Source organism: Variovorax sp. OV700 (assembly GCF_900099805.1).
Taxonomy (GTDB): domain Bacteria; phylum Pseudomonadota; class Gammaproteobacteria; order Burkholderiales; family Burkholderiaceae_C; genus Variovorax.
Genome location: NZ_FNDR01000010.1, coordinates 169,291 through 224,659, shown reverse-complemented (window position 1 = coordinate 224,659; position 55,369 = coordinate 169,291). Strand labels below are relative to the sequence as shown.

At 63.4% G+C, this 55,369-nt stretch carries 54 protein-coding genes and 1 pseudogene (2 of these 55 running past the window's edge); 16 read left to right on the top strand and 39 right to left on the bottom strand.

Going from position 1 to position 55,369, the window contains the following annotated elements:
- Positions 1–570: the 3' portion of a LysR family transcriptional regulator gene (locus tag BLR24_RS22595; protein ID WP_093021023.1), read on the top strand. The gene continues 435 nt to the left of window position 1, outside the view; only the last 570 of its 1,005 coding nucleotides appear in the window; the start codon falls outside the window, past its left edge; its stop codon occupies positions 568–570.
- On the opposite strand, the gene BLR24_RS22590 is transcribed toward BLR24_RS22595, so the two are convergent.
- Both BLR24_RS22590 and BLR24_RS22585 read right to left on the bottom strand, forming a co-directional pair.
- On the bottom strand, positions 463–1,314 hold the full coding sequence (locus BLR24_RS22590; RefSeq protein WP_093021021.1) for an HpcH/HpaI aldolase/citrate lyase family protein: 852 nt from the start codon (positions 1,312–1,314) through the stop codon (positions 463–465). The genes BLR24_RS22595 and BLR24_RS22590 overlap by 108 nt on opposite strands.
- Positions 1,311–1,529 carry a hypothetical protein gene (locus BLR24_RS22585; protein WP_093021020.1) on the bottom strand — a complete coding sequence of 73 codons (219 nt, stop codon included), beginning with the start codon at positions 1,527–1,529 and terminating at the stop codon, positions 1,311–1,313. Before BLR24_RS22585 ends, BLR24_RS22590 begins: the two co-directional genes overlap by 4 nt.
- Between BLR24_RS22585 and BLR24_RS22580 the strand changes: the two genes are divergently transcribed.
- On the top strand, positions 1,528–2,709 hold the full coding sequence (locus tag BLR24_RS22580; RefSeq protein WP_093021018.1) for a CaiB/BaiF CoA transferase family protein: 1,182 nt from the start codon (positions 1,528–1,530) through the stop codon (positions 2,707–2,709). The two genes, BLR24_RS22585 and BLR24_RS22580, sit on opposite strands and share 2 nt — an antisense overlap.
- Before the next feature lie 122 nt (positions 2,710–2,831).
- The gene (locus BLR24_RS22575) at positions 2,832–3,824 is read left to right on the top strand and encodes a LysR substrate-binding domain-containing protein (protein WP_093021016.1); all 993 of its coding nucleotides are present in this window, start codon (positions 2,832–2,834) and stop codon (positions 3,822–3,824) included.
- Positions 3,825–4,063: 239 nt separating this feature from the next.
- On the opposite strand, the gene BLR24_RS22570 is transcribed toward BLR24_RS22575, so the two are convergent.
- The gene (locus BLR24_RS22570) at positions 4,064–5,527 is read right to left on the bottom strand and encodes an NAD-dependent succinate-semialdehyde dehydrogenase (RefSeq protein WP_093021014.1); all 1,464 of its coding nucleotides are present in this window, start codon (positions 5,525–5,527) and stop codon (positions 4,064–4,066) included.
- Positions 5,528–5,726: 199 nt separating this feature from the next.
- On the opposite strand from BLR24_RS22570, the gene citF reads away from it, so the two are divergent.
- Complete coding sequence (citF, locus tag BLR24_RS22565) at positions 5,727–7,268, top strand: citrate lyase subunit alpha (protein ID WP_093021079.1); 1,542 nt, start codon at positions 5,727–5,729, stop codon at positions 7,266–7,268.
- Between the two features lie 49 nt (positions 7,269–7,317).
- Here the strand turns inward: citF and BLR24_RS22560 are convergent, their stop codons facing one another.
- From BLR24_RS22560 to BLR24_RS22525, 8 genes are all read right to left on the bottom strand, one after another.
- Positions 7,318–8,298, bottom strand: coding sequence for a quinone oxidoreductase family protein (locus tag BLR24_RS22560; protein WP_093021012.1), 981 nt, complete (start codon positions 8,296–8,298; stop codon positions 7,318–7,320).
- 94 nt (positions 8,299–8,392) lie between these two features.
- Entirely contained in the window at positions 8,393–9,322 is a 930-nt protein-coding gene (locus BLR24_RS22555) for an electron transfer flavoprotein subunit alpha/FixB family protein (protein WP_093021010.1), read from the bottom strand.
- A gap of 1 nt (position 9,323) precedes the next feature.
- Complete coding sequence (locus BLR24_RS22550) at positions 9,324–10,082, bottom strand: electron transfer flavoprotein subunit beta/FixA family protein (protein ID WP_093021007.1); 759 nt, start codon at positions 10,080–10,082, stop codon at positions 9,324–9,326.
- Between the two features lie 88 nt (positions 10,083–10,170).
- Entirely contained in the window at positions 10,171–11,166 is a 996-nt protein-coding gene (locus BLR24_RS22545) for an ABC transporter permease (RefSeq protein WP_093021005.1), read from the bottom strand.
- On the bottom strand, positions 11,163–12,683 hold the full coding sequence (locus tag BLR24_RS22540; RefSeq protein ID WP_093021003.1) for a sugar ABC transporter ATP-binding protein: 1,521 nt from the start codon (positions 12,681–12,683) through the stop codon (positions 11,163–11,165). The genes BLR24_RS22545 and BLR24_RS22540 overlap by 4 nt, the downstream gene beginning before the upstream one ends.
- 65 nt (positions 12,684–12,748) lie before the next feature.
- Positions 12,749–13,723 (bottom strand): substrate-binding domain-containing protein, encoded by a 975-nt coding sequence (locus BLR24_RS22535; RefSeq protein WP_093021001.1) that lies wholly within the window; start codon positions 13,721–13,723, stop codon positions 12,749–12,751.
- A gap of 772 nt (positions 13,724–14,495) precedes the next feature.
- Positions 14,496–14,909, bottom strand: coding sequence for a hypothetical protein (locus BLR24_RS22530; RefSeq protein WP_093020999.1), 414 nt, complete (start codon positions 14,907–14,909; stop codon positions 14,496–14,498).
- A 17-nt stretch (positions 14,910–14,926) separates the two neighbouring features.
- Complete coding sequence (locus tag BLR24_RS22525) at positions 14,927–16,567, bottom strand: GMC family oxidoreductase (protein ID WP_093020997.1); 1,641 nt, start codon at positions 16,565–16,567, stop codon at positions 14,927–14,929.
- A 393-nt stretch (positions 16,568–16,960) separates the two neighbouring features.
- On the opposite strand from BLR24_RS22525, the gene BLR24_RS22520 reads away from it, so the two are divergent.
- The 3 genes from BLR24_RS22520 to BLR24_RS22510 all read left to right on the top strand — a co-directional run bounded on the left by BLR24_RS22520 (position 16,961) and on the right by BLR24_RS22510 (position 22,322).
- Entirely contained in the window at positions 16,961–17,719 is a 759-nt protein-coding gene (locus BLR24_RS22520; RefSeq protein ID WP_093020995.1) for an SDR family NAD(P)-dependent oxidoreductase, read from the top strand.
- A gap of 37 nt (positions 17,720–17,756) precedes the next feature.
- Positions 17,757–18,653: an amidohydrolase family protein gene (locus BLR24_RS22515; RefSeq protein WP_254787517.1), complete on the top strand. Its 897-nt coding sequence runs from the start codon at positions 17,757–17,759 to the stop codon at positions 18,651–18,653.
- A gap of 114 nt (positions 18,654–18,767) precedes the next feature.
- Complete coding sequence (locus BLR24_RS22510; RefSeq protein WP_093020991.1) at positions 18,768–22,322, top strand: pyruvate carboxylase; 3,555 nt, start codon at positions 18,768–18,770, stop codon at positions 22,320–22,322.
- Positions 22,323–22,419: 97 nt separating this feature from the next.
- On the opposite strand, the gene BLR24_RS31100 is transcribed toward BLR24_RS22510, so the two are convergent.
- Positions 22,420–22,926: an H-NS family nucleoid-associated regulatory protein gene (locus BLR24_RS31100; protein ID WP_254787515.1), complete on the bottom strand. Its 507-nt coding sequence runs from the start codon at positions 22,924–22,926 to the stop codon at positions 22,420–22,422.
- Positions 22,927–23,070: 144 nt separating this feature from the next.
- A complete protein-coding gene (locus BLR24_RS22500; protein ID WP_093020989.1) occupies positions 23,071–23,367 on the bottom strand; it encodes a hypothetical protein in 297 nt (98 codons plus the stop codon).
- A 43-nt stretch (positions 23,368–23,410) separates the two neighbouring features.
- Here BLR24_RS22500 and BLR24_RS22495 point away from each other — a divergent pair.
- Together BLR24_RS22495 and BLR24_RS22490 are read left to right on the top strand one after the other, a co-directional pair.
- Positions 23,411–23,602 (top strand): annotated as a pseudogene (locus BLR24_RS22495) (winged helix-turn-helix domain-containing protein); the annotation flags it as partial.
- Between the two features lie 158 nt (positions 23,603–23,760).
- The gene (locus tag BLR24_RS22490) at positions 23,761–24,246 is read left to right on the top strand and encodes an SgcJ/EcaC family oxidoreductase (RefSeq protein WP_093020987.1); all 486 of its coding nucleotides are present in this window, start codon (positions 23,761–23,763) and stop codon (positions 24,244–24,246) included.
- Positions 24,247–24,314: 68 nt separating this feature from the next.
- Here BLR24_RS22490 and BLR24_RS22485 read toward each other — a convergent pair whose 3' ends face one another.
- The 12 genes from BLR24_RS22485 to nac (BLR24_RS22430) all read right to left on the bottom strand — a co-directional run bounded on the left by BLR24_RS22485 (position 24,315) and on the right by nac (BLR24_RS22430) (position 34,176).
- Positions 24,315–25,157 carry an ABC transporter substrate-binding protein gene (locus tag BLR24_RS22485; protein WP_093020985.1) on the bottom strand — a complete coding sequence of 281 codons (843 nt, stop codon included), beginning with the start codon at positions 25,155–25,157 and terminating at the stop codon, positions 24,315–24,317.
- A 47-nt stretch (positions 25,158–25,204) separates the two neighbouring features.
- Positions 25,205–25,939 (bottom strand): amino acid ABC transporter ATP-binding protein, encoded by a 735-nt coding sequence (locus tag BLR24_RS22480; protein WP_093020983.1) that lies wholly within the window; start codon positions 25,937–25,939, stop codon positions 25,205–25,207.
- Between the two features lie 81 nt (positions 25,940–26,020).
- Complete coding sequence (locus BLR24_RS22475) at positions 26,021–26,779, bottom strand: amino acid ABC transporter permease (RefSeq protein WP_093020981.1); 759 nt, start codon at positions 26,777–26,779, stop codon at positions 26,021–26,023.
- 6 nt (positions 26,780–26,785) lie between these two features.
- Positions 26,786–27,487, bottom strand: coding sequence for an amino acid ABC transporter permease (locus BLR24_RS22470; RefSeq protein WP_093020979.1), 702 nt, complete (start codon positions 27,485–27,487; stop codon positions 26,786–26,788).
- Between the two features lie 38 nt (positions 27,488–27,525).
- Positions 27,526–28,278 (bottom strand): SDR family oxidoreductase, encoded by a 753-nt coding sequence (locus tag BLR24_RS22465; protein WP_093020977.1) that lies wholly within the window; start codon positions 28,276–28,278, stop codon positions 27,526–27,528.
- Positions 28,279–28,445: 167 nt separating this feature from the next.
- On the bottom strand, positions 28,446–29,210 hold the full coding sequence (locus tag BLR24_RS22460; protein ID WP_093020975.1) for a LamB/YcsF family protein: 765 nt from the start codon (positions 29,208–29,210) through the stop codon (positions 28,446–28,448).
- Positions 29,211–29,226: 16 nt separating this feature from the next.
- Positions 29,227–29,637, bottom strand: coding sequence for an acetyl-CoA carboxylase biotin carboxyl carrier protein (locus tag BLR24_RS22455; RefSeq protein WP_093020973.1), 411 nt, complete (start codon positions 29,635–29,637; stop codon positions 29,227–29,229).
- Position 29,638: 1 nt separating this feature from the next.
- Positions 29,639–30,628 (bottom strand): 5-oxoprolinase subunit C family protein, encoded by a 990-nt coding sequence (locus BLR24_RS22450; RefSeq protein WP_093020971.1) that lies wholly within the window; start codon positions 30,626–30,628, stop codon positions 29,639–29,641.
- Positions 30,625–31,293, bottom strand: coding sequence for a 5-oxoprolinase subunit PxpB (gene pxpB / locus BLR24_RS22445; protein WP_093020969.1), 669 nt, complete (start codon positions 31,291–31,293; stop codon positions 30,625–30,627). Before pxpB ends, BLR24_RS22450 begins: the two co-directional genes overlap by 4 nt.
- A complete protein-coding gene (gene accC / locus BLR24_RS22440) occupies positions 31,290–32,642 on the bottom strand; it encodes an acetyl-CoA carboxylase biotin carboxylase subunit (RefSeq protein WP_093020967.1) in 1,353 nt (450 codons plus the stop codon). The genes pxpB and accC overlap by 4 nt, the downstream gene beginning before the upstream one ends.
- Positions 32,643–32,655: 13 nt before the next feature.
- A complete protein-coding gene (locus tag BLR24_RS22435) occupies positions 32,656–33,090 on the bottom strand; it encodes an acetyl-CoA carboxylase biotin carboxyl carrier protein (protein WP_093020965.1) in 435 nt (144 codons plus the stop codon).
- 147 nt (positions 33,091–33,237) lie between these two features.
- Complete coding sequence (gene nac, locus BLR24_RS22430) at positions 33,238–34,176, bottom strand: nitrogen assimilation transcriptional regulator NAC (protein ID WP_055802116.1); 939 nt, start codon at positions 34,174–34,176, stop codon at positions 33,238–33,240.
- 163 nt (positions 34,177–34,339) lie between these two features.
- Here nac (BLR24_RS22430) and BLR24_RS22425 point away from each other — a divergent pair, with 163 nt between their 5' ends.
- Together BLR24_RS22425 and BLR24_RS22420 are read left to right on the top strand one after the other, a co-directional pair.
- Positions 34,340–35,548, top strand: a complete 1,209-nt coding sequence (locus tag BLR24_RS22425) for an aspartate transaminase (protein ID WP_093020963.1) — start codon at positions 34,340–34,342, stop codon at positions 35,546–35,548.
- A 30-nt stretch (positions 35,549–35,578) separates the two neighbouring features.
- Complete coding sequence (locus tag BLR24_RS22420; protein ID WP_093020961.1) at positions 35,579–36,250, top strand: RraA family protein; 672 nt, start codon at positions 35,579–35,581, stop codon at positions 36,248–36,250.
- Positions 36,251–36,287: 37 nt separating this feature from the next.
- Here BLR24_RS22420 and nac (BLR24_RS22415) read toward each other — a convergent pair whose 3' ends face one another.
- Positions 36,288–37,214 (bottom strand): nitrogen assimilation transcriptional regulator NAC, encoded by a 927-nt coding sequence (gene nac / locus BLR24_RS22415; RefSeq protein ID WP_093020959.1) that lies wholly within the window; start codon positions 37,212–37,214, stop codon positions 36,288–36,290.
- A gap of 98 nt (positions 37,215–37,312) precedes the next feature.
- On the opposite strand from nac (BLR24_RS22415), the gene BLR24_RS22410 reads away from it, so the two are divergent.
- The gene (locus BLR24_RS22410; RefSeq protein ID WP_093020957.1) at positions 37,313–38,281 is read left to right on the top strand and encodes a LysR substrate-binding domain-containing protein; all 969 of its coding nucleotides are present in this window, start codon (positions 37,313–37,315) and stop codon (positions 38,279–38,281) included.
- Positions 38,282–38,292: 11 nt separating this feature from the next.
- On the opposite strand, the gene BLR24_RS22405 is transcribed toward BLR24_RS22410, so the two are convergent.
- From BLR24_RS22405 to BLR24_RS22360, 10 genes are all read right to left on the bottom strand, one after another.
- A complete protein-coding gene (locus BLR24_RS22405; RefSeq protein ID WP_093020955.1) occupies positions 38,293–39,015 on the bottom strand; it encodes an HpcH/HpaI aldolase family protein in 723 nt (240 codons plus the stop codon).
- 12 nt (positions 39,016–39,027) lie between these two features.
- Complete coding sequence (locus tag BLR24_RS22400) at positions 39,028–39,828, bottom strand: SDR family oxidoreductase (protein ID WP_093020953.1); 801 nt, start codon at positions 39,826–39,828, stop codon at positions 39,028–39,030.
- Positions 39,828–41,516 carry a hydantoinase B/oxoprolinase family protein gene (locus tag BLR24_RS22395; RefSeq protein ID WP_093020951.1) on the bottom strand — a complete coding sequence of 563 codons (1,689 nt, stop codon included), beginning with the start codon at positions 41,514–41,516 and terminating at the stop codon, positions 39,828–39,830. The genes BLR24_RS22400 and BLR24_RS22395 overlap by 1 nt, the downstream gene beginning before the upstream one ends.
- A gap of 12 nt (positions 41,517–41,528) precedes the next feature.
- Positions 41,529–43,619, bottom strand: a complete 2,091-nt coding sequence (locus tag BLR24_RS22390) for a hydantoinase/oxoprolinase family protein (RefSeq protein WP_093020949.1) — start codon at positions 43,617–43,619, stop codon at positions 41,529–41,531.
- A 38-nt stretch (positions 43,620–43,657) separates the two neighbouring features.
- Positions 43,658–44,386, bottom strand: a complete 729-nt coding sequence (locus BLR24_RS22385; RefSeq protein ID WP_093020947.1) for a branched-chain amino acid ABC transporter ATP-binding protein — start codon at positions 44,384–44,386, stop codon at positions 43,658–43,660.
- Between the two features lie 17 nt (positions 44,387–44,403).
- Positions 44,404–45,174: an ABC transporter ATP-binding protein gene (locus BLR24_RS22380; RefSeq protein ID WP_093020945.1), complete on the bottom strand. Its 771-nt coding sequence runs from the start codon at positions 45,172–45,174 to the stop codon at positions 44,404–44,406.
- Positions 45,164–46,198 (bottom strand): branched-chain amino acid ABC transporter permease, encoded by a 1,035-nt coding sequence (locus tag BLR24_RS22375; RefSeq protein WP_093020943.1) that lies wholly within the window; start codon positions 46,196–46,198, stop codon positions 45,164–45,166. Before BLR24_RS22375 ends, BLR24_RS22380 begins: the two co-directional genes overlap by 11 nt.
- Before the next feature lie 13 nt (positions 46,199–46,211).
- Positions 46,212–47,084, bottom strand: a complete 873-nt coding sequence (locus tag BLR24_RS22370) for a branched-chain amino acid ABC transporter permease (RefSeq protein WP_093020941.1) — start codon at positions 47,082–47,084, stop codon at positions 46,212–46,214.
- Positions 47,085–47,118: 34 nt separating this feature from the next.
- On the bottom strand, positions 47,119–48,321 hold the full coding sequence (locus BLR24_RS22365; protein ID WP_093020939.1) for an ABC transporter substrate-binding protein: 1,203 nt from the start codon (positions 48,319–48,321) through the stop codon (positions 47,119–47,121).
- Positions 48,322–48,442: 121 nt separating this feature from the next.
- On the bottom strand, positions 48,443–49,651 hold the full coding sequence (locus tag BLR24_RS22360; protein ID WP_093020937.1) for an aspartate transaminase: 1,209 nt from the start codon (positions 49,649–49,651) through the stop codon (positions 48,443–48,445).
- A 337-nt stretch (positions 49,652–49,988) separates the two neighbouring features.
- Between BLR24_RS22360 and BLR24_RS22355 the strand changes: the two genes are divergently transcribed.
- Entirely contained in the window at positions 49,989–50,516 is a 528-nt protein-coding gene (locus tag BLR24_RS22355; RefSeq protein ID WP_254787513.1) for a gluconokinase, read from the top strand.
- A 4-nt stretch (positions 50,517–50,520) separates the two neighbouring features.
- Here the strand turns inward: BLR24_RS22355 and BLR24_RS22350 are convergent, their stop codons facing one another.
- Positions 50,521–51,000, bottom strand: a complete 480-nt coding sequence (locus tag BLR24_RS22350) for a ferritin-like domain-containing protein (RefSeq protein WP_093020935.1) — start codon at positions 50,998–51,000, stop codon at positions 50,521–50,523.
- Between the two features lie 320 nt (positions 51,001–51,320).
- On the opposite strand from BLR24_RS22350, the gene BLR24_RS22345 reads away from it, so the two are divergent.
- On the top strand, positions 51,321–51,548 hold the full coding sequence (locus BLR24_RS22345; protein WP_093020933.1) for a hypothetical protein: 228 nt from the start codon (positions 51,321–51,323) through the stop codon (positions 51,546–51,548).
- Positions 51,549–51,561: 13 nt separating this feature from the next.
- Here BLR24_RS22345 and BLR24_RS22340 read toward each other — a convergent pair whose 3' ends face one another.
- Together BLR24_RS22340 and BLR24_RS22335 are read right to left on the bottom strand one after the other, a co-directional pair.
- Positions 51,562–51,891: a hypothetical protein gene (locus BLR24_RS22340; protein ID WP_254787511.1), complete on the bottom strand. Its 330-nt coding sequence runs from the start codon at positions 51,889–51,891 to the stop codon at positions 51,562–51,564.
- 373 nt (positions 51,892–52,264) lie between these two features.
- Positions 52,265–52,948: a response regulator gene (locus tag BLR24_RS22335; RefSeq protein ID WP_093020931.1), complete on the bottom strand. Its 684-nt coding sequence runs from the start codon at positions 52,946–52,948 to the stop codon at positions 52,265–52,267.
- 245 nt (positions 52,949–53,193) lie between these two features.
- Between BLR24_RS22335 and BLR24_RS22330 the strand changes: the two genes are divergently transcribed.
- A complete protein-coding gene (locus tag BLR24_RS22330; protein ID WP_093020928.1) occupies positions 53,194–54,522 on the top strand; it encodes a DotU family type IV/VI secretion system protein in 1,329 nt (442 codons plus the stop codon).
- A 25-nt stretch (positions 54,523–54,547) separates the two neighbouring features.
- On the top strand, positions 54,548–55,369 hold the 5' portion of the coding sequence (locus BLR24_RS22325) for a type VI secretion system protein (protein WP_093020926.1). It continues 297 nt past the right edge of the window; 822 of the gene's 1,119 nt are visible here — the first part of the coding sequence; its start codon is at positions 54,548–54,550; its stop codon lies beyond the right edge, outside the window.

Below are 55,369 nucleotides of genomic sequence, written 5' to 3'. Positions count from 1 at the left end.
GGCATCATCGTGGAAGGGGTGGCAACTGACGGTCTCGAAGTCTTCCCCTATCGCACCGATCGCCTAGCCGTGATCGTTCCGCAGGATCACCCGCTTGCCTCAAACGAAACAGTAGATTTCGTCGACGTGCTCGACTACGACCTGATTGCGCTCGAAAGCGGGTCATCGATGATGCGCTTGCTCGCCGAGCAGGCGGTCCACTTTGAGAAAGGGTTGCGACTGCGCGTGCAGGTGCGGGGCTTCGAGGTTGTCTGCCGCGTAGTTCAGTCAGGATTAGGTGTAGGCCTGCTTCCGTATCAGGCAGCGAGCGTCATGAGCCAAAGCATGGGTTTGACTGTGCGACCACTCACTGATGAATGGGCGGTCCGGCAAATGCTGACCTGCATAAAAAAGGACCGTCCACGCTCGATTTCCCTCACGAAGCTGTTGGAGGTGCTTACCGATGCGCAAGTTTCGGCCGACCTAGCTAACACGCGGCAAGCGCCGAGCACTGCCCAGGATTCGCTCGGCCTTCAGAATGACAGGGCGGTCCACCATCTTTCCGTCGACCGCGATCGCTGCGCCATGTGACTTTGCGATGGCCTGAACCACCTCTTCAGCCCATTTGATGTCAGCGGCACTGGGCGCGAAACACCGGTTCACTTCATCCAGCTGCGAGGGGTGGATACACAGCTTGCCTCCGAAGCCGATCCGTCTTGACCGCGCCGTGTCGGCGCTCAAGACCGCGACATTGCCGATTGCGGGCGTGACGCCATCCAAGGGCGCCTGTATGCCCGCGAGACGCGATTCGAGGACCAGCCGTGAACGAAAGTATAGAAGTGCGTCGTCATCCCCGGTGAGACCCATGTCGACCTGAAAGTCCAAGGTACCGAACGCCAGGCGTTCGACACAACGGGTCGTTGCTAGCTCGCTCGCTCGCTGAAAACCTACAGCGGTCTCGACGATCGGCAGAAGCCGCTTGCCATGAGTCGCGCAAGCCGAGACGAGTCCCGAGTCCAGAACTTCAGCCTTTGGCACCATCATCCCCACTACGCCGGGATTCGTCAGAAGTTCCAAGTCGTCCTGGTACCAGGGAGTATCCACAGCGTTGATCCGCACGAAGACAGGTCTCGAAGGGTTGAGCCAAGCACTGACGGCAGCGCGCGCGTGAACCTTGCGATCGGGACCGACTGCATCCTCCAGATCGAGAATGACCTCGTCGGCCGTGCTCGCCCAAGCTTTATCAAAACGATCAGGACGGTCGCCGGGCACGAAGAGGAAAGAACGGGCCGCTGCAGCAGACGGTGCGGTGGGTGGCGATAGTCTTGTTGTCATCGCCGGATGATTTCATGACGCGCATTGGTGCGGAATTCCACTTTCGCGAAGACCGGCTTCGAATTCTGCGAGCACGGGGTTACTCCGAACCTCGATTCTTGGCAAGTCCCGCTTGCCCAAATCCCGATGGCCGAGAGTTCGCCCCCTTCGCAGAATGCGATCACCAAGCCGTGCACGCTGCGCGCCGCTTGAATCGACGAAAGGCTCTTCAGCATGACGCGCCCCCTGGATGGAATAACCGTTATCTCGCTAGAACATGCAATCGCTGCGCCCTATTGCACGCGGCAATTGGCAGACCTCGGCGCCCGTGTGATCAAGATCGAGCGTCCTGGCGTGGGCGATTTCGCACGTGCCTATGACCAGCGCGTTGATGGAGAAGCTTCACATTTCGTTTGGGTGAATCGGTCCAAGGAGAGCTTGACACTCGATCTGAAGCAACCGACAGCGCTCGCGATCCTTCTGGAGCTCATCGCCGGCGCCGACGTTCTGATTCAGAACCTTGCGCCAGGGGCTGCAGCACGAATGGGACTGGGCGGTAAAGCTCTGCAGGCGCAGCATCCGGCGCTTATCGTCTGCGACATTTCGGGCTATGGCGCGGACGGCCCCTACAGGGACAAGAAGGCATATGACTTGTTGATTCAGAGTGAAGCGGGGTTTCTCTCTGTCACTGGGACGCCGGAAGCACCCTGCAAATCTGGGAACTCGATTGCGGATATTGCTGCGGGCATGTATGCCTACACCGCCATCCTCGCCGCTCTCCTGCAGCGCGGCAAAACAGGGAAGGGATCGCATATTGACGTATCAATGCTGGAATCCCTGGCCGAATGGATGGGGTTTCCGATGTATTACGCGTACGACGGAGCCACGCCTCCCCCACGAAGCGCGGCCTCTCACGCCACTATCTATCCATACGGCCCGTTTCCCGTCGGAGACGGCGGCACGGTGATGCTTGGCCTCCAGAACGAGCGCGAGTGGCGGGTGTTTTGCGAACGGGTGCTTTTGTCAACCGCGCTCGCGAGCGATGCTCGCTTCGACGCGAATGCAAAGCGAAATAGCAACCGCGAGACGCTCCGGTCGATGATCGTGGAGGTCTTTAGCACATTGAACACTTCGGAGGTCCTCGAGCGCCTCGATGCCGCACAAATCGCCAACGCACGCATGAACGACATGGCCGGCTTGTGGGCTCACCCACAACTCGCAGCTCGCGATCGTTGGCGTGACGTTGGCTCACCCGCAGGTCCGATACCTGCCTTGCTGCCCCCCGGCAGGCAAAGTGCTTTTGAGTACTGTATGGGCGCGGTGCCGGCGATTGGAGAGCACACGGAGGCGATATTGAAGTCGCTTGGTCGAAGCGCCAATGACATCGCAGCGCTGCGTGTCGCAGAAGCAATCTAAGTGGCCTCACGAGTTCCGCCACCAACTGCGTCCTCGGCACCTTCTCCACACGACCGCGTTCCACTGCGCAAGAATTTTCAGATGGATCACCCCGGGCGTACCAGTCCAACACAGGGATTCCGATGGACGAACGACAATTAAAATACTTTCTGGTGACCTCGGAGATGGGATCGGTGACCAGTGCGGCGGACAAGCTCGATATTGCTCAGCCCTCTCTAAGCCAGATGCTGCTGCGACTGGAAGAGGAGCTTGGCACAAAGTTGTTCATGCGAACGTCGCGTGGCGTGGTCATGACAGAGACAGGTCAAGTGTTCCGCGAACATGCCTTGAAGATTCTGTCAGACATGCGGCGCGTTCGGGACGAGATCAGGCTCGAGGACACCTTTGAGCGCTGCGAGGTGACGGTTGGGCTTCCGAGCTCTTTGGCCACCCTCATCGGATCACGTCTCGTGAGTGAGTTCCAGAGAGTTGCCCCGGGAGCCAAGCTGACACTCGTGGAAGCAATGTCGGGGCACATCCGTGAATGGTTGACTCGGGGCGAACTCGATGTAGGAGCGCTCTATAGCGCGCAGGATTGCTGTCATCTCTCTTTGCAGCAAATAGCTGTAGAGGAGCTGTTTCTCGTTGGAGAGTCCGGTGCCTTTGGTGATGTTGACGACGACGGACTGGCGATTGATTCCATCGATATTCTCGAGTTGAATCGCTTTCCTTTGATACTTCCAACAGCCCATCATGGGTTGAGACGCCTCGTGGATCAAAAGATCAAGCGCCTGGAAGGAAAAATCAACGTTCGCTTCGAGATCGACTCCCTGACACTGATTAAATCACTCGTCCGGGATGGACATGGGTATTCCATGTTGGCTCACGCCGCCATTTCGGAAGAGCTCAAGCGAGGGCAAATGTCGGCGGCCAGGATTGTGAAGCCGATTTTTCGGAGAGGGGTCTTTGTGGCAAGAAACCCCTTGCAGGTCGTGACAAGGGCATCTGTGAAGATGGCGGAGGCTATAACCAACGTATCTTGGAAACTCATTCAGGAGGGTGAATGGTTGGCCACTCGGGTCAAACCTCCGGCATCTGAGCCGTTTATCCAAGAGATAGAGCCTGCTCGGCTCTAGTCGGCTAGTGCTCAAGGAGCATTGCTGCACATTGCACGGCGGCTAGGGGCGTCAATTTGCACAGTGACCGTTGGGGACGGTCCGCGGCCAAGGGCGGAATGTGGTCGAGGTTATCACCCATCGCGATCAGGCCGGTCGTCGCTTCCCCTGCTTCATTGCGGTAAAGCCGCGGACAGGCGGCTTTCAACGACGTGTTTTCCTTTTCCGGGCTCCCTCCAGCGTAGGTGGAGGGACCTGTCTCACTTCCGATCGAACCAGACGGTCTGCGCGTTCATGAACTCCTGAACGCCAAAGTGCGAAAGCTCTCGGCCGTACCCGCTCTTCTTCACGCCGCCAATCGGAACTCGCGGGTCGGACGCCGAGAAGCCGTTGACGAAAAGTCCGCCAGTCTCGACGCGCCGTGCCAGGTCTTTGGCGAGGCCCTTGTTCCGTGTCCAGATGGCGCCGCTGAGACCAAACTCGCTATTGTTGGCGAGGTCGATCGCCTCATCGACTCCGTTCGCAACGATCAGTGATGCAGCCGGACCAAACGTCTCCTGGTCGAACGTTGTCATGCCGGGTTTGACGTTTCCGAGCACGGTGGGGGCATAGAAGTTTCCGTCGCCGGGAATCTTCGATGCGCCGAGAAGAACCCGCGCACCTGCTTCGACGCTTCGTTGCACCTGGGTATCCAGTTCGTCACGCAGATCGTGACGAGCCATGGGGCCAATGTACGTATCTTCGCTCTGCGGATCACCGACGCGAAGCGCCGCCACGGCTTGGACAAAACGCTCGGTGAACTCCTCAGCGATCGGAGCATCGAGGATGATTCGTTTGGCTGCGATGCAAATCTGACCGCTATTCTGGAAGCGGCCCACTACGGCCGCTTTGACAGCCTCTTCGAGATCCGCATCGGCGAGCACGATAAAGGGATCTGACCCGCCAAGCTCGAGCACGGTCTTCTTCAGCGCCGCTCCGGCCTGCGAAGCAATGGCGGAGCCAGCACGTACGCTGCCCGTCACGGCAACGGCGGCGATGCGATTGTCTACGATCGCCTTAGAGACCAAATCGTTGGTGATATTGACGACGGAGAACGCGCCCTTCGGAAGCCCCGCCTCGAGCCAGGCAGCTTCTGTGAGATAAGCGCAGCCCATCACATTCGGCGCGTGTTTGAGCACGTAGGCGTTGCCTCCCAGCAAGATCGGTACGGCCCCCCGAAGGATCTGCCAGTACGGAAAGTTCCACGGCATGATTGCAAGCACGGGGCCAAGCGGTAAGAACGACACGTAGGCCTGTTCACCGACACTGGTGGGCTTGTCGGCGAGAAGGTCAGCGCCATTCTCCGCATACCAGTCACACAGGATCGCGCACTTTTCCACTTCTGCGCGCGCCTGCACGATGGGTTTGCCCATTTCTTTCGTTGCCATCATGCCCAGGGGTTCAACATCGCGGCGCAAGATTTCCGCCATGCGCTTCAGTACCCGCAATCGCGCTGAAACGGCCATGCTCGACCACGTTTTGTAGCCCTGAGTCGCTGTGGCCAATGAGCGTTCAAGGCTCGCCGGCGACTCATAGGGGTATTTTGCGAACACCTCGCCGTTCGCGGGATTGGTTGACAGCGCGATGTCGGTTTGTAGGACCACTTGATTCACTTGGCTTCCTTTGAAAGTTTCGAGTTCACCGCGGTGTCGAGAAGGCTTACCGGAGGGAACGTGCAAAGCCATGAATGCTAGGGATCGATCGTGCGGCCGAATATCAGTTTCTCGACAACATCGGCTTTCAGATCATCGAAGTCAGGGAATACCCAGGGCCCCGGGCAGTTGGCCCATCCTCAGTTCAAACAAGGGAGCCTTGACGAACTTCGACTACCTGCACTTCCCGCCATGAGGCAGGATGGTGAAAGCAAAGGAGCAAAGGCGCCCCATGAACCATAGTTCGCAATCGGAGGGTCTCGTCCACATAGAAGGCTATGGTGCCGCACGCCCGTTCTCCGGTGCGTACGTGGAGCGTATTGACGTCTCGCGCACTGCTGTTCGGTTTCGAAGAGCCGAAGGAGGCGGAGCGTCGAAGGTCTTGCCAAACTTGCGCGAAGCGATTCGAGCGGCCGGGCTGAAGAGCGGGGATACGATCTCGTTCCATCATCACCTTCGAAACGGCGACGCGGTCCTCAACATGGTGATGGCCGAGGCCGCGGCCATGGGACTGCGTGATCTCACCGTGGCTGCAAGTTCGCTGTTCGCGGTCCATGCGCCACTGGTGGACCACATTCAACAAGGCACCGTCTCGCGCATCTACACGGCCTACATGACCGGACCGGTGGCCGATGCAATCTCGAGCGGGCTTCTTCGCGCGCCAATCGTCATGCAAACCCATGGGGGACGCGCCCGCGCCATCGAGTCTGGCGAGTTGCACATCGATGTGGCATTCATCGCCGCACCGGCAGCCGATGACTACGGCAATCTCAGTGGAACCCAAGGAAGGGCGGCATGTGGCCCACTGGGCTATGCGGTCGTCGACGCGCAATACGCAAGCTGCGTGGTTGCGGTGACCGATCAACTCGTTGCATACCCGTGCGGTTCGATTGACATAACCCAGGAGTTCGTCGACTTTGTGGTCGACGTGGACTCCATTGGCGACCCCAATGGAATTCTTTCGGGTACGACGCGTCCGACTACGGACCTGATCGGCCTGGAGATCGCGAGGCAAGCCTCATCAGTCATCGAAGCGTCGGGCTACCTGGTGGACGACTTCTCGTTCCAAACAGGGGCAGGCGGGGTCTCCCTGGCTGTCGCCGTTGAGGTGGGAATGTCTATGGGACGGCGTGGTGTGCGAGGAAGCTTCGCTGCGGGCGGAGTAACTGGTTATCTGGTGGACATGCTGGAACAAGGCCTGTTCCGAAACCTTTTCGACGTGCAGTGCTTTGACCTGAAGGCCGTTCAGTCGTACCGGGACGATAGTCGGCACCTGGCGATGTCGGCGTCGATGTATGCGAACCCCAACAATCGAGGCGCCGTTGCCAATCGACTGGATGCAATGATCCTCGGGGCTGCAGAGATCGACCGAGACTTCAACGTGAACGTGACGACCGGGAGCTCAGGTCGCATATTGGGTGGCTCAGGAGGCCATGCGGACACGGCAGCAGGCTCAAAACTGGCAATCGTAACGACGCGCCTGGCCGCTCGGGGCGGTCCCAAGGTGGTCCAAAAGGTGCGATGTATTACGACACCCGGAGAGACTGTTGACGTCGTTGTGACCGAATTCGGTATCGCCGTCAATCCACGGCGCGGTGAGCTCGAACATCGCCTCCGCAGGGCGGGGCTCATGCTGAAGTCGATCGATACCTTGTGCGCTGAGGCCGCCCGCTTGGCGCCGGTGGTGCCGTCTGCACCTGCAGACGGGCGAATCGTTGGTGTCGTTGAGTATCGCGACGGCACTGTGATAGACGTCTTGCGGATGGTGGCGTAAGTCGCTTCATCGAGACGACTACACGGACTGTGCCGGTGCCACGGCATTTCTACAGGGTCAGGATGGTGCACCCCGTGGTTTTGCGGGCCTCCAGGTCGCGGTGCGCCTGCTGCACGTCGGTCAAGGCATAGCGCTGGCCGATCGGGATTTTGACTGCGCCGCTCTGCACCACTTCAAACAAATCATCGGCCATGGCTTGCACGTTCTCACGGCTAGAGACATGCGAGAACAAGGTCGGCCGGGTCACGTAGTACGAGCCTTTTGCCAACATTCCGAGGTTGAAGGCCGGCACCGGACCCGAGCCGTTTCCGAAGACGGCGAGCAGGCCGAAGGGCTGCAGGCAGGCCAGCGAGCCTTCGAAGGTGTCTTTGCCGACGGAGTCATAGGCCACCTTCACGCCCTTTCCACCGGTGATTTCCTTCACGCGCTCGGCGAAGTTCTCATTGCCGTAGTTGATGGCATGCGCGGCGCCATACGCAAGGGCTGTCTGGCACTTGGCATCGCTGCCAGCGGTGCCGATGAGCTGGAGACCCATGGCCTTGGCCCATTGGCATGCGATCAGACCCACGCCACCCGCAGCAGCATGGAACAGGACAAAGTCGCCGGGCTGCAGGCCTCCGGCGGGTAATGTCTTCTTCAGCAGGTACTGCGCTGTGAGGCCCTTAAGCATCATCGCAGCGGCGGTCTCGAACGAGATCGCGTCCGGCAGCTTGCAAACGAGCTTGGCCGGCATCACGCGCGCTTCGCAGTACGCGCCGGGCGGCTGGCTCGCATACGCCGCGCGGTCGCCGGCCTTGAGGTGAGAGACGCCCTCGCCCACCGCCTCGACGACTCCGGACGCTTCCATGCCGAGCTGCAGCGGCATAGGGAACGGGTAGAGGCCACTGCGCTGATAGGTGTCCAGGAAGTTGAGGCCCACCGCATGGTGGCGAATGCGTATTTCGCCGGGCCCCGGATCGCCGACTTCGACCTCGACGATCTTCAGTTCCTCGGGACCGCCATTGCGGTCGATGCGGACGGCTCTGCCCATAGGTCTTGGCTCTTTGTGTTGAATTGGCGATCGGCTAGGGGCCAGGCGTCGAAGCCGTAGGGACCGAGGTGGCGTCGTACCCTGCGCGCGCGGATCAGAGTTTGGACTCAAACTCCGGTATCGCCTCAAACAGGTTGGCCACCAGCCCATAGTCGGCGACCTGGAAGATCGGGGCATCCGGATCACTGTTGATGGCAACAATCACCTTAGAGTCCCTCATTCCTGCCAGATGCTGGATGGCACCGGAGATACCGACAGCAATGTAGAGTTGTGGAGCGACAATCTTGCCGGTTTGGCCCACCTGTAAGTCGTTCGGAGCAAAGCCACTGTCCACTGCAGCGCGCGAAGCTCCTACCGCCGCACCCATCTTGTCAGCCAGTCCTTCGACAAGCGCAAAGTTGGCTTCAGACCCAAGGCCACGCCCACCAGACACAACGATATTGGCCGAGGTGAGTTCTGGACGATCCGAAGTGGCCACCTTGTCTTCTACCCAAACAGAGAGCTCGTCACCGGTGGCACCAGATACCGCTTGGAGCGAAGCCGCGCCGCCTGCTTGAACTGGAGCGAATCCGGCGGTGCGTACCGTAAAGACCTTTGGCGCATTGCCAGCGGCAACAACGGTCTGAATGGCATTCCCCGCATAGATGGGGCGTTCGAAAGTCGAGCCATCAATGACACTGATCACATCGGAAATCACCATGACGTCCAGGAGCGCAGCCACCCGCGGCAGCACGCTCTTGCAGAAGGCCGTCGATGCGCCGCAGATGTGCGAATACCCACTAGACAGTGAGACGACCAGCGCCGCAGTCGCTTCCGCCATGCCGTGGGCATATGCACGATTGGCCGCGATCAGCACATTGGCAACACCTGTGAGTCCCGATGCTTCGGCCGCGGCAGCCTCGCAGTCATCGCCTGCAACCAGAATATGTACCTCGCCCAACCCCTTGACCGCGGTAATTGTCTTGGCGAGGGAGTCGATCGCCAGAAAACCGCGATTGACGTCAGCAATAACAAGAACGGTCATCTCAGAGCGCGCCTTCTGATTTCAACTTCATGATCAGTTCGTCGACGGATGCCACCTTGAGGCCCGGTTTGCGGCCTTTCGGCTCGGCCGTCCCCACGACCGCCAATCGGGGCGTCACGTCAACACCATAGTCGGCTGGCGTCCTGATCGCCAGATCCTTCGATTTGGCTTTCATTACGTTCGACAGCGAGGCATAACGCGGCTCATTCAGCCGAAGATCGGCCGTGATGATGGCGGGGAGATTGACGTTGACGATCTGCAGGCCTCCGTCCACCTCACGGGTAACTTTGGCGCTGCTCCCTTCGATCGAAATTTTTGACGCAAAGGTTGCTTGCGCCCAACCGAGCAGAGCTGCAAGCATTTGACCGGTGGCGTTCATGTCGTTATCGATTGCCTGCTTACCGGCCAACACAAGGCCGGGCTGTTCCTCCCGAACCACGCATGCGAGAAGCTTGGCGACGGCCAGCGGCTCAATGTCGGTATGCACATCCGAAGCAGCCTCGATCAGAATTGCACGGTCCGCTCCCATAGCGAGCGCCGTTCGCAGCGTGTCCTGTGCCTTCTTCACGCCAATGGAGACAACCACGATCTCCGTGGCCCACCCGCTTTCCTTCAGTCGGACTGCTTCTTCCACCGCAATCTCATCGAAGGGATTCATCGACATCTTCACGTTGGCCAGGTCTACGCCAGAGCCGTCTTGTTTGACGCGGATCTTCACGTTGAAGTCGGCCACCCGCTTCACGGGAACAAGTATCTTCATTTTTCAGCACCTAATGATCCATTCCCACCTGCCGGGCTTTTTCTATTTAGCGGAAACTCCCGGGTTTGCAGGGCATTCGCTCGGCGAATTAGCGAGAACTCGCGATTCGCTTTTGGAGCGCATCGAGCAAAACGGCTGCAAGAATGATCGCACCGGTTGCAAACTCTTGCCAGAAAATGTCAATCCTGGCCAGGTTCAAGAAATTGCGCGTCAAGGCGATGACGATCACCCCGATGATCACACGCAGGATATTTCCCTGACCGCCGGCAAGGCTGACGCCTCCGATGACCACCGCCGCAATAACCTCGAACTCGAGACCTCGCGCCGTGTCGGCTTGAATAGAACCAATCCGTGCAAGCAGGACGAGGCTGGCGAAAGAAGCGGTCAAGCCGCAAATCATCAAACAGAAAATCTTGACCCTGTTGACATTGATGCCCGAAAGGACCGCAACATTTCGGTTGGAGCCGATCGCATAAACCTTCTTGCCAAACGCCGTATGGTTCAGCAGCACATAACCGGCCAAGATGGTAAGAATCGCAATAATGAATGGCAACGGAACACCTAGCGGGCGAGCCAAACCGATCACTCGGAAGGCATCGGGCACCCCGGACACCACTTGGCCCTCTGTCACCACAAAGGCAAGGCTGCGCGCAATCATCATCGTTCCCAAGGTGGTGATAAAGGAAGGGATGCCGAATCGAGTGACAACGAATCCCGCAAACAGCCCGAATACCGGTCCGATCAGAAGAGCAAGGATCACCGTCAGAAAGATGCCGATTTGTGGCATCAAAGTGCCCGCGATCGATGCAGTGAGTGCGACTACCGCGCCGACGCTGATGTCAAATTCTCCGTTGATCATGCAGATTGCCATGCCGGCCGCGACGATCATCGCCGGGGCCATTTGAGCCATGAGATTCTGAAAATTTACGACCGTTGCAAAGCGCGGCGAAATGAAAGACATCACGGCAACGAGAATAAACAAAACTGCAAGCGACTGGATAAAACCATAAGAAGACCGAAGCCTCTCTTGCAAATTCGACGCCGTATGCAAGGAATTAACTGTATTGACTGCGCTGGTATTCATGGTACTGCCTTCCCGCTCACCGAGGATTGAAGAATTCTATTGTGCTCAAGTCTCTCGCCTTTGAATTCGTCGACGATCGAGCCTCGAAACATCACAAATGCTCTGTCGCATAATTGCTCGATATCTTGGATCTCCGTCGTAAAAATGGCGACTCCTACCCCCTCTGCGGCGATCTGCTCAATGATCTTCCGAATTTCATCTTTCGATCCGACATCAATGCCCACGGTCGGGTCATCCAGCATGAACACTTTAGGTTTTGTCGCGAGCCATTTCGCAATTAACACCTTTTGTTGATTTCCGCCGCTAAGGGTCCTGATTGGAACTCCCGCATTGGGTGCCGAGACTCGCAATTTCCTGACAGATTTTTCGCCAAGCGCATTGAGCTTGGATCTGGACAGCAGCCCGACACCATTCCCGAAGTCCTTTAGGATCGGCAATGTGATGTTTTCGGTCAGTGAGAACTCCGGAAGAATGCCCTCCCTGAGACGATCGTTGGTAAGAAGTGCCATCCCTTCTTTCAGGGACGTCCCGGGACTTCTAGACGTATGCTGCTTTCCCTCGATAGAGATTGAGCCGCTGCTCGGCTTGAATTTATTGACACCGAAGAGAGTTTTCGCAAGTTCCGTCAGACCGGAACCGGTGAGACCGGTGAAGCCCAGAATCTCCCCCTTGTGGAGGTCGAAATTGATGTCATTCAGCAGGCCAGGCACTTGCAGACCTTTCACCGACATCAAGACTTCTTTCTTCTCGGCAACATGCCTGGCACTGCGGGCTGCTGTCTTGACAAGCTCGTGACCGAGCATCTGTGTTACGACCTCTTCGACATTGGTCTCATCCTTGTTGAAGAGGGCAACTGTTTGCCCATCGCGCATCACACTGATCTGGTCGCAGATCCTGAAAATCTCCGACAAATAATGAGATACGAAGACGATCGTTACCCCGTGCTGCGCAAGACCCGCAACCAGATTCAAAACGACATCAACCTCCATTGCTGTCAGCGACGACGTCGGTTCATCCAGCAGGAGAATGCTTGGATTCCATGTCATTGCTTTCACGATCTGAATCATCTTCTTTAGGTCATTAGGAAGACGGCCGACTTGAATGCTGGCGTTGACTTCGATCTTGTATTGATCGATTAATTTTTGCGCCTTGCGGTTCATCTCCCTCGCAGTCAGAGTTCCCAACGGCCCGACGGGCTCGTTGTTCAAGAAAATATTCTCTGCTACAGACATGGTTTCCACCAGATTGATGTCTTGGTGGACCGTAACAACGCCTTGATGAAGGGCTTCAAACGCAGTGTTAGGCTCGTAGAGTTTTCCGTTTAAAAGAATGCATCCCGGCTCGTCGGGTTTATGGACGCCGGCAAGAATCTTCAAAATCGTACTCTTGCCCGCGCCATTTTCACCGACGAGTCCCACCACCTGTCCTTTTTGGAGGGATAGATTTCCGGCCTTAAGGGCGCGTATGCTTCCAAATGTTTTCTTTACGTCCTTACAGACAAGTACCGGCTCGACCATACAGTTCTCCAAAAAGTAATGCCCTCGTGATGAAAGACCTTTATTGGTCTAAGCATCGATGCGGGTCATTTTTGGACTTGCGGATCATTGGAGAATTCGGCGACGTTTTTGGGCGTCATGAGCTTCGGCGCAAGTTCGATGTTCTTTTTGGTCTTGCCGCCAGTCAGATGTGTGAGCATTGAGTTCATTCCAACATAGCCCATTTGATACGGATCCTGAACAATCGTACCGGCAATTTTTCCATCGCGGACCATCTGATAGGCAGTCGGATCGGTGTCGAAGTTAACCAGCTTCACCTTCTTGTTGTTCTCTGCCTGAAGCGTTGCTGCAGCACCAATGGCGGGGGCGTGATTTTGGAAAAATACGCCGGCAATATCGGGAACTTCAGTCAGGGTATCTTCCATGGTTCTGCGACCGTCCTCGAGTGACAGCTTCATGACCTTGCGCGGAAGAACTTTGAGCCCGAGTTCTGCTGCGCGCTTTTCGAAGCCGCGATTGCGATCGATGATCACTTGGACCGCGGGACCATGATCGAACACAATGACTTTGGAACCCGCTGGCACCAGCGTTGCCATGTAGTCTGCCGCCATGCGCCCGCCCAACTCGTTTTCGGTACCCACGTAGGTAATCCAATCGCCCGATTTGAGCCCGATGTCAGTCACGACAACTGGGAGCTTGTTGTCGTTGAACAATTTCTTGACTGGGCCAGCCAGAACTACCGAGTCGCCTGGAAAGATAAGCAGGCCGTCAATGTGCTGCGCAGAAAGATCTTCCAGGTCTGCCACCTGCTTGGTCGTGTCTGTGTCACCACCGTTCGTAACGATCAGTTCTACGTTGACTCCCTTTTTCTTCCACTCGGCCATCGCCGCTTGAGCACCTTTGACCTGCGTACGCAGAAACTTGTTGGTGCCCCAAAACTGCGAGTAGCCAATACGAAACTTTTGATCGGCTGCGAAAACAGTGGTCGTAATCGTCGTCGCGAGCATCGCGGCGCTGGTGAGCGCCGCCAGCTTCAAGAAATGGCGTTTGTTGTGCTTCATGAATTGTCTCCGTGCGCCGGTCAAAAACCGGCAGTCTTGTTGATGAAATAGCCCTCAGCCCGGCGCCTCCGGAGTTAGCTCCCGTTGCGCAAGTCGATCTTGGCACTCCGAATAGCCGCGAACAATCCGCAACGGCTTCTGGCGACAATTGGGTTTACCTATTGCTGCTCACCGGCGGGCCGTTGTCAGCGCGGACACTGCCCGTCCACGGCGGCGAAACGATGCGAAATCCCTAACTAGGTCGAGCAACGGCTGCTGCTCGGCTCTCAGCACGACACTCAGAGTTCGAGACGGCGCAGCGCTTGCAGCCCGCCGATCGAGAGCTAGCTGTCCTCTGTCGAACAGCCGATTTGCATAGAGTTCAGCGACGGTGTTGCTGGGGTAGACCAAGTACGCCATCAAGCGCTGGCACCTCGACTGGGTTCTGGCTATTCCCATTCAAGATGAACTACATGACCGTATGCGCTTTGAGACGCTGCCAGAGTGCGGTCATTCGCACATCAACGCTCTGCAGCCCGACCGCGGCGAGAGGTGGTACGGGGCCTATGCAGTTGACGCGAGCGTAGTTCGATGCCTTCGTGGCGCCATGAACCGCAATAAGAGGAACACGCTCGCCGATGGAGCATTTGATGGCAGGCAGCAGTGGGTCCCGCGAGGTCGGGCGTTCGAGATTTCGCCTTGCGGACGCGCTTGTTGGCAGCTTCCACAAGGCGGAACACAGACCACCTACCGCCCGCTGAACGAGCCCAAAGGTCAAGCAGTCGGGGTATCGCTACACGATCACGTAGCAGGGCCCTCTTTCAATGATCGGTTCGATGGCTTCCATGATCTCGTCATAGTCGACGTTTTCATAAAGCGCTTGGAAACCGGGAAAACGCAGCGCCGTTGTCACCTCGCTGGCTGTCAAGTAGGCGCCAGCAATGAAGCGGCCGACCACCTCCATCTGTGCAACAGGGACTGCGTTGATTACCTCGAGCGGATCGGCGGGAGTCTCGGCGGGTAGCGACGCAACAGTCTCATAGAACTTGGGGGCTAAGTCGGGTCGCGCCTCGAGCGCGCGGGGCAGCAGCGTAGTGATCAATCCAAGTTTGCTCGCCGAAGGCATGTTGAGTTCGGCATTACCTGGGATCATCGCATCGCACATCCAAGAGAGTTGTGCTTGGATATCTTTGTAGTTGATCTGCATGATTCTCTGCCCCTGCCTTACTTGCTATGGCCCGACACCACTTGGGTGCGGCGATTCTTGACGATACCGTCGGCTGCGCGCAAAGCCAGCGCAGCTACGGTGCCGGTTGGATTCACCGGACCTGAAGTCGGCATCACACTGCCGTCGACAATGAACAGATTGGGCACGTCGTGAGCGCGGTTCCAAGCGTCGACGACTGAGGTCATCGGGTCGGTACCCATGCGTGCTGCCCCGAGAATGTGCCACCCGGTCTCTCGCGAATCCGGAGCCTTGACTACCTCATAAGCTCCGGCTTCCTTGAACGACATTGCCGCGTGTTCTTCGTGCCATGCGACCAGCTTCTTCGAGTTCTCGTCGCAACGGTAGACGACCTTGGGGGCGGGAATGCCATCAGCGTCTTTCAGTGTCGAGTCAAGGAGCACACGATTCTCTGGGTTCGGCAGGTCTTCTCCGATGATCGACCACATGCCAGAGTGGCCGAAGCGTTGCGAAACCGTCTTGTGGAACTCTTCGCCCCATCCGGCTGGCTTGCCCCACGGCCAGACTCCAATCTGGCTGAGCGGCCCCCCTGTGCCCATGAGCTGCCACTTCGCGCCTCGATAGAAACCGACGCCAGGCTGAGTTTCAGTGAACTGCTGCGAATAGGCGCGCTGACCAGTTGGGCCTTGCCAGCTGTCAAAGAAGTCGTCGAAAAGGCCCATCACCATCCCATGCGGATGCATCATCAGATTGCGGCCCACCATGTCAGAGCTGTTTGCTAAACCGGTCTGGAACCGTGCGCTGTGCGAGTTGAGCAAAATGCGCGGTGTTCCGATTCCATTGGCGGCCAGAATGACAATCCGTGCGGACTGGAAATGTTCTTTGCCACTTTCCCGGTCAATGTAAGTAACACCAGTGGCCATACCCTGCGCGTCTGTCTCGACGCGTGAAACACGAGCGCGCTGGATCAACTTCACGCCAAGCTTGATGTTGATTGGCCAGTGAGTGCGGTCCGTCGACGCCTTTGCACCATCAAAGCATGCGGGCGCCATGCAGGCGCCGCGGCGCACACAAGGGGTCAACCCGTTGTTCTTTACGGTGGCGATGGCATTGGTACCCGGCCAGATGTGCCAACCCAGTCGCTTGTGCGCCGCGAACATTTTTTTGGTCAAGTCGCTCATCGGCATGGGCGGCAGAGGTGGGTCGAAAGGCGGATACGAAGGATCTCCGCCGACACCGGACACAGAGAACTGAAGCTCGGCCTGGGTGTAATACGGGGCCAGATCTTCGTAAGTGAGCGGCCAGTCTTCTGCAACGCCGTCCAGAGTCTTGACTCGAAAATTGCTGGGCTGAAAGCGGTGCCATGCGGCCGCATAGATAACGGAACTGCCACCGACACCGTTCCACATGAAGGGTGCCACGTCGGATTCAGTGTCGTTGATCGGATAGTCGGCGCTGTTCATTCGGCGATTTGGATTCCAGTTGAATACCTGGTCACGCTTCAACTCGAAAGTGCTCTCGTCAAAATTAATCGACGTGTAGTTCGGGTACTCGCCCTGTTCTAGGCAGACCACCGACATTCCCGCTTTTGCCAGATGCATTGCGGCGACTGCACCGCTGGGACCAGAGCCTACGATGACCGCATCCACGGTCCCTCGATTATTTGCCGTAATATTCATAGCTAATTCTTGCCAAGTTACTATAACCAGCGCGATGAAATAGCCTGCCTGTCAGCCGGTCAGTTCTTATTCATTGCGTACTGGCACACAGACAGAAGTGGCGCAATCTTGTCTCCGCCACAGCTTCTCGATCTCTGGTCAAAGGTTGGCGCCATCCTTTCCAGTAACCCGCCCTGTCTCCTGCCGTCATGGTATGGCCACTCGCAAATAGGCCGCAATGCGACTTTTCAACTGACACCCATAGGCATTCTGAATTGGTCGGGTTGCCTCCGTCGATTGCTGAGGAGGAATACGACATAGATTCCTCCTATGGCAACCAAACCGAATCACGTCTAGCTCGCGCGAAGAGCAATCAGTACGATCGGCCTCCTAATTTCACCTTGGAGACCTAAATTGAACAACGTACTGAAAGATCGCGTCTTTTTGGTTACCGGTGCCGCCGGCGGCGTCGGTCGTGAAATCGTCAAACAACTCACCGAAGAGGGCGCAAAGGTTGTGGCGACAGATATTGCCGACAACGTGCACGAATTGGCTAAGGAATTTCCGAATGCCAAGATAGTGACTGCTGTTGGTGATGTCTCCAAAAGCGCCGACGTTGAGAAAATATTCAGCACCGGCGAAGCCAAGTTTGGCCCCATTGAATCGCTAATCAATAACGCCGGCTACATGATCGGCAAGGCTCTGCACGAAACTTCGGAAGAAGAGTGGGATGCGGTGATGACTGGCAACGCCAAGTCATTCTTCCTTTGCGCTAAGCGCGCGCTGCCGAACATGCTCAAGGCAGGCAAGGGCTCCATCACGGCAACGGGCTCGATCTCCAGTGTGGTCGGCTTACCGTCACAAGCCGCCTACTGCGCTTCTAAGGGAGCGGTCCTGCAGTTCGTCCGCCAACTGGCGGTGGAATACGCCGGCAACGGCATACGTGTAAATGCCGTCGGCCCCGGCGCGATCAACACGCCCTTCCTCACCCGCTACCTCGCCGGCCTGCCGGATCCGGAAGCCGGCGCCAAAGCCGTGAAGGATGCCCACCCCATGAAGCGGTGGGCTGAGCCGGACGAAGTGGCCAAGGCTTTGATCTTCCTCGCGAGCGACAACGCTGCCTTCATCACAGGGCACATTCTGATGGTCGATGGAGGCTACGTTGCCGGCTGACGACCATTCTCGGCAACCTAGACTAAAGGAGTTGAAAGTGGCAACTAAGGCGATCATCGACCCGCATCATCATTTGTGGGACCTGGAGAACTATTCCTATCCTTGGCTCTGTCAACCTGGTGAGCCAGTGGCGCCTATCGCTGGCAGTCTGAGGGCGATCATGAAATCCTATTCGCTTGCGGACTACAAAGAAGACTCCAAGCGTTGGAACGTTGTGAAGGACGTGCATCTCGATGCTCTCTCGTCAGACATTCTGGCCGAGACGCGGTGGCTTCAAAAGATGAAAGACGAAACCGGTTCTCCAACCGCCATCGTCGCGCACGCCAATCTCGAGGACGACAATGTCGATGAGGTTCTGGCGGCCCATGCTGAGAGCAAAGCTGTACGCGGAATTCGCCAAATCCTCAACTGGCATCCGGACTCAAAGTACAGCTTTGTCGAACGAAACGACTTGCTGACGGATCCCAAATGGCTGCACGGCTTCGATCTCCTGGAGAAGTATTCCTTTTCCTTTGATCTTCAACTCTATCCTCACCAAATGCCAGATGCGGCGAAGGTGGCGCGGGCCCACCAGGGGACAACCATCGTACTGAACCACACCGGCATGCCTTTGGACCGTGATCCCGCTGGCATCCAAGCGTGGCACGACGGGATGCAGGCGCTCGCTGCAAACCCGAATGTCAACGCCAAGATCTCGGGGCTGGGAATGGTCGATCCGGACTGGACTGTTGACAGTATCCGGCCATTCGTCCTTGCGACCATCGACATTTTCGGGGTTGACCGCTGCATGTTCGCGTCGAACTTTCCGGTCGACAAGATTTACTCCAGCTTCGATCGCATTTATGAGGCGTTCTTCGAGTTGGTGAAAGACATGTCTGAAACCGATCAGCGAAAGCTGTTTCACGACAACGCGCGGCGCGTGTACCGTCTTTAATTGAAGCATGTCTGCGATTGGGGCGATTGATTGCCCATGCGAGAGGCGAGTGAACCGCCGCAAAAATCGACACCGGCAGCCTCCCGAGTGAGCAGGCCACTTCGAAGAGAACCAATGAGCTCGCAATTGATTCGTTCCGTCCTGATCGCCAACCGATCCGAAATCGCCATTCGCGTCATGCGCGCAGCATCCGAGATGAACATGCGCACGGTCGCGATCTACTCGCGTGAGGACCGGTTGGCGCTGCATCGATTCAAAGCCGACGAAAGCTACCTCGTGGGCGAAGGCAAGAAGCCGCTCGCGGCCTACCTCGACATCGACGACATTCTTCGCGTGGCTCGGGCTGCCAAGGTAGATGCCATCCATCCAGGCTATGGCTTCCTGTCGGAGAACCCGCAATTCGCGCAAGCCGTGATCGACGCGGGTATCCACTGGGTCGGCCCCACCCCCGAGGTGATGCGCACCCTGGGCAACAAGGTGGCGGCGCGCAATGCCGCCGTGGCGGCCGGGGTGCCGGTGATGCCCGCCACCGCCCGGTTGCCGCTCGACCTCGCAGAATGCAAGCGCCTTGCGGACCAGATCGGCTACCCCGTGATGCTGAAGGCCAGCTGGGGCGGGGGCGGCCGCGGCATGCGAGCCATTCACCACCAAAGCGAGCTCGAAGACGCATTGGCTGCCGCCCGCCGCGAAGCACTGGCGGCGTTCGGCAATGACGAGGTGTACTTCGAGAAGCTGGTCCAGCGAGCACGGCACGTCGAGGTGCAGATCCTGGGCGATACACATGGCAACGTCGTGCACCTGTTCGAGCGCGACTGCACCGTTCAGCGCCGCAATCAGAAGGTGGTGGAACGCGCTCCTGCGCCGTATCTGAATGAAGCGCAGCGCCGCGCCCTGTGTGACAGCGCCTTGAAGCTGATGCGGACGGTGAGCTACACGCACGCCGGCACGGTCGAGTTCCTGATGGATGCCGACACCGAAGCGTTCTACTTCATCGAGGTGAACCCGCGTATTCAAGTGGAGCATACGGTGACTGAACTGATCACCGGCATCGACATCGTCAAGGCGCAGATCCGCATCTGCGAAGGCGGACGTATTGGTCTGCACGAAGACGTGTCGGCGGATGATGGCACCGTTCTGGAGCGCGCCACCGGGGTGCCGGCCCAGGCCGATATCAAGCTGAATGGCAATGCGCTGCAGTGCCGGATCACCACTGAAGACCCGGAGAGCGGTTTCCTTCCGGACTATGGCCGGTTGTCGGCCTACCGCAATGCGGCGGGGCTGGGCATTCGGCTGGACGAGGGCACCGCCTACAGCGGCGCGGTGATCACACCCTACTACGACTCCTTGTTGGTCAAGGTCACGGCGTGGGCGCCCACGACACGCGAAACCATCCAGCGCATGGACCGCGCGCTGCGCGAGTTCCGGATTCGCGGCGTCGCGTCGAACCTGCAGTTTCTCGAAAACGTGATCAACCACCCTGCCTTTGCGGCTGGCACGGTGACCACGCGCTTCATCGACACGACCCCCGAGCTGCTGGAATTCACCAGCCGCCGTGACCGCGCAAGCAAGATGTTGGGATTCATTGCCGAAGTGACCGTCCACGGGCACCCCGAGATGAAGGGCCGCAAACTTCCCGATCTGCCTTTCGTTAAACCGGTGCTGCCGAAGGCCGACACGGCGAAAGCGATTCCCCAAGGATCGCGCGACCGATTGCGCGAACTGGGTCCTCATCGATTTGCCCAGTGGATGCTCGACACCAAGCCCGTGCTGATGACGGACACCACGCTGCGGGATGCTCACCAGTCGCTGTTCGCAACCCGCATGCGCACCGCCGACATGCTGCCGATCGCGCCGTTCTATGCGCGTGAATTGCCGCAGCTGTTCTCGCTCGAGTGTTGGGGCGGTGCCACGTTCGACGTTTCGATGCGCTTCCTCAAGGAAGACCCCTGGCAGCGCCTCGCCCAGTTGCGCGAGCAGGTGCCCAATATCCTGTTCCAGATGCTCCTGCGTGGTGCCAATGGCGTGGGCTACACCAGCTACGCGGACAACGTGGTGCGCTTCTTCATCAAGCAGGCAGCGGCCGCGGGTGTCGATCTCTTTCGCGTCTTCGATGCACTCAACTGGGTGGAGAACATGCGCGTGTCCATCGACGCCGTGCTCGAATCCGGCGCGCTGTGTGAGGGAGCCATCTGCTACAGCGGCGATTTGTTCGATTCTGCGCGTCCCAAGTACAACCTGGCGTACTACACAGGCATCGCGCGCGACTTGCAAAAGGCCGGCGTGCACATTCTTGCCATCAAGGATATGGCAGGCATCTGCCGGCCGCGCGCGGTGTCGGCATTGGTCAAGGCGCTGAAGGAAGAGACTGGGCTCCCGGTGCACTTTCATACGCACGACACCAGCGGCACCGCCGCCGCCTCGGTGCTTGCGGCGGTGGAGGCCGGCTGCGATGCGGTGGACGGTGCGCTCGACGCAATGAGCGGTCTTACTTCGCAGCCCAATCTGTCGAGCATGGCCGCGGCGCTGGCCCACACCGAGCGCGACCCGGGCTTGTCGCAGCACGCGCTGCATGCGGCCTCGACCTACTTTGAAGGTGTGCGGCGCTTCTATGCGCCATTCGAGAGCGACATCCGCGCCAGCACGGCAGACGTCTACCGCCACGAAATGCCAGGCGGCCAGTACACCAATCTGCGCGAGCAAGCGCGCTCGCTCGGCTTGGAGCACCGCTGGACCGAGGTGTCGCAAGCCTATGCGGACGTCAATTCCTTGTTCGGTGACATCGTGAAGGTGACGCCCACCTCCAAGGTCGTGGGCGACATGGCGCTGATGATGGTCGCCAACGATCTCACGCCCAACGACGTCGCGAGCCCGGCGCACGACACCGCGTTCCCCGAATCGGTGGTGTCGCTGTTCAAAGGCGAGCTGGGTTTTCCGCCCGACGGTTTTCCAGCGGCGCTCTCGCGCAAGGTGCTCAAACTCGCCAACGGTGCGGCGCCGCCGGTCGCCTACCGTCCGGGCGACCAGATTCCTCCGGTTGATTTGGAGGCCGCACGCGCACAGGCAGCGCTAGACGCCAGGATGCCGCTCGATGATCGGCAGTTGGCGAGTGCCCTGATGTACCCCAAGGTGGCGCGGGAGTTCCATCAGCACCTTCAGAAGCACGGCGATACGTCGGTGCTTCCGACCCCCACCTTCTTCTACGGCCTGCGCGTGCAGGACGAGGTGGCGCTGGACATCGATCCCGGCAAGACGCTGCTGGTGAGCTTGCAAGGCATCCACGATGACGAAGCCGCTGGCACTGTGAAGGTGCAGTTCGAACTCAACGGCCAATCGCGCACCGTGGTCGTGGCGCGAGAAGCCGCCGCGGGTGACCAATCCAAGCGCGAAACAGCCAGTCCCGGCGACCCGCTGCACGTGGGTGCGCCCATGCCTGGAGCGATTGTCACAGTCCCTGTTGTGGCCGGACAGGCGGTGCGCGCGGGCGCCACCTTGCTGTCGTTGGAGGCGATGAAGATGGAGACACACATCATCGCCGAACGCGAAGGAATCATCGAGCGCGTCTTGGTCAAACCGGGAGACCGAGTGCAGGCCAAGGATCTGCTGCTCGTATGGGGGGAGCTGAGTGCATCTGCAGAAACGCTGTCTCGCGACCCGTCGTCATTTACCTGACTGGACGGGAATCGCGGATGATCGATAGCGTGTCACGCCCTACTCCGCAGGCTAGTTTTTTTTCGGCTGGAGTTGTGGCTGCCATTGAGGTCAGCCGTCAACCGGCTAGCTGTTCTAAAGTCTTGCCAGCTTCAAGAGCCTCTTTCAACCACCGAGGGCGAGGACCGAAACCCGACCATTTGTTTCCGGCCTCATCGCGATACGTCGTGGCGACGCGTTTCTTCGCGATCGCATTCTTCTCATTCTTTTTCTTAACCTTCGACGTGGCTGCCGGCAGAGAGCTTCCCGACGCGGTGAACTCGTCTAGCGACCTGCCCGCGGCAATCGCTGCCTTCAACCATTGCGGCCGCGGTCCTCGGCCGCGCCAGCTGTTCCCCGCGCCGTCCGAATACGCTGCGACTTTGGAGTCAGTGAGCTTTTGCGCTTTGGTTTTTGCTCCGCGCGTGCCGCCATATCCAAGCTGCTCTGCGGTCAATCCGTAGTGCGCGATCGCATCTTTGATGCGAGCAATGACGCCTGCGACCTCTTCAGCCTTCAGTTTGTCGGCCTGCTTTTGCAGTGCCTCGATTTGCTTCTGAATTTGAGCGTAACTTTTTTGGGTCATGGCTATAACTATTTTGTGTGAGAGAGGCAACTCTAATCCGGTTTGCAAATTGTCGGTTGGCCAGTGGGAGGGCGTGCAAAGTTATTATCGAGGTAGGGGAGATTGCGCATAAGGATCGGGTGTCCCGCAATCCCTCTACCACGTTCATATAGCGTAGCGCCTGAATGCCCCCCTCGCTCCGAGAAAAAGAGAGAGCCGGTCGAAACCATAGTCGCGCCACTCCTCTCGGCGCTTCTTTTTGCCGACAAGTTCGGCCCTGAGATTTTCCATCTCGTCGGAGCCGTTGTCAGCCCCTATGCTGTCTTTCAGCTTTTTGGCTAGGCCGATGCAGTGAGGCGCTCCCCAGTCTTCGACATCGAGAATCTGCGATTCAATCAGCTGTACATCTACCTGGTAGAGGGTAGGAACACCTTCTTCTCCCATCGCGACATTACGAGCCATTGCGCGGAACGCGGCGAGCTTTGTTCCAAAATGGCTGAAACGTGCGGCGCCCGGCCGTGTCTACAGCCGGGAGCGCATCCTTTCCAATGTGTGGGGAACGAACGAAGAGCCCCTCACCAACATCGTCGACGTGTATGTCCGTCGACTTCGTGCCAAGATCGACGATGGCCATCCCGTTGCGTTGTTCAAGACCGTGCGCGGTCTAGGCTATCGACTGGATGCTGCGCCGGGCTGAGGCAGTTCATCGAATGTTCATGTGCGCGTCACGCCGGATTCATGGCGGACAGCAGCTTAGGTTCAGGGAGAGACCGAAGAATGAAGTCCTGTATCGCAAGACGATGCAGCACCGGCAATCCCGGTGATCGACCAGCCAATGCAAAAAAGGAAAAATCCATGAAGATGCTTCGTACGCTCTCTCTCTCGGCAACGACGGCGGCGGTCCTCGCCATCTCGACATCCGCCTTCGCGCAAGCGCCCGCAGCGGCAACTTGCAGTCCGGCGACCGAACCGCAGATCGCGGCACTGTTCGACCGCTGGAACGACTCGCTGCGCACGCTGGACCCCGACAAGGTCGTGGCCAACTACGCGGCCGACGGCGTGCTGCTGCCGACCGTTTCGAACCAACCGCGCACCAATCCGGCGGAGATCCGCAGCTACTTCGTCAAGTTTCTGAAAGGCGCGCCGCAGGGCACGATCGACCACCGCATCATCAAGATCGGCTGCAACGTGGCGCAGGACGTCGGCACCTACACCTTCAAGTTCAAGGACGGCAAGAAAGTGCATGCCCGCTACACGTACGTCTACGAGTGGGTGAACGGCCAGTGGCTGATCGCTCACCACCACTCTTCGGCGATGCCCGAGGTCGCCGCGCGCAAGTAGGCCGCTTCATCCCTGGCGCCCGGAGGCCGGGCCCGGGGAGAGATGCTGCCCGCCGGGCGTGAGTGCGGTCAGGGCAGGAGTTCGAACTTGAGTTCCGCCAGCGGCATGACCTTTTCTTCGCGCGTCATCTTGTATTCGGTGTTCGGGCCGAGCCACTTCGCCCAGATCTTGTCGAGCTCGCCCGACTTCTCCAGCGCGTAGAGCGCGCCGTTCACCTTGGCCAGCAGCGCCGGCTCGTCCTTCTTCATGCCGACGCCGATGGGCTGCAGCACCATCGGCTCCTTGATCATCTTCAGCGCCACGCCTTCGGTCTTCGACTGGTTGACCAGCTTGGTGATGGTCATCGTGTTCGCAACCATGCCGACAGACTTGTTCTGCTGCACCGCCATGAACGCCGATCCCGTGTCCTGGAAGGTCACCGGCTCGGAGCCGTTCATCTTGATCGACAGCTCGGAGGTCGAGCCCTTGGTCGAGCTCAGGCGCTTGCCCTTGAAGTCGGCCTTGGCCGTGCCGGGGTCGGAAGCCTTCACCGCCAGCATTTCCTTGGCCACGTAGTACGGATCGCTGAACTGGATCTGCTCGCCGCGGCTCTTGGTGTAGGCCAGGTTGGCGACGGTCACGTCGACGCGCCCGAGCTTGACCTCGGGCACGCGCGCCTCCACCGACAGCGGGGTGACCTTGGCCGTCAATCCGAGTTCCTTGGCGAGCGCCTGACACAGGTCGACGTCGTGGCCCACCATCTCGCGCGTCTTCGGATCGGGGGCGGCGAAGGGCGGCACGTCGGCGAAGGTGCCGCAGCGCAGTTCCTTGCGCTGGCTGATGTCGCTCCACTGGTCGGCGAGGGCCAGGAAAGGCGTGGCGCAGAGGCAGGCGCCAATGGCGGCAAGACGGAAAGCGGTTCTGTTCGACATGCTGGACTCCTGAAGAAACTCGAGGGGATGAAGAAAACGACGATCAATCAGTGCGCGCGCAAGTCCGACAGGAAGCGCTGCGCGCGCGGATGCTGCGGGCTGGTGAAAAAGGTCTCGGGGTCGGCCTTCTCGAGAATGCGGCCCGCGTCCATGAACCAGACGCGGTCGGCCACCTCGCGGGCGAAGTTCATCTCGTGCGTGACGCACATCATGGTCATGCCGTCGTTGGCAAGGCCGCGCATCACCGACAGCACCTCGCCCACCATCTCGGGGTCGAGCGCGCTGGTGGGTTCGTCGAACAGCATGGCGGGCGGCTCCATGGCCAGTGCGCGGGCAATGGCCACGCGCTGCTGCTGCCCGCCCGAGAGCTGGGCCGGGTAGGCGCCGGCCTTGTTCGACAGGCCCACGCGCTCGAGCAGCTGCGCCGCCCTTGCCTTCGCCTCGGCCCGCTTCACGCCCAGCACGCGCACGGGCGACAGCATGATGTTCTCCAGCACCGAGAGATGCGGAAACAGGTTGAAGCTCTGGAACACGAAACCGATGCGGCTGCGCAGCTTGTTGAGCGCCGCGCTGCTCATGGGCGCGTGGATGTCGTGGCCGTCGAACAGCAACTGCCCCGACTTCACTTCTTCCAGCCGGTTGACGGTGCGGATCAGGGTGGACTTGCCGGAGCCAGAAGGCCCGCAGACCACCACGACCTCGCCCTTCTTCACCTCGGCATTGACGTCGGCGAGCGCCTGGTAGTCGCCATACCACTTGTTGATGTTGGAGAACAGGATCATGGTGTCATCCCCTGCGGGATGTGGAACGGGGTTCATGGATCTGTCTCCTTGTTTTCCTGTCGATGGCCGTCGGGCGCGGCCTTACGGATTCACCACCACCGGCGGCGGCAGCGAAACACCGTCTTCGGATGTCTTCGCAGTGGCTGCGCCGAGCCGCTTGTGGGCCACGCGCCGCTCCAGCCACAGCGCCAGCTGGGTCAGGCTGAAGCAGACGACGTAGTACGTCATCGCCAGGATGAAGAACACCTGGAACGGCTTGGTCAGCAACTGGTTGTTGATCTGGTTCGCCGCGAAAGTCAGCTCCTGCACGTTGATCACGTAGCCCAGCGTGGTCTCCTTGATGGTGGAGATGAACTGGCTCAGCATGCTCGGCAGCATGTTGTAGAGCGCCTGCGGCAGGATCACGTACCGCATGGTGCCCAGGTGGCTGTGGCCGAGCGCGCGCGCTGCCTCGGTCTGGCCCTTGGGCAGGGCCTGGATGCCGGCGCGCACCACCTCCGACAGGTAGGCGCCCTCGTAGATCACCAGCGTGCACAGCATGGTGGTGAAGCCCGACACGTCCCGACCGATCAGGATCGGCACCAGGAAGTAGACCCACAGGATCACCATCAGCAGCGGCACCCCGCGCACCCCGTAAACCAGCACCGTCGCCGGCCAGCGCAGCAGCCGCCAGGGCGACAGCCGCGCGAGCGCCAGCAGCACCGAGAGCGGAAACGCCAGCACGATGCCCAGCACCGACAGGATCAGCGTGGCGACGATGCCGCCGAGCGGGCCGCTGGGATATTGGCCGACGAGCAGCAGCAGCCAGTTGTCGCGCAGGATTTCAAAGACGCTGAACATGGTTTTCTACCTCGCTCCGGCGATGCGGTAGCGCCGCGACAGCCAGCCGCCCACCGCCATGATGAGCAGCGAGCACACCAGGTACAGCACCGTGGCCATGCTGTAGGCCTCGAAGGTGCGAAAGCTCTGGCTCTCGATTTCCTTCACCGCATGCGTCAGCTCGGCCACGCCGATGGCCATGGCCAGGCTGCTGTTCTTGAACAGCGACACGCTGTGGTTCACCAGTGCCGGCACCGCGTTTCGGATGGCTTGCGGCAGCATCACATGGCGCATCGAGCCAATATAGCCATGGCCGAGCGCGCGCGCGGCCTCGGCCTGGCCGGCCGGGATGGAGCGCAGGCCCGAGCGCATGTCCTCGCTGAAATAGGCGGCCTGGCAGAGGCCGAGCGCGACGATCGAGAGAATCGTCTCCGCGTTGTGCGCCGACAGCCAACCCTGCAGCACATCGGGCAGCAGGCTGAAGATGCCGAAGTACCAGAGCATGAGCTGCACCAGCGTCGGCACGTTGCGGTGGTAGGAGACATAGCCGGCCACCACGCGTTCGGCCAGCCGGCTCGGCGTGAGGCGCACGACCAGCAGCACGACCGCCATGGCCATGGCCAGCAGCCAGGAGCCGGCCGCGATCTTCAGCGTCTCCTGCAGTCCGTGCCAGAGCATCGCACCGAACTCCGGTTTCAGCAGGATCGCCAGCAGGTCGAAGTCCTTCATGCGCGGTTCCTTTGCCTGGCTTGTGGACGTGGTGCCACTCAGGCCTGCGGCGCTTCCGGCCGCGCGGTCGAGAGCCCGCCGGGCACCTGCAGCGTGGGCGTGATTTCCATGTGGCCCACGTTGACCGCTATGGGCGCCGCAATCGCGAAGGCGATGGCGTTCGCGATGTCTTCGGCCTGTGGCAGCTCGTAGCCTTCGACGAAGCGCTTGTAGGTTTCTTCGGAGTCGCCGTGCACGTGCGCGAAGATGTCGGTGGCCACGCGCCCCGGGCAGATCTCGGTCACCCGCACGCGCTTGCCGAAGACGTCGATGCGCAGCTGGCGCGACAGCATGCTCACGGCCGCCTTGGTCGCGTGATAGGTGCTGTTGCCGCCGAAGTTGTAGGCCGCTGCAATGGAGCTGATGTTGACAACGTGGCCCCGGTCGCGCGCGGCCATGCCGGGCACCACGAGGCGGCACAGGTGCAGCACGGCGCGCAGGTTCACGTCGACCAGCAGGTCGATACCCTCGGCGTCGGACTTGAGGATCGAGCCGGGGCGGTCCACGCCGGCGTTGTTGACCAGCACGTCGAACTCGACCTCCTGCGTGAGGCGGGTGATGCCGGCAAGGTCGCTCACGTCGATGGCGTGCGGAATGCAGCCGGTGCGCGCGGCCAGGTCGGCCAGCTTGTCGGCGCTGCGCGCCAGCGCATGGACCTGGAGGCCTTCCTTGCAGAGGCGTTCGACGACGGCGGCGCCGATGCCCGAGGAGGCCCCCGTCACCAGCGCGGTCTTGTAGTCAGAGAACGGCATCTTTGTTTCTTTCGTTGGAACTGGAGATCGCTGCGTTGAATTCACTGTATCGAGCGCTTCTTCGCGGCGCCAAGACGGATTGGCTGTGGAGCGATAAGCCGCCCTTATGTTGCGCCGTGTTCGTGCGTACGACCTAGGGTAAGCACCATGTTCGGGATCGGGGCCGGTTAGTCCGATTGCCTCGAAATGGGCACCACGCGCCCTGCCTGCTCGACCACGCCGCGCACCGCGCGGGCCAGGTCCACCGCACCGGGCGTGTCGCCGTGCAGCAGGATCGAATGCGCGCGCATCGGGATCTTCTTGCCGCTGTAGCTGGTGACGGTGCCCTCCTCCAGTAATTGGCGCACGCGCGCCAGCACCGCACTCCGGTCGTGGATCACCGAATCGGGCAGCTTGCGCGGCACCAGCAGGCCGTCGTCGTCGCAGGCGCGGTCGGCAAGGAAGGTGGTGCGCACGCGCAGCCCGCAGCGCGCGGCGGCCTCCTCGATGGCGCGGCTGGCGGAAGAGCTGACGATGAGCGTCGGATCGAAATCCGCCACCGCGCGCACCAGCGGTTCGGCGAACGCGGCGTCGGCCGCGGCCATGTTGCCGAGCGCACCGTGAAAGCTCATGTGCGTCATGCGGTGGCCGGCGGTGCGCGCCATGCCGTCCAGCGCGCTCAGCTGGTAGAGCACGTAGGCGACGAGTTCCTTGGGCTCGATCTGCATCGGCCGGCGGCCGAACCCCAGCAGGTCGGGAAAGCCCACATGCGCTCCCACGTCGACGCCCCGCGAGAGTGCCATGCGAACCGTGCGGTCCATGATGACGGGATCGCCCGCATGAAAGCCGCAGGCCACGTTGGCGGAAGAAACGATGTCGAGCAGCGCTTCGTCCTCGCCCATGCGCCAGGGGCCGAAGCCTTCGCCGAGGTCCGCGTTCAGGTCGATGTCCATGGGGTGCCCTTGCTCGTCAGAGGGGATGCAGCAGTTCGACCAGCGGCGTGCCGTAGCCGACAGGGAGGCCATGGCCAACGCACATGGCGGCGATCTCGCCGGCCTCGGCCGTGACCACCGGTAGAAAAAGCGGCCCGATCTGCAGCAGGCCGACGGTCTGCCCGGCCGGCACGTGCTCGCCGATCCGAGCCAGCGGTGCGCCGGCCAACGGGTGGCCGTGCAGGAACACCCCCACCGAGGGCGCCCGGACCACGGCCGGCTCGACGGCAGCGGCCTCTTGCGCATCGTATGCCGGCAGAACCACGATGTCGTCGCCCTGCCGCCCCAGCCGCAAGCTTCCGTGCGGCGTGCGCAGTTCGAACAGGCCGATGTCCGTGTCGGCCAGCCACGCGGCGAACTGACTGGCTTGCAGCGCGACGTCTTGCATGTCAGCGCCTTGCCGCGGGCGCACCGCGGTGCAGTTCCACCATGCGCGCCACCTTGTCGAGCCAGGCGCGCACTTCATCGAGGGCGGCCACGGCCTCGTCCCAGCCGGCTTCGATGAAGCGCACGCGGCTGCCGATCGGCGCCTGGCCGAGGCGCCACATGTCGGCCTCGATCACCGTGCCGAACTTGGGGTAGCCGCCCGAAGGCTGGGCGTCTCGCATCTGGATGATGGGCTGCCCGCTGTGCGGCACCTGGATCACGCCCGGCACGATGCCGTGCGAACGCAGCTCCATCGGCGCGATGGGCCGCAGCGCCTCGCCTTCGAGGCGGTAGCCATAGCGATCGCTCTGCGAGGTGATCTTCCATTCGCCGGCCCAGAAGGCGTCACGCGACGCGGGCTCGAAGCCCATGTATTCGGCCGCGGGCAAGACGCGCACCGCCGCCACGCCGTCACGCTGCAGCGGCAGTGCGAGCGCGGGGGGCACCAGGCCGAAGCCGGTCTTACACGCAGCGGCCGCACCTGCCGCGCGCAGCACGTCGCCCCGCCGCAGCGCGCGCCCTTCATGGCCACCGAAGGCACCGCGCAGCTGCGTGCTGCGCGAGCCCAGCACTTCGGGCACGTCGATTCCGCCGGCCAGGCACAGCATGGCGCGGCTGCCGCGCTGGGCGCCACCTTGGGGCAAGCCCAGAGTCAGCACCTGCCCGGCCCGCGCCTGGTGGACCCACCAAGGCAGCAGCGGCTGGTCGTCCAGCCGGGCCGCGCAATCGGCGCCGGTCAGCGCAAAGGCGCAGTCCTCGCCGAAGCGCACCTTGAAGGGAAACACCGGCACTTCGATGGCGGCCGCATCGAGCGCATTGCCCAGCAGCAGGTTGCCGGCCGCGAGCGCCAGGTTGTCCATGGCTCCCGAGGTGCCGACGCCCCAGCGCAGGCTGCCGGTGCGCCCCAGGTCCTGCACGGTGGCAAGCGCCGCCGATGAAAGCACTTCGATCATCGGACGATGCCCTCCACGCGAAAACGGATCATGTCGCCCGGCTGCAGCGTCGCGGGCGGGTCCTGCGCCGGATCGAAGAAAGACATCGCGGTGCTGCCGATGGTGTTCCAGCCGCTGGGCCCGGCCGAGGCCGACACGCCGGTCTGCGCGCCGCCGATCGACACCGCGCCGCCCGGAATGCTCAACACCGGCACCTTGCGGCGCGGCGTGGCGATGCGCGCATCCATGCCGCCCAGGTAGCAGTAGCCGGGGTGGCTGCCAAGGGCATACACAGGGTAGAGCGGTGCGCTGTGCAGCTCGACGATCCGCTCGACGCTGAGACCCGTGTGCGCCACCACGTCGGCCATATGCGGACCGCCCGCGCCGCCGTAGACCACGGGCAACTCGACCACCCGGCCCTCCCGCGGCAGCGCGACGGCCGCGTCCCACGCATCGCGCAGGCGCGCCTCCAGGGCTTCGAGCGCACCGAGGCCGCGCGGCGGGCGCAAGAAGGTCAGCATCAGGTTGTTCATGCCCGGCACGGCTTCGCGAATCTCCGGCCAGGCCTGGGTCTCGTGCGCCAGCGCCCAGATGCGCTGCTGCGAGGTGAGGTTCATCTCGCCGGGCGCCTCGAAGAGCAGCGCGGTCGTGCCCAGCAGGCTGAGGGAGGGGCGCTGCGCGATCACGCCGCGTTCCTTTGCTGCAGCCAGCGTTCGAGGTGATGAATGTCCACGCCGCCGACGGCAAATCCTCCGTCGCGCAGCAGTTCGCGATGCAGGGGCACGTTGGTCGCGATGCCGTCGATGCGCATCTCGGCGAGCGCCAGGCGCATGCGGTCGAGCGCGTCGGTGCGCGTGGCGCCGTGCACGATCAGCTTGGCGATCATCGAGTCGTAGTAAGGCGGCACGCGGTAGCCGGTGTTGGCATGCGAATCGACACGCACGCCGAAGCCGCCCGGCACCTGCCAGCCGGTGATGCGGCCGGGCGCGGGTGCAAAGGTCTCTGGGTTCTCGGCGTTGATGCGGCACTCGATCGCGTGGCCCTGGCATCGCACATCGCGCTGCGCCAGCGAAAGGCGCTCGCCGCGCGCCATGCGCAACTGCTGCTGCACGATGTCCACGCCGGCGGTCATCTCGGTCACCGGGTGCTCCACCTGCAGGCGGGTGTTCATCTCGATGAAATAGAAGGCGCCCTTCTCGTAGAGGAACTCGAAGGTGCCGACGCCGCAGTAGCCGATCTGCCGGCAGGCAGCCGCGCAGCGCTCGCCCACCTCGGCCATCAGCGCGTCGTCGATGCCGGGCGCCGGCGCCTCCTCGATCACCTTCTGGTGGCGGCGCTGCAGCGAACAGTCGCGGCTGCCCAGCCACACGGCGTTGCCGTGGCTGTCGGCCAGCACCTGGATCTCGACATGGCGCGGATGCAGCAGGAACTTCTCGATGTAGACCTCGGGGTTGCCGAAGGCCTGGCGAGCCTCCTCGCGCGTGAGCGCCATCGCATCCAACAGCGCCGCTTCGTCATGCACCACGCGCATGCCGCGCCCACCGCCGCCGCCGGCCGCCTTGACGATCACCGGGTAGCCGATCTCGCGGGCGATTGCCTGCACAGCGGCCGGGTCTTCGGGCAGACCTTCGTCCGGCCCCGGCACGCAGGGCACGCCGGCCTTGCGCATCGCGCGCTTGGCCGAGACCTTGTCGCCCATGGTGCGGATGCAGGCGGCGCTGGGGCCGATGAAGACCAGGCCGGCCTGCTCCACGCGCGCGGCAAAGCCCGCGTTCTCCGACAGGAAGCCGTAGCCCGGGTGGATGGCCTGCGCCCCGCTGACTTCGGCGGCAAACAAAATGGCCGACTGGTTCAGGTAGCTCTGCCCCGGCGCGGAGGGCCCGATGCACAGCGCCTGGTCGGCCTGCGCGACGTAGCTGGCTTCGCCATCGGCCTCGGAATGCGCGACCACGGTCCTGAGGCCCAGGCCGCGGCAGGCGCGCAGGATGCGCAAGGCGATCTCTCCGCGGTTGGCAATGAGGACGGAATCGAACATCGCGCGGTTTTCCTCAACCGAAGCGGAACAGGGACTGCCCCGCATCCACTTCCTGGCCCGAACGCACCAGCACGGCCTGCACGGTGGCGGCAGCGTCGGCGCGGACTTCGTTGAACATCTTCATGGCCTCGATCACGCAGAGCATCTGCCCGGCCTCGACGGCCTGACCCGGTTGCACGAAGGGCGGCTCGCCGGGGGCGGACTGCAGGTGCACCACGCCGTAGAGCGGTGCGAGGCATTCGGCCGGGGCGGCCTCCGGCAGCGCCGGTTCCGCGGAAACCGCGGCAGGCCCCTGGCGCGCAGCGGTCGGGTGCCGCGCGGTGGGCGCGGCCGCCAGGGCCGACTGCTTCACCAGCCGCAGCGTGCTGCCGTCTTCGCTGTACTCCAGCTCCGCCAGGTCCGATGCGGCGAGTGCGTCGATGAGCGTCTTGATCTGTTCCTGCTTCATGCCGGGCCTGCCTGTGGCGACAGAACATCCTTGGTGGCCGACGCATTCCGCGAACGCGTGACGGCAGGCATGAAAGGTAACGGGCCGCGGGCGCAATGCCCAAGACGGAATGGCTGTGCCGGGATAAGGCCGGCTTATGACGGCGCGTTACGACAGCGCGGCAAGACCGGGTTCGGGCGTGGCCGCAAAGGTGCCGGCGAGGTCGACCACCAGCTCGAGCAGGATGCTCTTCACCGCCTGCGCCGGCTCGGACAGCGGCAGGTGGTCCGACTGGCACAGCGCCAGCGGCGCCTCGATGACCGGGTCGACGATCTGGAATTGCCAGGCACCGCAGGACGCCACCACTTCGCGCGCCATCGACGCCGGCAGGATGGTGGCGCCCAGCCCGTCGGCGATGGCCGCCGTCAGGGTGAAGGCCGATTCGATCTCGGCCACCACGCGCGGCACCATGCCCGCACGCACGAAAGCCGCATCGACCAGCTTGCGCACCACGTTGTAGGGGCGCGGCAGGAAGAGCTCGATGTCGCGCAGGTCGGCCAGCTTCACCGGCTGCGCCGGCGCCGGCATCGCGGCTGGCCCGACCAGGAACAGCGGCTCCTTGAGCAGCGGCTGGAAGCTCAGGCCATGGATCGCCTTGTCGCCGTAGAGCACGGCCAGGTCCATGCGGCCGTTCATGATGAGCTCGCTCAACGTGGTGCCGTAGTTCTCGTTCAGGTAAAGCAGGATGCCGGGGTGGCGGGCGCGCACGGTGCGCAGCAGCGGCAGCGAGAGCGCCGAGGCCGCCGTGCCGGGCGCAAGACCCACCGACACCTGGCCCGAGAGCCCCTCGCCCGCCGCTTCCATGTCCACGCGCGCCTGCTCGCACTGGCGCAGGATGATCTGTGCATGCCGGTACAGCACCTTGCCGGCCTCGGTCGGCGTGACGCCGCGCTTGGTGCGCACGAGCAGTTGCTGGCGCACCTCGCCCTCGAGCGTGGCTAGTTGCTGGCTCAGCGCCGGCTGGGCGATGAAAAGAACCTCGGCCGCCTGCGTCAGGCTGCCGATGTCCACGATCTTCACGAAATATTTGAGGCGTCGCAGGTTCACGCCTTGTCCCCCAAGCAAAAGCCGAGCCTAGCACCGCCCCCGCACGGCCGGTATAGGCGCTCACCATAAGCTGCGCCTATACGACCAGTGAAAAGTCGTCTTGGCCTCGCCTGTTCGATCTGCGTACCGTTCGGTCCATGCAATCCCAGACACAGGAAGTCACGTGACCACGTCCCGCATTGCCGCCCGCGTGCGGCGCATCAAGCCCTCGCCCAGCACCTCGGCCGCCGACCGCGCCAACGAACTGCGCCGCCAGGGCAAGTCGATCGTGAACCTCGTGGTGGGCGAGCCCGACTTCGACACGCCGCCCCACATCCGGCAGGCCGCGGCCGCCGCCATCGAGAAAGGCGCGACGCGCTACACGCTGATGGCCGGCACGGTGGAGCTGCGGCAGGCCATCGCCGCCAAGTTGGAGCGCGAGAACGGCCTCCGCTATGCAGTGAACGAGATCATCGCCACCAGCGGCGCCAAGAGCGCGATCTACAACGCCTTCGCGATCACGCTGGAGCCGGGCGACGAGGTGATCATTCCCGCGCCCTACTGGGTGTCGTACCCCGACATGGTGCTGGCCTGCGAAGGCACGCCGGTCACGGTGGCCTGCCCCGAAGCCAACGGCTTCAAGCTGACGCCCGCCCAGCTGGAAGCCGCGATCACGCCGCGCACGCGCTGGCTGCTGATCAACTCGCCCAGCAACCCGACCGGTGCCAGCTACACGGCTGACGAATACCGCGCGCTGGCCGAGGTACTGCAGCGCCATCCGCACGTGATGGTGATGACCGACGACATCTACGAGCACATCCGCTTCGACGGCCAGGCGACGCCGCATCTTCTCGCGGTCGCACCCGCGCTGCGCGAACGCACGCTGGTGGTCAACGGCGTCTCGAAGACCTATGCGATGACAGGCTGGCGCATCGGCTATGCGGCCGGGCCGGCCGATCTGATCCAGGCGCTGGACACGCTGCTGTCGCAGTCCACCGGCAACTGCTGCTCGGTGAGCCAGGCGGCCGCCGCGGCCGCCATGAATGGCGACCAGGGTTTTGTGGCCGAGAGCGTGGCGGTCTACAAGCAGCGCCGCGACCGCACGCTCGCGCTCATCAACGACATCCCCGGCCTGCGCTGCACCCCGCCACCCGGCGCCTTCTATCTCTACATCCACTGCGGCGGCCTGATCGGCAAGACCACGCCCCAGGGCAAGCGCCTGGAAGAAGACGGCGACGTGGTGATGTACCTGCTGGAGAGCGAAGGCGTGGCCGTGGTCGCGGGCACCGCCTATGGGCTGTCGCCCTACTTTCGTCTTTCCATTGCCACCGCCATCGAGACGCTGGAAGAAGGCTGCGCGCGCATCGCGCGGGCCGTGGCCGCCCTGCGCTGAAGCGCCCCCGAATTACCGAGGACAACACCCATGCCCTACAAAGCCATCCGCAAGAATCCGTCGGCCCCGCAAGTGGCGCCGGAGATCATCGCCGCGCTGCACGATATTCCGGTCGCCGCGCTGAGCGACAACATGCACCGCAACATCGGCAGCGTCGGCCTGCAGCCCTACCACCGCCCGGGACACAAGACCATGGCGGGCACGGCCGTCACCGTGAAGACGCGCGGCGGCGACAACTTCACGATGATGCGGGCCTTCGAGTTCTGCCGCCCCGGCGACGTGCTCGTCATCGATGCGGGCGGCGACATCACCAATGCGGTGATCGGCGGCATCCTGTCGTTCTATGCCGCGACCATCGGCACCGTGGGCGTGGTGCTCGACGGCGCCATCCGCGACGTGGCCGAGATTCGCGAGCGCGACTTTCCGGTGTACGCGCGCGGCGTCAACCACCGCGGCCCGTACAAGGACGGCCCGGGTGAGATCAACGTGCCCGTCTCGGTGGGAGGCATGGTGGTGAACCCCGGCGACATCGTGGTGGGCGACCAGGACGGCCTGATGGCCTTCGCGCGCGACGAAGCCGAGCTGCTCATTGAAAAGGCCCATGCGCACCTGGCCACAGAGGCCCGCACGATCCAGGCCATGAAGGAAGGCCGGTGGGACCGCTCCTTCCTCGATGCGCTCGAGGCCCGCTGCGCCAACTGAGGCGCAACGGGGCGCCTCGCCGCCCCGCGCCCTGCGCTCAGTGCACCGTGTGCATGCCGCCGCCCAGCTCGAGGCGGTGGACCAGTTCCATGAGGATGCCCTTGACGACCTGCGCCGGCTCCGACAGCGGCAAGTGATCCGAAGCGCAAAGCGCCAGCGGAATCTCGATGTGCGGCGACACCAGCCGCCCGACGTCGACCGCTGCGGTAGCCGCGACGGAGCGCGCGAGCGACACGGGCAGGATCGTCGCGCCCACGCCCGAAGCGACCGCGGCGGACAGCGTGCTCGAAGACTCCATTTCCGCCACCACGCGCGGAATCATCTTTGCCGAAGCGAAAGCCCGATTCACGCTGCGGCGCAGCTGATTGTCGATGCTGGGCAGGAGCAGGTCCACGTCGCGCAGTTCGGCCAGCGCGAGTTCATCGCCGTCCATGCGCAGCATGCCGTGCGAGGCCACGACGCACAGGTCTTCGGTGAGCAAGGGGTCGAACGACAGGCCCCGCACCGCATGCTCGCCGCCATAGAGCACGGCCATGTCCATGAGGCCGTTGCGCACCACGTCGCACAGCGTGGTTCCGAAGTTCTCGTTGATGTGCAGCATGAGTTGCGGATGCCGCTCCTGCACCGTCTGCAGCAGCGGCAAGGCCAGGCCTGATGCAGCCGTGCCCGGCGCGAGACCGACCGACACCTGCCCCGCCAGGCTGCGCCCGGCGTTGACGACGTCGGCGCGCGCCTGCTCGAACTGGCGCAGGATCAATTGCGCGTGGCGGTACAGCACCATGCCGGCCTCCGTGGGCACCACGCCCTTCTGCGTTCGCAGGAGCAGACGCTGGTTGAACTCGCCTTCGAGCGTGGCCAGCTGCTGGCTCAGCGCCGGTTGCGCAACGTGCAGAACCTCCGAGGCCTGCGTGAGGCTGCCCACGTCGACGATCTTCACGAAATATTTCAACCGCCTGAGGTTCACCGGGTCTCCGTCGTCTTGCTGTTCTGTTGGCAAGCAAGCATCGAGCCACGCGTTGCCAGCGTCAACCGGGGTTACGATCAGTTCGCACCCGACTTCCCATGACGGTAAATTTCAAGACCCTCAAGAGCTTCGTGACCGCGGTGGACGCACGCAGTCTTTCCGCGGCCGCGGCGCAACTGAGCGTGGCGCAGCCGGCGCTGAGCCAACACATCGCCTCGCTCGAGGAGCACTTCAAGCACAAGCTGCTGAACCGCTCCAACGCGGGCGTGACGCCCACGCCCGCCGGCAACGAGCTCTATCGCCAGGCGCAGATCATGTTGAGCCACCTCGAGCAGGTGGAGCGCGAGCTGATGAACCGCACGGACGAGAGCTTCGTCTCGGGCCCCGTCTCGGTCGGGCTGGCCACCTACAGCACGGCCTCGGCGCTGTCGATGCCACTGCTGCAGGCGGTGCGCAGCGCATACCCGGGGGTCAACCTGTTCATCAACGACAACTTCGGCCTGGTGCTGAGCGAGATGGTCATGACCGGGCGCCTGGACATGGCCATCATCTACGCGGGCAGCCCCATGAAGGGCCTCACGCTGCAACCGCTCCTGACCGAAGACCTGTTCCTGATTGCCCCACCGGGCATGGAGCTGGAGCCGAACGACGACCAAACCATTGCGCTGCATGCGCTGGCCGGCATCGACCTGCTGCTGCCGAGCCGCATGCACTTTCTGCGGCGGATGGTCGACGAAGCTTTTGCCCGCATTGGCGTGGTACCGAACATCCGCGCGGAAATCGAGTCCGCCGAAACGCTGCGGCAGGCGATCCAGGCCGGCGTGGGCGCCACCATCCTGCCTTCGGCGCTGGCGGATTTTCCGCCGGCCGCGAACCCGCCGGTGATCCGCCGGATCGTCGAGCCCGGGCTGCAAGCCACCGTGTCGCTGTGCGTGCCGGACCACCTGCCGATGTCCGACCAGGCGCGCGCCGTGCTGGAGATCCTCAAGGAACAGATCGACAACCTGTTCGCGGCCGGTCGGCTTGCGGGCATCCGCGAGCCCGAAGCCGCGTCACCGCCGCCCTGACTTTCCGCAGCTCAGTGCGCGTTGGCGGCGGCAGCCACCGGCCGCGACAGGCTGCGCATCGCCGCAACGCCTTCCGTCACGAAGGGGTCCGCATGGTAGTACAGCAGTTGCGCGCCCATCGACACCAGGTGTTCGACGTCCTGCTTCACGACCAGGGTGCCCGCGATCTTTCCAGCCGCGCGAATGCGCTGCAGCGTCTGGTCGACCAGGTCGAGTGCGGGTTGCGGGCGGCGCTTGCCTGGAGCCACCGCAGGCGAGTAGCCCATCGACTGCGACAAGTCGCCCGGCCCGACGAAGAACACGTCGATGCCATCGACCGCCAGGATCTCGTCGAGATTGCGCACGGCCTCGACCGACTCCACCATGCCGACCAGCAGCCGGGTTGCGTGATCGTCGGGGCAGGCATAGCGGAAGGTGTGCACCACCTGCCGCGCGATCTCCGCGGTGTGGATCAGCGGCACCATCACGCCGTCCGCGCCTGCGTTCAGGCAGCGCGTGATGGTGGAGCGCTCCTGGTTCTGCGGGCGCACGATGCCGAAGCCGCCGGCATAGCGCGCGGCCTTGGCCATGTGGTGAATGTCCTCGAAGCTGGCCAGGCCATGCTCGCAGTCAATGAAGACCGAGTCCGCGCCCGAGCGCACGAGCTTCTCGCACAGCGTGGGTGACACATGGTTCGGGTTGACCATCAGCACGGAGTCGCCGCGTGCCAGGCGTTGATGGAGGGTATCGCTCATGCTTCGTCTCGTTCAGGGTTTGCCGGGTGTTCCGTCGGGCGCGCCGAGCCAGCGGCTGATCTCGATGTCGGGGCCCTGGTCGCGCGCGCGGGTCGGGCTGATCACCAGTTGCTCGATGGTGGTGCCCTGCGGCAGCGTGCAGGCCAGCAAGATGGCGCGCGCCACGTCGTCGGACGCGACCATGGCGGCGCGCTCTTCCGCACTCGGTGGGCGCACGCGCGTGTCCATGATGGGCGTATTGACCTCGCCGGGCAGGATGGTGGTGGAGCGGATGTTGTTGTTGCGGAAGGTGCCATGCACGAAGCCCATCAGGTTCGTCACCGCCGCCTTGGCCGCACCATAAGGCGCGCCGCCCAGCAGGTTCGGGCGCACGGCTGCGAGTGAGGAAACGGTGACGATGGTGCCGGCACCGGCATCGAGCATCCCCGGCAGCACCGCCTGGATCAGCACGTAGACCGCCGTCAGGTTGACCGACATGGCCGACTCCCAGTCGTCCGGCTCGATCCAGCGGATGTTGCGCACGCGGCTGGTGAGGCCCGCGTTGTTGACGAGGATGCCGATGGGGCCGACCTCCTTCTCGGTCCACCGCACCAGCGCGATGAGCTGCTCGCGTTCCTGCAGGTCGGCCTGCCGCGCCCAGGCTTCGCCACCGGCGCCGCGAATCTCGTCGACCACAGCCTGCAGCGGCTCGGCCCGCCGGCCCATCACGACAACGCGCGCGCCTTCGGCGGCGAGCATCAACGCGGTGGAGCGGCCGATGCCCGAGCCGCCGCCGGTCACGAGGGCCACCTGACCCTTCAGTGCGCCGGACATCACGCCACCGCCTTCTGCGCTTCGGCGCCGGCTTCGGCCTCGTACCCGTAGTCGGCCTGCGCGCCGGCCATGCTGACGAGGCCCTGGCGCAGATCGTCCTCGACCAGATCACGCGAACGCTGCTGGGCATCGCCCCAGCCGCCGCCGCCCGGCAGTTCGATCGTGAGTCGCTCGCCCGGTGCCAGCACCAGTCGCCCTTTCGGGAACACGGCCTTGCCGTCGTGCAGCACCGCGCCGTTGCGCCCGGCCTGGCCGCCCAGCACACCGAGGCAGGGGTACTTCACGTGCTCGGTGCTCAGGTAGATATTCATCTCGCGGTCCGACAGGTTGCGGATCACGCCGCGCTGGCCCAGGCCGCCGCGGAACTTGCCGGGGCCGCCCGAGTCGGGAATGAGCTCCTTGCATTCAGTGAGCACGGGCACCGCGAGCTCGTACATCTCGATTGGCGTCACACGGCAGTTGGATGGAAAGCTCAGCGTGTCCAGGCCGTCCATCGACGACCGCCCGCCCTGCCCGCCGTGAAAGTTCTGCGCACTGCCGTAGGCCGTTCCGTCGGAGCGCTGGCCCTGGCAGTTGATGCCCCAGATCGGCGCGCCGCCGCTGTCGCCCATCGCGCCTTCGGGCACGACGTGCTGCAGCGCCTTGAAGATCAGGCTCGGAATGCAATGACCCACGAGGTTGCGCGCCGCGCCCGCCGCATGCGGCCTCGGATTGAGGATCGATCCCGCCGGCGCGGAGTCGGTCAGCGCGACCATGCAGCCCTCGTTGTTCGGCGTCTCCGGATCGAGCAGGCATTTCAGCGCATACACGCTGTGCGCCACGCGGTAGTGCGGCACCACATTGATGCCCCGCGCCACCTCGGGCGAGGTGCCGGTGTAGTCGACGTGGATCGAGTCGTCGCGCACTTCCACGCTCACGCACAGCTTGACGTCGGACTCGAAGCCGTCGATCGTCATGTCGGCCTTGTAGCTGCCGTTCGGCCAGGCCGCGATGGCCTGGCGCATGTGGCGCTCCGAGCGGCTGAAGATCGCCTCGCCGAGGCCGTCGCAGTCTTCCAGGCCGTATTCGTCCATGAAGCGCGTGAGCTCGCGGCTCATCACCTCGTTGGCGGCCACCATGCTCTGGATGTCGCCGCGCACTTCGTGCGGCAGGCGCACGCTGGCCTCGATGACGGAGAACACATCGGTGTTCGGCTTGCCAGCCTTGAACAGCTTGAGCATCGGAATGCGGATGCCCTCCTCGAACATGTCGGTCGAGTCGGGCGACTGCGGCCGGCCGCCGATGTCCGGCAGGTGGGCGATGCTGCCCGCGTAGCCCACGATCTTTCCCTTGCGGAAGATCGGCGTGAGCATGACCATGTCCGGCAGGTGGCCGGTGCCGATCACGGGGTCGTTGGTGGCCAGCACGTCGCCGGGCTCCAGCGACTCGGGCGGAAAGGCCTTGAGGAAGTAGTTCTGCGCCGCCATGGGCAGCGTGGTGATGAACACCGGAATCGACCAGGTGCATTGCGCGAGCGCACGACCCTTGGCGTCCAGCAGCACGTTCACGTAGTCGTGGTTCTCGCGCACGATCGGCGAGAAGGCCGTACGGCCGAGCGCGCTGTCGGCCTGGTCGGCGATGAAGACCAGGCGGTCCCACATCACCTGCAGGGTGATCGGATCGTTGAAGTCGGGTTTGAGCATGGACATGGCAAGAAGACCTCAGGACAAAAGCATGATCAGGTTGTGTTGGGCGTCGAGCGAGGCGCTGGCGTTGGGCCCCATCACCACGGTCGATTCGCGCTGCTCGATGATGGCGGGACCCTCGACCGGAACGCCGGGCACCAGCGCGTAGTGGTCGTAGACCGGCGTGTCGACGTACTTGCCGAGTTCGGAAAAGAAGACCGGCCGCGTGCCCTTGCGTGCATCGCGCGCCGTGCTCGATTCACCACGCAGGCTGGCGAGCGAGACCGGCGCCTTCGGCCCGCTGGCACGCACGCGCCAGGTGATGACCTCCGCGTCGGTGCCGCTGACGGCGCGGCCGTACAGGGCCACGTAGTTGGCATGGAAGCGGGCCAGCAGTTCCTCGACGAACTTCGGGTCCGCCGGATCCAGCTCCGGCAGCGGCACCGAGATCTCGTAGCCCTGGCCCACGTGGCGCATGTCCACGGTGTACGAGTAGCTGATGTGGTCCACCGGCACCTTGCTCGCCAGCACCACTTCGCGCCCCTGGTCCGCGAGCGTGGCCTTGACCACGTTCACCGCGCTGGGGTTCCAGGCCGAGATGCGCATCGGCAGGCTGGCCGACAGGTCCGCCGCCACCGGCGCGCCCAGCAGCCCGATGGCCGAGGTGACGCCGGCGCCCAGCGGACAGATCACCTTGCGAATGCCCAGCTTGCGGGCCACGCCGTAGGCATGCACCGGTCCGGCGCCGCCAAAGGCGATCAGCGGCAAGGCGCGCGGGTCGACGCCGCTGTCGGTGGCCTGCATCGAGGCAGCCTCGGCCATGCTCTCGTTGACCATGTCGTGAATGCCCCAGGCGCAGCGCTCGAGCGAAATGCCGAGCTCCTTCGCGAGCCGTGCCATCGCCGATTCGGCGGCGGGCTTGTCGAGCGCGAAATCGCCGCCCAGGAAGGAGTTCTCGTTCAGGTAGCCCAGCAGCAGGTCGGCATCGGTGACCGTCGGTTCCGTGCCGCCGCGCCCATAGCAGGCCGGCCCCGGCGCGGCGGCGGCGCTGCGCGGCCCCACGCCCAGCAGGCCGAGCTTGTTGCGCGCTGCGATGCTGCCGCCGCCCGCGCCGATCTCGATCATGTGGATCGACTGGATCTTGAGCGGGAAGCCGCTGCCCTTGCGAAAGCGCTCGTGGCGGGCCACTTCGAGGTCGTTGGCCACCATCGGCTGGCCGTTCGGGATCAGGCAAAGCTTGGCGGTCGTGCCGCCCATGTCGAACGACAGCACGCTCGACTCGCCGGCCTGGCGCGCATAGTCCGCGGCGGCCACGGCGCCCGCCGCGGGCCCCGACTCGATCAAGCGCACCGGCGTGCGCGAGGCCGACGAGCTCGGCACCACGCCGCCGCTCGACGTCATCCAGAGCAGTTGTCCTTCGACACCGCGTTGCGACAGCTCGCGCTCGAGGTGGCTCACGTGCCCGACCATCATCGGCCGGGTGTAGGCGTTGACGACGGTGGTCGAGGCGCGGTCGTATTCGCGGACTTCGGGGCAAACCGTCGAAGAGAGCGAGACGGAGATTCCCGGCGCGACCTCGGCCAGGATCTCGGCCACGCGCCGCTCGTGCTGCGCGTACTTGTAGGCGTGCAGCAGGCACACGGCCACCGACTCCACCTTCTTGTCGAGCAGCACGCGGGCGATGGTGCGCACGCCGTCTTCGTCGAGCGCCTTGATCACCGTGCCGTCCGCGGCAATGCGCTCATCCACGCCGAAGCACAGCTCGCGCGACACCAGCGGCTCGGGGTACTGGATGCGCAGGTCGTAGAGGTCGTAGCGCCCTTCCGTGCGAATGCGCAGCATGTCCTGGAAGCCGTCGGTGGTGATGAAGGCGGTGTGGACGCCGCGGCGCTCCAGCACCGCGTTGGTCACGACCGTGGTCGCGCCAAGGATCTGCAGCTGGCCGTTGCCCGTGGCTTTGCCCCCGTTGCGGGACCGCACCTTGCCCAGCAGCTCGTCCACGCCCTGGAGCACGGCGCGCGCGGGCGCATCGGGCGTGCTCAGGACCTTGTGCAGAAGGATGGTGCCGTCATCCTCCGTCATCGCGAAGTCGGTGAACGTGCCACCCGTGTCAAATGCCAGTTTCATGCCTTTCAGCTCCTTGAATGTTCGGTTGAGGTGTGTGCTCAGGCCGTGGCCGCGTCAGATGCGCGCTTGCCCGTCATGAACAGTTCGCCCAGATCGGCAGTACTCAGTGCCCCGACCGGGCTGTCCCAGATGACCTTGCCGAGGCGCAGAACCACGGCGCGCTCCGCGGCCTCCATGGCCTTGCGGGTGTTCTGTTCGACCAGCAGAATGGTTCGGCCGCCCTTGTGCAGGCGCTTGAGTTCGTTGAAGACCAGCGTGATGGCCTGCGGCGAGAGGCCGACCGAGGGCTCGTCCACCAGCAGGATCTCGGGGCGGCGCAGCACGGCCATCGCCATCTCGAGCAGCTGCTGCTCGCCGCCGGACATGTTGCCGGCGAGCTCGTTGCGGCGCTTGCGCAGGATCGGGAAGAGGTCGTAGACGTACTCGCGCTCGCCCTTCAAGTCGCCGTCCTTGATGGTGTAGGCCGCCATCTCGAGGTTCTCGTCGATGGACATCAGCTGGAAGTTGCAGCGACCTTGCGGCACGTAGGCAATGCCGTGGCCGAGCATCGCCTGCGGGCGCAGGCCCGCGATGTCCTTGCCCTTCCAGCGGATCGCGCCGCCCTTGTGGGTGGTCATGCCGAAGAGCGACTTCAGCAGCGTCGACTTGCCGGCCCCGTTCGGGCCCAGCAGCGTGACGAATTCGCCATGCCTGATCTTCAGGTCCACGCCGTGCAGGATGTCCAGGTGGCCGTAGCCGGCACGGAGGTTGTCGATTTCGAGTTCCATGATGCTGTTCTTTCGTGTCAGCCGCCGAGGTAGGCCTCGATGACCTCCGGGTTGCGAACCACTTCTTCCGGCGTGGCATCGGCGAGCTTGGCGCCCTGGTGCAGCACGACCACGCGGTGGCTGAGGTTCATCAGCACGTCGGTGTTGTGCTCGATCACCACGAAGGTCACGCCGAGCTCCTTATTCGCGTGCTCGATGCACTGGATGACCTTCTCGATGAGCACGGGGTTGATGCCCGCCAACGGCTCGTCCAGCAGGATCAACTCGGGTTCGGGCATCAGCATCGACGCGAACTGCAGCAGTTTCTGCTGCCCGCCGGACATGTTGCCGGCCGGCAGGTGCGCCACGCGCGCCAGTCCCGTCACCTCGATCAGTTCCTTCGCGCGTTCGCGCAGGGCCTGGATGCGCTTCCTGGCCGACGGCCCGACCCAGAAGGTTGACAGCACGTTCGGAAAGCGCGACATCTGTCCGGCCAGCACCAGGTTCTCCTCGGAGTCCAGCGTCGGGAAGACCACCGTCTTCTGGAAGCTGCGCAGGAAGCGGCCCTCGCGGGCGATGCGGTTCATCGGCCAGCCGGTGATGTCGACGCCCTTGAGCAGCACGCGGCCCGCGTCGCTGCGCTGCAGGCCGGTGCAGCAGTCGAACAGGGTCGACTTGCCGGAGCCGTTGGGGCCGATGAGTCCCATCACCTCGCCACAGCGGACTTCGATGTCCACGCCCTGGAGCGCCGCAACGGCGCCGTAGTTCTTGCGCAGGCCTTCGATGCGCAGCATGGACTCAGCGGACATCGCGTGGCCCCTTTCCGATACCGGCAATGCGCTCCGCCGCACGCTGGAACAGCGGCGCCAGACCTTGCGGGAACAGGAACACCAGCCCCAGCAGCACGAAGCCGTAGATCACCATGCGCAGCTCGGGCGTGATGCGCAGCGCTTCGGACACCGCCACGAAGACGAAGCTGCCGATGATGGCGCCCGGCACCTTTCCCACGCCACCGCCCAGCACGATGATCAGGATGGTGTTGGAGTAGTAGGCCTGGAAGACCAGCGGGCTCACGACCGTCGAAAAATGCGCGTAGAGGCTGCCGCCGAGCCCCGCGAAGACGGCGCTCAGCATGAAGACCAGGAGCTTGTAGGTCCAGGTCGGCACGCCCAGCGATTCGGCCAGCGTCTCGTTGTCGCGAATGGCCACCATGCAGCGGCCCGCGGGCGAACGGATCAGCGCGACGAAGGCCGCCACCGCCAGCACCGCCAGCACGAGCACCAGGTAGAAGTACTCGGGCGCCTTGATCACGGTGTAGACCCAGTCGCCAAAGCCCAGCCGCGGCCGGGCCACGCCCGACAGTCCCATGTCGCCGCGCGTCAGGCCGATCCAGTTCTTCGACACCATCTGCGCGATGACCACCATGCCGAGCGTGCACATCACGAACGAGGTGTCGCGCAGCCGCAGCGCCGGAATGCCCAGCGGCAGCGCGACCAGCCCGGCCACCAGGCCCGCGACCAGGAAGTTCACCAGGAACGACGTGCCGAAGTGGATCGACATGAGGGCCGACGCGTATGCGCCGAGCCCGAAGAACACACCCTGCGCGAGCGACAGCATGCCCGTGTAGCCCAGGATGAGATTCAGCCCCAGCGCCGGCAGCAGGAAGATCATCGCGAGGACCATCGCGTGCAGGTAGTAGTCGCCGAGGAAGAGCGGCGCGCAAAGCAGCGCGACGACGCCGATGGCGCACGCACTCCAGTTGACCGTGGCGACCCGGGCGGCCGACATGCGCGGCGTGTCCAGCGTGGTGGTTGACAAGATTGCCTGTTTCATGAAGTTGTCGCTTTCAGAAGCGGGCCTTGCTGCTGAACAGGCCGTGCGGCCGGAACATGAGCATGAGCAGAAGCACGATGAAGCCGACGGAGTCGCGGTACTGCAGGCCGATGAAGCCGGCAACGAGGCTCTCGACGACGCCCAGCAGGCAGCCCGCGATGAGAGTGCCGCGCACGTTGCCCATGCCGCCCATGACGATCACGGCGAAGGTCTTCAGCGTGATCGACTCGCCCATGCCGCCGTAGATGCTCACGTTGATAGGCCCCGTCAGGATGCCGGAAAGCGCCGCGATGGCCACGCCGATCAGGAAGGTGCGGCGCACCACCTGCTCGACATCGATGCCGTTGACCTGGCAGCACTCGATGTTCTGCGACACCGCGCGGATCGAGCGGCCCAGGCGCGTGCTGCGCACCATCCATTCGAGCCCGGCGAACACCACGAGAGTGACGACAACCAGGATCACGCGCTGCTGCGACATGCCGAAGTCGCCGAGTTCGATCGGCTCCAGCCAGCCGCCCGAGAACACCTTGTAGCCGCCGCCGAAGGCCAGGATGACCACGTTCTGCAGGATGAGAGAAAGCCCCAGCGTGGCCAGCACGCCGGCCTGGAACGGTTGGCCGATGAGGCGTTGCATCACGCTGCGTCCGATCAGCACCGCGATCACGCTGACGATTGCCACGCCGCCGATGATGGCCAGGCTGTAGTCGGCCGCGAGCTTCGACATGACCCACCAGGCCGCGAAGGTGCCCAGCATGTAGTACTCGCCGTGGGCGAAGTTGATGGCCCGCAGCACGCCGAAGATCATCGTCATGCCGGCGGCCACCAGGGCGTAGACCGACCCGGTGATGATGCCGTTGACGATCTGTTCGAAAAGGAAGGAACTCACGGTGTTCTCGCAGGCCGCAGAAGGTGCTTCTTCTTCACTTCGCGCCGGCCGCGTAGTCGACCTTGGTCGCGATCATTCCCTTGATGGCCGGCTTGCCGTCGGTGATCTCGAGCAGCACCATGGGCATGATCGCCTGGTTGTGGTCGTCGAAGGTCACCACGCCCATGGGGCTGTCGTACTTGATCTTCGCCATCGCGTTGCGGATGTCCTCGGCCTTGAGGCTGTTGGCGTTCTTGATGGCGGCCACGACGAGGTTCAGGGTGTCGTAGTGCGTGTAGGCATGGTTGTTCGGCATCTCGCCGCCGTTGGCCTTCTTGTAGTCCTCGACGAACTTGAGGCTGCGCGGCGCCGGCACCTCGGGCAGCCACGCGGCGGCCTCGACCGCGCCGTTCATGACCTTCGGCGCGGCGGCAATGGTTTCCTTGGTGTTGAACTCGCCGTTGCCGACCAGCGCGACCTTGCCGGCCAGCCCGAGCTCGAGCATCTGGCGGGCGATGATCGGGGTGGTGTCGGCCTGACCGTAGAGGAAGATGGCCTGCGCGCCCGAGCGGCGGATCTTGCTCAGCACGGAGCGGAAGTCGGTCTCCGAATCCTTGTAATAGTCCTCGCTCAGGATCTCGGCGCCTTCGTACTTCGGCAGGTAGCGCTTGGTGAACTTGATGGCGCCGCGGCCGTAGTCGCTGTCGACCGAGAGCACAGCGAACTTCTTGAAGCCCTTGGTCTTCGACGCGTACTCCAGCACCGTCGCGGCGCGCACCTCGTCAGTCGGGTAGTTGCGGAAGGTCCACTTGAAGCCGCCCACGCCGGCCTTGTAGGTGATGTCGGGGTTCGACGAGGCCGCGTTCACGAGCAGCACCTTCGACTCCTCGGCCAGCGGCTGCATCGCCAGCGTGACCGAACTGCAGACGTCGCCGATGATCACCGGCGTTTTCTCGAGGCTGATCATGCGCTGCGTGGCGGCGACGCCTTCCGCCGGCACGCACTGGCTGTCCCCGCTCACGAGCTCGATCTGCTTGCCGAGCACGCCGCCGGCGGCGTTGATTTCCTTGGCAGCGAGCGCCGCGCCCTTGTTCGCGAAGGCGCCGTAACGGGCATTGGGGCCGCTCATGGGCGCGATGACACCGATCTTGAAGGTGTCGGTCTGCGCACTGGCGGGGGCCAATGTGCAGAAGCCGGCGATCGCGGCAATGGCCACCAGGGCCGCGCCGCGCAATCTCGAATTCGTGGGGTAGCTCATTGCTTTTCTCCGAGTCATGGAAGGGTTGAAGGAATGGTAGGAACGGGTGGTTCCGGTGGCCAATACGTTATGGACCTTCGCCTATAAGCATTCTTGATAGGCAAGGCCCGCAGACCGCAGATCAGGCAAGCTTCGCCACTGCAGAAGCGATGCGCCGGCACCCCTCCTCGATCTTCTCGATGCTGGTGGCCGTCGACATGCGGAAGTAGGGCGACACCCCGTACGCCGTGCCCGCCAGCACCATGACGCCACCTGCCTCGAGCAGGTAGATCACGACGTCGTTGTCGGTCTCCAGCGTCTTGCCCTCAGGGGTTCGCTTGCCGATCAGTCCACCGCAGTGGGGGTAGAGATAGAACGCGCCGCCCGGTGCACGGGCGCGAATGCCCGGGATGTCGTTGAGCAGCCGGGTCGCGGTGTCGCGGCGCTGCCTGTAGGTGGCAACCCAGTCGGGGAGAAAGGCCGCGTCGCTGTTCAGGGCCGCCACGGCCGCGGCCTGGCTCATCGACGACGCGCCGCTGGTCGACTGCGACTGCAGCATGTCCAGCGCCGCGATGATGTCCGCGGGGCCGGCCGCATAGCCGATGCGCCAGCCCGTCATCGCGTAGGTCTTCGACACGCCGTTCACCACCAGCGTGCGATCGCGCAGGCCGGGCTCGATGGCCAGCAAGTGGGGCGGCGCCGCATCGGTGAAGCGGATGTGCTCGTAGATGTCGTCGGTCAGCACCATGACCTGGGGGTGGCGCATCAGCACGTCGGCCAGCGCGCGCAGTTGCCCGGCGGTGTAGGTCGTGCCCGTGGGATTGGTGGGCGAGTTGAAGACCAGCCAGCGCGTGGCCGGCGTGATGGCCGCCTCGAGCGCCTCGGGCGTCAGCCGGAAATCGTCTTCTTCCTTGCAGGTGACGGTGACCGGAGTGCCATCGCAGGCCAGCACCATGTCGGGATACGACACCCAATACGGTGCCGGCACGATCACCTCGTGCCCCTCCTCCACCGTCACCGACAGCGCGTTGAACAGCGCATGCTTGGCGCCGACCGTGACGATGATCTCGCGCGGGCTGTAGCTCAGGCCGTTCTCGCGCTGGAGCTTGGCTGCGATGGCTTCGCGCAGGGCCAGCGTGCCGGCAACGGGTGTGTAGCGCGTCTCGCCGCGTTTGATGGCGTTGCAGCCTGCCTCACGGATGTGGGCGGGCGTGTCGAAGTCAGGCTCGCCGATGGCAAGGTTGATGATGTCCTTGCCCGCCCTGCGCAGTTCGGCGAACCGGTCCGCGGCGGCGCTGCTGGGGGAGGGCTTGATGCGTCGGATGCGCCTGGAAATGCGGGACGGGCTCACGTGACTTCCTCTTCGGTGGTGGTCTCGATGTCAGTGGCCCAACGGTAGGATCGTCTCGACCTCGGCGCAAAGACGGCCTTGCTCTAGGGGTGACGCATTTCCTTATGGGGACCACGCAACATAACGTTTCCCTATAGGTCCAGACCGATCCCGTCTTTGTGTTGTGGCCGCCTCTTGCGTAACTTCCGGTTCTGCTTGGCGTCCGCGTGCGCCGAATCACGATCGAGCAGGAGACACATTGACAAGCCCTCCCACGCAGGCCGCTCGCGCCACCGTTCCCGTAATTGCCGATGCGGTCGAAGGCGATGGCCGGGCACATCTTCCAGCCTCCCGGACGATGACCCACAAGCTGCTGGTAATGGGTGTTTCGGGGTGCGGCAAATCATCCACCGCGGCCGCGCTCGCCCGAGCCCTTGGCGCCTCGATGATCGAGGGCGACGACTATCACCTGCCTCGGTGCCAGGAGAAGATGCGCCGCGGCATCGCACTGGATGATGAGGACCGCGCGCCTTGGCTCGACCGGCTCGGCACGCTCGTGGCGGCATCCGAAAGCCACGTGGTCTTCACCTGCTCCGCTCTCAAGCGCCGCTACCGCGACCGGTTGCGGGCGGCGGAGCCCTCGCTGAAAATCGTCTACCTCGACATCGCGCCGGAGGAAGCACGCGCACGCGTGGCGGGGCGATCCGCACATTGGTTTCCTGCCAGCTTGGTGGACAGCCAGTTCGCGGCACTGGAGTCCCCCGTCGGCGAACCCGGCGTGCTGCGGATCGACGCGACCTGGGCGGTCGCGGAGCAGTGCGAGGCCGTCCTTTGCTGGCTCGAAGACCATTCACCACGGAGCCACCCCTCCTCCGTGGTGACATAGGCGATCACGACTTCTTCATCTGATCGCGCAGTTGCTTGATCTGGTCGTGGTTGCGCTTGGCACCATCGGCCTGCTGCTGAATCAGTGCGCGCACGTCGGCCGGCAGATCGGCCTTGAGCGCCTTGCGATAGCGCGCCACCGCAGTGTCTTCGCCGCGCTCGCACTCTTCGAGCATCGAGTGCGCGCTGTTGGCGCCCACCGCGCCCTTCACGTGCACCCAGCCGCGGTGCATGGCGCCGGTCACCGTGCCGCCTTCGTCGGGCGAACCGCCGAAACGACTGATGAGCTGGACCAGTTCTCCCGCCGCCTTGGCGCAATCGGCCGAGCGGCTCTGGAAGACCTGCTTGAGCTGCGGCGAGTCGACCTCCTCGGCGCAAACACGGAAGCCGTATTCGCCGTCGCGCGAGGTTTCGAGTAGATCGTTCAGCACCTTGACCACGTCTTCGGTGGTGGCGGTGTCGGCAGTGTTCGTGAAATTGGCCATGTCATGACTCCTTCATCATGTGCCTCGTTGACATCGAGGCAGGTTGAAAAATCGCCCGCATTAGGCGGTGCCGGCAGGCAAGCCGCCAAGTGCTGGCTCCAAATGAAATAGTGGTCGAGCGACGAGGGGCTGGTGTCGGTTTCGCCTGACGTCCGCTGTAAGCGTTCTTCGGCCACAGCCAGCGCCTAGCGCATTTCTGCACTGCGAGCGAATCGCTCGCAAGCATGCAACCGGCGCGGGAATGCTGTCCCTGCCTACAGCGCCGCGGTGGCATGAGGGAGAAAAGGGTTTGCAGTCTTCTTTTCTTTTCGAGGATTCCCATGACTTCCACCACGCAGATTGACGGCCGCATCGTGGGCAATGTCGAGTTCCGTGCGGGCGACGGTCCGAAACTGAAGATCCCCGAGGGGAACTGCCAGATCCTCATGGCCGACGACAGCGTCGTGGTCACCTGGCAGGAAGGCGGCCAGTCGCTGACCGCGGCCATTCCCAAGATCGAATTCGATCGCTATATCCAAGAGGGCGCCGTTGTGTTGGGCCGGGGCTGACAGCGCAGTCCGCTCACTCCTCGCGCATGCTGCTGGCCCGCGCGTCGAGCGCCTGCGTGTAGGACGCGGCTTCCTCGGGCGACATGGAGCCTTCCAGCTCGGCCAGTTCGAGCCGCTCGAAGTCGTAGGAAATCCATTCGAACAAGTGGGACTTCGGCATGGTGCCGAGGCTGTCGCTGTCGCTCCACGATTGCAGGCGCGTGGGTGCGCTTTCCAGCAACATGCGCAGATAGAGCGCTCGCCTGACCTTGACTCTCGCAATCTGGCGCGGGTCGTCGATCAGGAGCCGCAACTCCGAGAGCACCCGCTCCCAGTGCAGCACCCGGCGGTGCGCTTCGTCCATCAGGATGTCATAGGGCGAAAGCAGATCAGGCCCCTGCTGCCTTGCGCGAAGGAATTCCCGCGCGATGCGGGCATAGGCAAGCTGCTGGAGACTCTGAAGCGCGCAATCAAGAGGGCCGTGCATGGTGCGACACACCGGACTCGCCTCCATCGGGCTTGTCCATGGCCTCCTTCGGTGAAAAAGAATGGATGGGCTCGACCGCCAGATTGGACGTTCGAAGCACTGACTTGCGTAGGAAAGGGGCGCATCCGGGCAGCAGTCATTCGCGGAGATTTCACACCCGCGCAACGTGGCATGCAGATATAGCGGCAGCCGGAACCCAGCCCGGCGACGAAGCAAGAGAACAACAAGCCGCCGCGCAGTTGCGCGCGGCCTAGGCCTGCTGCGCTTCGGTCAAGGCCTGCGCGGCCACCACCGCCTCGGTGCGATTGCGCACGTTGAGCGCGCGGAAGATCGCCGCGAGATGGATCTTCACGGTGCCTTCGCTGATGCCGAGGCTGCGGCCGATGAGCTTGTTGGGCTTGCCCTGCGAGAGCAGCTGCAGCACCTCGACCTGGCGCTCGGTGAGCACGCTGCGCAGGTGCTCCAGCGTTGCCGACGACGCGCCCGCCGAGCGAGCGTCGCCGTTCTTCGAGGGCGCCACGCCGGCCACGATGCCCGGCGGCAGCGCCGTCAGCATCATGGGCGGCACGTAGACGCCGCCGGCCAGCACCAGCCGCACGGCCGACAGCATGACCTCGGGCGAATACGCCTTGGGAATGAAACCGAGCACACCGCGTTCGAGCGCACTGCGCATGATGGCCGGGTCTTCGTAGCCGGAAAGCACGATGACCGGCACGGCCGGATGGCGGCGGCGGATTTCGTCGATGTGGGCCTGGCCGTCGGCGCCGGGCATGTTGAGGTCGATCAGGGCCAAGTCGAGCTCGTCGTTTGCACCGGCAAGCAGTTCGTCGACGCTCATCGCCAGGACGAACTCGATGCCGGGCTCGAGCTCCGACAACTTGGCTTTGACCGCCTCGATGACGAGCCGGTGGTCGTCGGCGATCAGAATTTTCATGGCATGTCCCAGTCCCAGCGTGCATTGAACTCAGCGGAAGCAGAAGATACCGGCGATTGCCCCGCGCAGCAAGGCCGGATTGCCCGACGAACGGCATAGACCCCAAGCGATATGGCGCCCGCCGCGCCGCGTTTGGAAGAATGAACGCCTATTCGAAGGAACCGGGGACATGGGCATGTGCCATCGCTGCAGACGCCGGTGCAAGGCATCCCTCGCCATGCAAGCGCAGTGAACGGGCGCGGTTCATGGCCCGGCTGCTCGACTGTTTTTCGGCATTCGTTTCATTCGGCCTGGCTCTCGACGCATCGATTGCCGCCGGCCGCACCACGCTCTCGCATGATGCCGCGCAGCAACAGGCACGCCGATTGCTGGACGCGGCGCGCGCCTGTGCCATGGCATCCCGCACGCCCGCCGCGCAGGTCGAATCCGCGGCCTTTGCCATGGTGGCCTGGATCGACGAGATCCTGGCCCGCCATTCCGGTGCGGCAAGCAGCGCCGCGCCGCTGCAGGTGCAACTCTTCAATTCGAACAATGCGCACAGCGAGTTCTTCCATCACCTGTCGGCACTGACCGCAGAGGACGACGAGGTACGCGAGGTCTACTGGCATGCGCTCGTGTATGGCTTCAAGGGCCAGTATTACTTCGAGAACGGCGACCGGGGCGAGCTTGGCAAGCTGAAGGACCTGCACGCCCGCCAGCTGCGGCTGCGGCCGCTGGCGCTCGGCAGCCTGGTGCAGGACCGCATCACGCCGCAACCCTACCGCGTGGCGGACCCGCCCGGACCGCACGACACGCAGCGCCGCGACCGCGCATTGCTGCGCGCCACCGGTGCACTCGCGCTGCTGTTGCCGCTGCTCTATCTGCTGTGGTGGCTGTGGCCGGCCGGGCCGACGGCGGCAGAGCCGAGCCTGGGCCAGCGCATCGAGCAGCACTTGCAGACCTACGCCTGCGCCGACCTCGCGGCCACGCCGGGCAAGGACGGCAACCTGCGCATCAGCGGTTTCGTCTCGCTGCCCGCGGACCTGAAAAGAGTCGAGCACGAGGTGGCTGCGATGCCGGGAGTCAAGTCGCCCGCGTTCGACGTCGAGCTGCGCCTTTGGCCGCACTGCGAGGTGTTCGCCATCCTGAAGCCCTACCAGCTGCGAAACCGCGACAAGGCCTACGGACTGGATGTGGAAGCCCTCACGGCCAGGAACGGCCAGCTTCGCGAAGGCGACAGCGTGCGCGTGCAGGTGGCGGCACCGAACCACGACAGCTACCTGTGGGTCGACTACTACACGGTCGACGGTTCGGTCATGCACCTGAACGCCGGCCAGGTGGCCACGCGGCTGCGCGCCGGCGAAAAACTCGAGCTGGGCCGCGAGGTGCCCTCCAGCTGGCTCGTGGGCCCGCCCTTCGGCAGCGTGCTGATCACCGTGCTCTCGTCTCCCACGCCGTTCAACGAAACCGCCGACCGGCCGCCTTTCGAACTGGCCTCGGCCTATCTGCTGCGCCTGCGCGAAGCGCTCGCTGCCAACAAGGGCGGAGACCGGCTGATCGCGGATTTCGTGTCGCTCGACACCGCCGCCCGCTGAGAAGAAAAGCCCTCACGCCATCGCCATGACCGCCGCGCCGTCGCCCGCCCATCTCTTCTGGCTGCTGCTGTTGCTGTGCCTGATCGGCTTCATGCTGCTGTACGGAACCGTGCGCGATGCGGGCCGCGGTGCGCGCCGGCGTGCGCTGCGGCGGCGCATCGATGCTCAGGGCCCAACGGCCGCCAAAACCGACGAGGCCGCCATCGAAGCCGTGCGCGACGCCATGTCGCAGGCACGCCAGGCCCTGCGCCAGCCGATGCGGCAACGCAGCGCCCCGGCGCCGTGGTTTCTCTTCCTGGGCGACGCGGCGGCCAATCTGCCGGGCCTGCTGGCGGCGGCGCATGCCGAGCGGCTTGTGCCTTCGGGCAGCGAACCCTTCGGCGAACCGTACTGGCGCTGGTGGCTCACCGGTTCGATGACGGCCATCGAACTCCATCCGGCGGCTGTCAGCGAGGCGGCGGCGGCGCCGCACACGCGCGGCCTCTGGCTGCAGGCGCTGCTCGCACTGGCCGAGCGGCGCGACCGGCTGCCGCTGAACGGGCTGGTGGTGTGCGTCGCCGCGAGCGAGCTGCGGCGCGCGGACCCCGGAGCGATGAAGCCACTCGCGGCCCGGATGCATCGCCTGCTCGAAGAGGCCGGCGACACCCTGCGCCTGCAGTTGCCCGTCTACCTCGTCGTGACCGGCCTCGAACAACTGGCGGGCTATGCCACGCTGCGCGGCATGCTGCCTCCGGAGGTGCTGGCGCAAGCCATCGGCCATCGGCTGGCCGAGCCGCATGGCGGCAACGACACGGCGGCCGCGCGGCTCGATGCCCTGTTCGATCCCATGGCGCTGCAATTGCACGCG

What these genes read in the sequence shown, in the direction of transcription:
- BLR24_RS22590 (WP_093021021.1), bottom strand. Translation starts at nt 1,314, where the DNA reads ATGACAACAAGACTATCGCCACCCACCGCACCGTCTGCTGCAGCGGCC.
- BLR24_RS22580 (WP_093021018.1), top strand. Translation starts at nt 1,528, where the DNA reads ATGACGCGCCCCCTGGATGGAATAACCGTTATCTCGCTAGAACATGCA.
- BLR24_RS22585 (WP_093021020.1), bottom strand. Translation starts at nt 1,529, where the DNA reads ATGCTGAAGAGCCTTTCGTCGATTCAAGCGGCGCGCAGCGTGCACGGC.
- BLR24_RS22575 (WP_093021016.1), top strand. Translation starts at nt 2,832, where the DNA reads ATGGACGAACGACAATTAAAATACTTTCTGGTGACCTCGGAGATGGGA.
- BLR24_RS22570 (WP_093021014.1), bottom strand. Translation starts at nt 5,527, where the DNA reads ATGGCTTTGCACGTTCCCTCCGGTAAGCCTTCTCGACACCGCGGTGAA.
- citF (WP_093021079.1), top strand. Translation starts at nt 5,727, where the DNA reads ATGAACCATAGTTCGCAATCGGAGGGTCTCGTCCACATAGAAGGCTAT.
- BLR24_RS22560 (WP_093021012.1), bottom strand. Translation starts at nt 8,298, where the DNA reads ATGGGCAGAGCCGTCCGCATCGACCGCAATGGCGGTCCCGAGGAACTG.
- BLR24_RS22555 (WP_093021010.1), bottom strand. Translation starts at nt 9,322, where the DNA reads ATGACCGTTCTTGTTATTGCTGACGTCAATCGCGGTTTTCTGGCGATC.
- BLR24_RS22550 (WP_093021007.1), bottom strand. Translation starts at nt 10,082, where the DNA reads ATGAAGATACTTGTTCCCGTGAAGCGGGTGGCCGACTTCAACGTGAAG.
- BLR24_RS22545 (WP_093021005.1), bottom strand. Translation starts at nt 11,166, where the DNA reads ATGAATACCAGCGCAGTCAATACAGTTAATTCCTTGCATACGGCGTCG.
- BLR24_RS22540 (WP_093021003.1), bottom strand. Translation starts at nt 12,683, where the DNA reads ATGGTCGAGCCGGTACTTGTCTGTAAGGACGTAAAGAAAACATTTGGA.
- BLR24_RS22535 (WP_093021001.1), bottom strand. Translation starts at nt 13,723, where the DNA reads ATGAAGCACAACAAACGCCATTTCTTGAAGCTGGCGGCGCTCACCAGC.
- BLR24_RS22530 (WP_093020999.1), bottom strand. Translation starts at nt 14,909, where the DNA reads ATGCAGATCAACTACAAAGATATCCAAGCACAACTCTCTTGGATGTGC.
- BLR24_RS22525 (WP_093020997.1), bottom strand. Translation starts at nt 16,567, where the DNA reads ATGAATATTACGGCAAATAATCGAGGGACCGTGGATGCGGTCATCGTA.
- BLR24_RS22510 (WP_093020991.1), top strand. Translation starts at nt 18,768, where the DNA reads ATGAGCTCGCAATTGATTCGTTCCGTCCTGATCGCCAACCGATCCGAA.
- BLR24_RS31100 (WP_254787515.1), bottom strand. Translation starts at nt 22,926, where the DNA reads ATGACCCAAAAAAGTTACGCTCAAATTCAGAAGCAAATCGAGGCACTG.
- BLR24_RS22500 (WP_093020989.1), bottom strand. Translation starts at nt 23,367, where the DNA reads ATGGCTCGTAATGTCGCGATGGGAGAAGAAGGTGTTCCTACCCTCTAC.
- BLR24_RS22490 (WP_093020987.1), top strand. Translation starts at nt 23,761, where the DNA reads ATGAAGATGCTTCGTACGCTCTCTCTCTCGGCAACGACGGCGGCGGTC.
- BLR24_RS22485 (WP_093020985.1), bottom strand. Translation starts at nt 25,157, where the DNA reads ATGTCGAACAGAACCGCTTTCCGTCTTGCCGCCATTGGCGCCTGCCTC.
- BLR24_RS22480 (WP_093020983.1), bottom strand. Translation starts at nt 25,939, where the DNA reads ATGATCCTGTTCTCCAACATCAACAAGTGGTATGGCGACTACCAGGCG.
- BLR24_RS22475 (WP_093020981.1), bottom strand. Translation starts at nt 26,779, where the DNA reads ATGTTCAGCGTCTTTGAAATCCTGCGCGACAACTGGCTGCTGCTGCTC.
- BLR24_RS22470 (WP_093020979.1), bottom strand. Translation starts at nt 27,487, where the DNA reads ATGAAGGACTTCGACCTGCTGGCGATCCTGCTGAAACCGGAGTTCGGT.
- BLR24_RS22465 (WP_093020977.1), bottom strand. Translation starts at nt 28,278, where the DNA reads ATGCCGTTCTCTGACTACAAGACCGCGCTGGTGACGGGGGCCTCCTCG.
- BLR24_RS22460 (WP_093020975.1), bottom strand. Translation starts at nt 29,210, where the DNA reads ATGGACATCGACCTGAACGCGGACCTCGGCGAAGGCTTCGGCCCCTGG.
- BLR24_RS22455 (WP_093020973.1), bottom strand. Translation starts at nt 29,637, where the DNA reads ATGCAAGACGTCGCGCTGCAAGCCAGTCAGTTCGCCGCGTGGCTGGCC.
- BLR24_RS22450 (WP_093020971.1), bottom strand. Translation starts at nt 30,628, where the DNA reads ATGATCGAAGTGCTTTCATCGGCGGCGCTTGCCACCGTGCAGGACCTG.
- accC (WP_093020967.1), bottom strand. Translation starts at nt 32,642, where the DNA reads ATGTTCGATTCCGTCCTCATTGCCAACCGCGGAGAGATCGCCTTGCGC.
- BLR24_RS22435 (WP_093020965.1), bottom strand. Translation starts at nt 33,090, where the DNA reads ATGAAGCAGGAACAGATCAAGACGCTCATCGACGCACTCGCCGCATCG.
- BLR24_RS22420 (WP_093020961.1), top strand. Translation starts at nt 35,579, where the DNA reads ATGCCCTACAAAGCCATCCGCAAGAATCCGTCGGCCCCGCAAGTGGCG.
- BLR24_RS22410 (WP_093020957.1), top strand. Translation starts at nt 37,313, where the DNA reads ATGACGGTAAATTTCAAGACCCTCAAGAGCTTCGTGACCGCGGTGGAC.
- BLR24_RS22405 (WP_093020955.1), bottom strand. Translation starts at nt 39,015, where the DNA reads ATGAGCGATACCCTCCATCAACGCCTGGCACGCGGCGACTCCGTGCTG.
- BLR24_RS22400 (WP_093020953.1), bottom strand. Translation starts at nt 39,828, where the DNA reads ATGTCCGGCGCACTGAAGGGTCAGGTGGCCCTCGTGACCGGCGGCGGC.
- BLR24_RS22395 (WP_093020951.1), bottom strand. Translation starts at nt 41,516, where the DNA reads ATGTCCATGCTCAAACCCGACTTCAACGATCCGATCACCCTGCAGGTG.
- BLR24_RS22390 (WP_093020949.1), bottom strand. Translation starts at nt 43,619, where the DNA reads ATGAAACTGGCATTTGACACGGGTGGCACGTTCACCGACTTCGCGATG.
- BLR24_RS22385 (WP_093020947.1), bottom strand. Translation starts at nt 44,386, where the DNA reads ATGGAACTCGAAATCGACAACCTCCGTGCCGGCTACGGCCACCTGGAC.
- BLR24_RS22380 (WP_093020945.1), bottom strand. Translation starts at nt 45,174, where the DNA reads ATGTCCGCTGAGTCCATGCTGCGCATCGAAGGCCTGCGCAAGAACTAC.
- BLR24_RS22375 (WP_093020943.1), bottom strand. Translation starts at nt 46,198, where the DNA reads ATGAAACAGGCAATCTTGTCAACCACCACGCTGGACACGCCGCGCATG.
- BLR24_RS22365 (WP_093020939.1), bottom strand. Translation starts at nt 48,321, where the DNA reads ATGAGCTACCCCACGAATTCGAGATTGCGCGGCGCGGCCCTGGTGGCC.
- BLR24_RS22355 (WP_254787513.1), top strand. Translation starts at nt 49,989, where the DNA reads ATGACCCACAAGCTGCTGGTAATGGGTGTTTCGGGGTGCGGCAAATCA.
- BLR24_RS22350 (WP_093020935.1), bottom strand. Translation starts at nt 51,000, where the DNA reads ATGGCCAATTTCACGAACACTGCCGACACCGCCACCACCGAAGACGTG.
- BLR24_RS22345 (WP_093020933.1), top strand. Translation starts at nt 51,321, where the DNA reads ATGACTTCCACCACGCAGATTGACGGCCGCATCGTGGGCAATGTCGAG.
- BLR24_RS22340 (WP_254787511.1), bottom strand. Translation starts at nt 51,891, where the DNA reads ATGGACGAAGCGCACCGCCGGGTGCTGCACTGGGAGCGGGTGCTCTCG.
- BLR24_RS22335 (WP_093020931.1), bottom strand. Translation starts at nt 52,948, where the DNA reads ATGAAAATTCTGATCGCCGACGACCACCGGCTCGTCATCGAGGCGGTC.
- BLR24_RS22330 (WP_093020928.1), top strand. Translation starts at nt 53,194, where the DNA reads ATGGCCCGGCTGCTCGACTGTTTTTCGGCATTCGTTTCATTCGGCCTG.